General features: G+C 35.3%; 56 protein-coding genes and 1 riboswitch (1 of these 57 running past the window's edge). Of the genes, 53 read left to right on the top strand and 3 right to left on the bottom strand.

The genetic code is table 11. The annotated features are described in order from the left end of the window. Positions 1-292: 292 nt before the first annotated feature. The 5 genes from HNR52_RS07315 (at position 293) to HNR52_RS07335 (ending at position 7,171) form a co-directional block, all read left to right on the top strand. Positions 293-1,648, top strand: a complete 1,356-nt coding sequence (locus tag HNR52_RS07315; RefSeq protein WP_435620153.1) for a S1C family serine protease — start codon at positions 293-295, stop codon at positions 1,646-1,648. 133 nt (positions 1,649-1,781) lie between these two features. Beyond that, positions 1,782-2,354, top strand: a complete 573-nt coding sequence (gene pth, locus HNR52_RS07320) for an aminoacyl-tRNA hydrolase (protein ID WP_435620186.1) — start codon at positions 1,782-1,784, stop codon at positions 2,352-2,354. Continuing rightward, entirely contained in the window at positions 2,342-2,710 is a 369-nt protein-coding gene (locus HNR52_RS07325) for a hypothetical protein (protein WP_435620154.1), read from the top strand. Before pth ends, HNR52_RS07325 begins: the two co-directional genes overlap by 13 nt. Before the next feature lie 5 nt (positions 2,711-2,715). Then, entirely contained in the window at positions 2,716-6,216 is a 3,501-nt protein-coding gene (gene mfd, locus HNR52_RS07330; protein WP_435620187.1) for a transcription-repair coupling factor, read from the top strand. Between the two features lie 40 nt (positions 6,217-6,256). Next, positions 6,257-7,171, top strand: coding sequence for a peptidylprolyl isomerase (locus HNR52_RS07335; protein ID WP_435620155.1), 915 nt, complete (start codon positions 6,257-6,259; stop codon positions 7,169-7,171). 420 nt (positions 7,172-7,591) lie between these two features. Here the strand turns inward: HNR52_RS07335 and HNR52_RS07340 are convergent, their stop codons facing one another. Beyond that, positions 7,592-8,260, bottom strand: coding sequence for a hypothetical protein (locus HNR52_RS07340; RefSeq protein WP_435620156.1), 669 nt, complete (start codon positions 8,258-8,260; stop codon positions 7,592-7,594). Between the two features lie 364 nt (positions 8,261-8,624). Here HNR52_RS07340 and spoVT point away from each other — a divergent pair, with 364 nt between their 5' ends. The 34 genes from spoVT (at position 8,625) to HNR52_RS07510 (ending at position 43,583) form a co-directional block, all read left to right on the top strand. Further along, positions 8,625-9,176 carry a stage V sporulation protein T gene (gene spoVT, locus HNR52_RS07345; protein WP_013786976.1) on the top strand — a complete coding sequence of 184 codons (552 nt, stop codon included), beginning with the start codon at positions 8,625-8,627 and terminating at the stop codon, positions 9,174-9,176. A gap of 72 nt (positions 9,177-9,248) precedes the next feature. Beyond that, a complete protein-coding gene (gene yabG, locus HNR52_RS07350) occupies positions 9,249-10,097 on the top strand; it encodes a sporulation peptidase YabG (protein WP_013786977.1) in 849 nt (282 codons plus the stop codon). Positions 10,098-10,292: 195 nt separating this feature from the next. Further along, complete coding sequence (locus HNR52_RS07355; RefSeq protein WP_013786978.1) at positions 10,293-10,556, top strand: Veg family protein; 264 nt, start codon at positions 10,293-10,295, stop codon at positions 10,554-10,556. Positions 10,557-10,679: 123 nt separating this feature from the next. Beyond that, complete coding sequence (locus tag HNR52_RS07360; protein WP_435620157.1) at positions 10,680-12,212, top strand: DUF3794 and LysM peptidoglycan-binding domain-containing protein; 1,533 nt, start codon at positions 10,680-10,682, stop codon at positions 12,210-12,212. Between the two features lie 154 nt (positions 12,213-12,366). Further along, positions 12,367-13,233, top strand: coding sequence for a 4-(cytidine 5'-diphospho)-2-C-methyl-D-erythritol kinase (ispE, locus tag HNR52_RS07365; RefSeq protein ID WP_013786980.1), 867 nt, complete (start codon positions 12,367-12,369; stop codon positions 13,231-13,233). After that, positions 13,226-13,903 (top strand): GntR family transcriptional regulator, encoded by a 678-nt coding sequence (locus HNR52_RS07370; protein ID WP_013786981.1) that lies wholly within the window; start codon positions 13,226-13,228, stop codon positions 13,901-13,903. The genes ispE and HNR52_RS07370 overlap by 8 nt, the downstream gene beginning before the upstream one ends. A 7-nt stretch (positions 13,904-13,910) precedes the next feature. Further along, the gene (locus tag HNR52_RS07375; RefSeq protein WP_013786982.1) at positions 13,911-14,633 is read left to right on the top strand and encodes a nucleotidyltransferase family protein; all 723 of its coding nucleotides are present in this window, start codon (positions 13,911-13,913) and stop codon (positions 14,631-14,633) included. 85 nt (positions 14,634-14,718) lie between these two features. Beyond that, positions 14,719-14,931: a CLC_0170 family protein gene (locus HNR52_RS07380; RefSeq protein ID WP_013786983.1), complete on the top strand. Its 213-nt coding sequence runs from the start codon at positions 14,719-14,721 to the stop codon at positions 14,929-14,931. Between the two features lie 19 nt (positions 14,932-14,950). Further along, positions 14,951-16,564, top strand: a complete 1,614-nt coding sequence (locus HNR52_RS07385) for a spore germination protein (RefSeq protein WP_435620158.1) — start codon at positions 14,951-14,953, stop codon at positions 16,562-16,564. Beyond that, complete coding sequence (locus HNR52_RS07390; protein ID WP_435620159.1) at positions 16,548-17,642, top strand: GerAB/ArcD/ProY family transporter; 1,095 nt, start codon at positions 16,548-16,550, stop codon at positions 17,640-17,642. Before HNR52_RS07385 ends, HNR52_RS07390 begins: the two co-directional genes overlap by 17 nt. After that, entirely contained in the window at positions 17,639-18,787 is a 1,149-nt protein-coding gene (locus tag HNR52_RS07395) for a Ger(x)C family spore germination protein (RefSeq protein WP_435620160.1), read from the top strand. Before HNR52_RS07390 ends, HNR52_RS07395 begins: the two co-directional genes overlap by 4 nt. Positions 18,788-18,882: 95 nt before the next feature. Then, entirely contained in the window at positions 18,883-19,518 is a 636-nt protein-coding gene (gene spoIIR / locus HNR52_RS07400) for a stage II sporulation protein R (RefSeq protein ID WP_013786987.1), read from the top strand. Between the two features lie 13 nt (positions 19,519-19,531). Beyond that, the gene (locus HNR52_RS07405) at positions 19,532-20,989 is read left to right on the top strand and encodes an aminotransferase class I/II-fold pyridoxal phosphate-dependent enzyme (protein ID WP_013786988.1); all 1,458 of its coding nucleotides are present in this window, start codon (positions 19,532-19,534) and stop codon (positions 20,987-20,989) included. Between the two features lie 49 nt (positions 20,990-21,038). After that, entirely contained in the window at positions 21,039-21,755 is a 717-nt protein-coding gene (gene sleB, locus HNR52_RS07410) for a spore cortex-lytic enzyme (protein WP_013786989.1), read from the top strand. Between the two features lie 9 nt (positions 21,756-21,764). Then, complete coding sequence (gene ypeB, locus HNR52_RS07415) at positions 21,765-23,099, top strand: germination protein YpeB (RefSeq protein WP_435620161.1); 1,335 nt, start codon at positions 21,765-21,767, stop codon at positions 23,097-23,099. A 66-nt stretch (positions 23,100-23,165) separates the two neighbouring features. Then, positions 23,166-23,351, top strand: coding sequence for a small, acid-soluble spore protein, alpha/beta type (locus HNR52_RS07420; RefSeq protein ID WP_013786991.1), 186 nt, complete (start codon positions 23,166-23,168; stop codon positions 23,349-23,351). Positions 23,352-23,544: 193 nt separating this feature from the next. Further along, entirely contained in the window at positions 23,545-24,033 is a 489-nt protein-coding gene (locus tag HNR52_RS07425) for an arginine repressor (RefSeq protein WP_013786992.1), read from the top strand. A 30-nt stretch (positions 24,034-24,063) separates the two neighbouring features. Beyond that, positions 24,064-25,440, top strand: a complete 1,377-nt coding sequence (locus tag HNR52_RS07430) for an amino acid permease (RefSeq protein WP_013786993.1) — start codon at positions 24,064-24,066, stop codon at positions 25,438-25,440. A 402-nt stretch (positions 25,441-25,842) separates the two neighbouring features. Further along, the gene (gene arcA, locus HNR52_RS07435; protein WP_013786994.1) at positions 25,843-27,090 is read left to right on the top strand and encodes an arginine deiminase; all 1,248 of its coding nucleotides are present in this window, start codon (positions 25,843-25,845) and stop codon (positions 27,088-27,090) included. 29 nt (positions 27,091-27,119) lie between these two features. After that, entirely contained in the window at positions 27,120-28,109 is a 990-nt protein-coding gene (argF, locus tag HNR52_RS07440) for an ornithine carbamoyltransferase (RefSeq protein ID WP_013786995.1), read from the top strand. A 68-nt stretch (positions 28,110-28,177) separates the two neighbouring features. Then, positions 28,178-29,605, top strand: a complete 1,428-nt coding sequence (locus HNR52_RS07445) for a basic amino acid/polyamine antiporter (protein WP_435620162.1) — start codon at positions 28,178-28,180, stop codon at positions 29,603-29,605. Between the two features lie 15 nt (positions 29,606-29,620). After that, positions 29,621-30,610 carry a carbamate kinase gene (gene arcC, locus HNR52_RS07450; protein ID WP_435620163.1) on the top strand — a complete coding sequence of 330 codons (990 nt, stop codon included), beginning with the start codon at positions 29,621-29,623 and terminating at the stop codon, positions 30,608-30,610. A 44-nt stretch (positions 30,611-30,654) separates the two neighbouring features. Continuing rightward, on the top strand, positions 30,655-31,098 hold the full coding sequence (locus HNR52_RS07455; protein WP_435620164.1) for an arginine repressor: 444 nt from the start codon (positions 30,655-30,657) through the stop codon (positions 31,096-31,098). A 154-nt stretch (positions 31,099-31,252) separates the two neighbouring features. Next, positions 31,253-32,341 (top strand): D-alanine--D-alanine ligase family protein, encoded by a 1,089-nt coding sequence (locus HNR52_RS07460; protein WP_435620165.1) that lies wholly within the window; start codon positions 31,253-31,255, stop codon positions 32,339-32,341. A gap of 13 nt (positions 32,342-32,354) precedes the next feature. Next, complete coding sequence (locus HNR52_RS07465; RefSeq protein ID WP_435620166.1) at positions 32,355-32,777, top strand: YwiB family protein; 423 nt, start codon at positions 32,355-32,357, stop codon at positions 32,775-32,777. A gap of 1 nt (position 32,778) precedes the next feature. Then, positions 32,779-34,467: an arginine--tRNA ligase gene (gene argS, locus HNR52_RS07470; RefSeq protein WP_435620167.1), complete on the top strand. Its 1,689-nt coding sequence runs from the start codon at positions 32,779-32,781 to the stop codon at positions 34,465-34,467. A 135-nt stretch (positions 34,468-34,602) separates the two neighbouring features. Then, positions 34,603-35,244 (top strand): MBL fold metallo-hydrolase, encoded by a 642-nt coding sequence (locus HNR52_RS07475; RefSeq protein WP_435620168.1) that lies wholly within the window; start codon positions 34,603-34,605, stop codon positions 35,242-35,244. Positions 35,245-35,846: 602 nt separating this feature from the next. Continuing rightward, positions 35,847-36,782, top strand: a complete 936-nt coding sequence (locus HNR52_RS07480) for an ABC transporter ATP-binding protein (protein ID WP_045408383.1) — start codon at positions 35,847-35,849, stop codon at positions 36,780-36,782. Between the two features lie 12 nt (positions 36,783-36,794). After that, a complete protein-coding gene (locus HNR52_RS07485; protein WP_435620169.1) occupies positions 36,795-37,910 on the top strand; it encodes an ABC transporter permease in 1,116 nt (371 codons plus the stop codon). Between the two features lie 2 nt (positions 37,911-37,912). Continuing rightward, positions 37,913-39,055 (top strand): ABC transporter permease, encoded by a 1,143-nt coding sequence (locus HNR52_RS07490; RefSeq protein ID WP_435620170.1) that lies wholly within the window; start codon positions 37,913-37,915, stop codon positions 39,053-39,055. An 86-nt stretch (positions 39,056-39,141) separates the two neighbouring features. Next, entirely contained in the window at positions 39,142-40,251 is a 1,110-nt protein-coding gene (locus tag HNR52_RS07495) for a sensor histidine kinase (RefSeq protein WP_435620171.1), read from the top strand. Continuing rightward, complete coding sequence (locus tag HNR52_RS07500) at positions 40,252-40,896, top strand: response regulator transcription factor (protein WP_435620172.1); 645 nt, start codon at positions 40,252-40,254, stop codon at positions 40,894-40,896. A 61-nt stretch (positions 40,897-40,957) separates the two neighbouring features. Further along, on the top strand, positions 40,958-41,629 hold the full coding sequence (locus HNR52_RS07505; protein WP_013787003.1) for a beta/alpha barrel domain-containing protein: 672 nt from the start codon (positions 40,958-40,960) through the stop codon (positions 41,627-41,629). An 88-nt stretch (positions 41,630-41,717) separates the two neighbouring features. Next, entirely contained in the window at positions 41,718-43,583 is a 1,866-nt protein-coding gene (locus HNR52_RS07510; protein WP_435620173.1) for an APC family permease, read from the top strand. 3 nt (positions 43,584-43,586) lie between these two features. Here HNR52_RS07510 and ltaE read toward each other — a convergent pair whose 3' ends face one another. Beyond that, positions 43,587-44,624: a low-specificity L-threonine aldolase gene (gene ltaE, locus HNR52_RS07515; RefSeq protein WP_435620174.1), complete on the bottom strand. Its 1,038-nt coding sequence runs from the start codon at positions 44,622-44,624 to the stop codon at positions 43,587-43,589. Positions 44,625-44,773: 149 nt separating this feature from the next. Between ltaE and HNR52_RS07520 the strand changes: the two genes are divergently transcribed. The 6 genes from HNR52_RS07520 (at position 44,774) to HNR52_RS07545 (ending at position 49,508) form a co-directional block, all read left to right on the top strand. Next, a complete protein-coding gene (locus HNR52_RS07520; RefSeq protein WP_435620175.1) occupies positions 44,774-45,913 on the top strand; it encodes an aldo/keto reductase in 1,140 nt (379 codons plus the stop codon). Between the two features lie 153 nt (positions 45,914-46,066). Further along, complete coding sequence (locus HNR52_RS07525; RefSeq protein WP_435620188.1) at positions 46,067-46,312, top strand: hypothetical protein; 246 nt, start codon at positions 46,067-46,069, stop codon at positions 46,310-46,312. Between the two features lie 24 nt (positions 46,313-46,336). Then, a complete protein-coding gene (locus HNR52_RS07530; protein ID WP_013787008.1) occupies positions 46,337-46,804 on the top strand; it encodes a methylated-DNA--[protein]-cysteine S-methyltransferase in 468 nt (155 codons plus the stop codon). Between the two features lie 36 nt (positions 46,805-46,840). After that, a riboswitch (TPP riboswitch) is annotated at positions 46,841-46,939 on the top strand. A 57-nt stretch (positions 46,940-46,996) separates the two neighbouring features. Next, positions 46,997-47,635, top strand: a complete 639-nt coding sequence (gene thiT / locus HNR52_RS07535; RefSeq protein ID WP_435620176.1) for an energy-coupled thiamine transporter ThiT — start codon at positions 46,997-46,999, stop codon at positions 47,633-47,635. A gap of 201 nt (positions 47,636-47,836) precedes the next feature. Further along, positions 47,837-48,952 carry an MGDG synthase family glycosyltransferase gene (locus tag HNR52_RS07540; protein ID WP_013787010.1) on the top strand — a complete coding sequence of 372 codons (1,116 nt, stop codon included), beginning with the start codon at positions 47,837-47,839 and terminating at the stop codon, positions 48,950-48,952. A 13-nt stretch (positions 48,953-48,965) separates the two neighbouring features. Beyond that, positions 48,966-49,508 (top strand): phosphatase PAP2 family protein, encoded by a 543-nt coding sequence (locus HNR52_RS07545; RefSeq protein ID WP_013787011.1) that lies wholly within the window; start codon positions 48,966-48,968, stop codon positions 49,506-49,508. Here the strand turns inward: HNR52_RS07545 and HNR52_RS07550 are convergent. Then, positions 49,498-49,935: a CBO0543 family protein gene (locus tag HNR52_RS07550; protein ID WP_435620177.1), complete on the bottom strand. Its 438-nt coding sequence runs from the start codon at positions 49,933-49,935 to the stop codon at positions 49,498-49,500. The two genes, HNR52_RS07545 and HNR52_RS07550, sit on opposite strands and share 11 nt — an antisense overlap. A 128-nt stretch (positions 49,936-50,063) precedes the next feature. On the opposite strand from HNR52_RS07550, the gene HNR52_RS07555 reads away from it, so the two are divergent. From HNR52_RS07555 to HNR52_RS07590, 8 genes are all read left to right on the top strand, one after another. Then, positions 50,064-50,570 carry a ferritin-like domain-containing protein gene (locus HNR52_RS07555; RefSeq protein WP_013787013.1) on the top strand — a complete coding sequence of 169 codons (507 nt, stop codon included), beginning with the start codon at positions 50,064-50,066 and terminating at the stop codon, positions 50,568-50,570. Between the two features lie 103 nt (positions 50,571-50,673). After that, a complete protein-coding gene (locus HNR52_RS07560) occupies positions 50,674-53,871 on the top strand; it encodes a DEAD/DEAH box helicase (protein WP_435620178.1) in 3,198 nt (1,065 codons plus the stop codon). 161 nt (positions 53,872-54,032) lie between these two features. After that, positions 54,033-54,434, top strand: a complete 402-nt coding sequence (locus HNR52_RS07565; protein WP_435620179.1) for a sigma factor-like helix-turn-helix DNA-binding protein — start codon at positions 54,033-54,035, stop codon at positions 54,432-54,434. 4 nt (positions 54,435-54,438) lie between these two features. After that, positions 54,439-54,639 carry a helix-turn-helix domain-containing protein gene (locus HNR52_RS07570; RefSeq protein WP_435620180.1) on the top strand — a complete coding sequence of 67 codons (201 nt, stop codon included), beginning with the start codon at positions 54,439-54,441 and terminating at the stop codon, positions 54,637-54,639. A gap of 172 nt (positions 54,640-54,811) precedes the next feature. Next, positions 54,812-55,306, top strand: a complete 495-nt coding sequence (locus tag HNR52_RS07575; RefSeq protein WP_435620181.1) for a C39 family peptidase — start codon at positions 54,812-54,814, stop codon at positions 55,304-55,306. A gap of 26 nt (positions 55,307-55,332) precedes the next feature. Then, complete coding sequence (locus tag HNR52_RS07580; RefSeq protein WP_435620182.1) at positions 55,333-56,199, top strand: hypothetical protein; 867 nt, start codon at positions 55,333-55,335, stop codon at positions 56,197-56,199. Positions 56,200-56,573: 374 nt separating this feature from the next. Beyond that, a complete protein-coding gene (locus HNR52_RS07585; RefSeq protein ID WP_435620183.1) occupies positions 56,574-57,134 on the top strand; it encodes a hypothetical protein in 561 nt (186 codons plus the stop codon). 46 nt (positions 57,135-57,180) lie between these two features. Beyond that, positions 57,181-57,671 carry the start of a hypothetical protein gene (locus tag HNR52_RS07590; RefSeq protein ID WP_435620184.1) on the top strand. It continues 616 nt past the right edge of the window, so the window shows 491 of its 1,107 coding nt (coding positions 1-491); its start codon is at positions 57,181-57,183; its stop codon lies off the right edge, out of view.

The raw sequence follows: 57,671 nt of genomic DNA on the forward strand, positions 1-57,671 counted from the left end.
GTGTGCATAATTGTGTAAATTACTATTACTTTTTTCTGGCAAAGCATTAAGTTTTCAAGGAACAGAGTAATTATTTATGTGCGAAGTTTTAGTTAAGGTTATAATAATAATCGAGAGAGAGAAAAGCCTCTCCTTGACCTCCCTTATTATAGCAGCTCGAGCCACCCCTCGGGCTGCATTTATTTTACCCATCGACATGAAATTATTAAAAATAATTTACAATATGTTCACAGTTTATTAAAAATTCTAATTTATAATGTAATCATGAGAGATGATAAGGAGGATGATGAATATGGATTTTGAAAATGAACAAAACAAAAATATAGGCGAAAATGAAATAGATAATTTCAAGGCTTACGATGCCTTAGGTTCTGATGACATAAAAGGCGAAAATATAGATGACACTCAGGAAATTCCAGCAACATATAGCGCCGCGGAAAGCGGAACCTATACGACACCAAGGGTAGAATTTAGAAGCAACAAAAAAAGCTTAGGCAAGATGGTTAAAAGATTCAGAAGAAGGATGCTTGTTTCATTTGTATCTGTTGCATTGATTGCAGCACTTATCGGTGGTGGAACTGTCGCAGGAATCATGAAATACACTAATTTAGGGCAACAGACACAGGTTATAAATAGGTACTTGCCACTTTCATCATCAGACAATAGCAATTTTAACTTGATTGCCAATATAGCTAAAATTGTAAGTCCTTCTGTTGTTGGAATAGATACAAGCGTATCATACTCCAATGGATTTGGAAGTGCACTGGTGCCTGAAGGCAGTGGTTCTGGAATAATCATCGATTCACAAGGCTATATTGTAACAAACAACCATGTTGTGGATGGTGCTTCTAAGATAACAGTAAATTTATCTGATGGTAGAAAGTTCCCTGCCCAACTTATAGGAAAGGATTCAAAGACTGACTTGGCAGTATTGAAGATAAATGCTACGAATTTGATTCCGGCAAAATTAGGTGATTCATCAAAACTTGAAGTGGGAGATCTGGCAGTTGCTATAGGAAATCCTCTTGGTGAAAGCTTTGCAGGTACGGTTACAGCAGGTATAATAAGTGGTCTTAACAGAAATCTTCAAAGCGATTATGGACCAGTAAATCTCATTCAGACAGATGCAGCTATAAATCCTGGAAACAGTGGTGGACCTTTAGTAAATAGCAATGGTGAAGTTGTCGGGATAACAAGTGTAAAGTTAACATCTACAGGTGGTTCAGACACTCAAGATCCATTTGGAATGTTCCAGAGTCAAGGCACACCTGTTGAAGGAATGGGATTTGCGATTCCGATAAATGAAGCAAAGCCTATAATAGATGACTTGATAAAACACGGATATGTAGAAAGACCAATGATGGGTGTAAGCGTGCAGGAAGTAACCCAACAAGATGCAGCGCAGTACAATATACCAGTTGGACTTTATATAGCGCAAGTACAGCAAGGAAGCGGTGCTGATGAAGCTGGACTTCAACCAGGTGATGTGATAACAGCAGTAGATGGCACAAAAGTACAGACTTTTGATGCACTGCAAAGCATAATAACTAAGCATAAAGTTGGTGACACGATTACTGTTACATTCTGGAGAAATGGCAGGACAATGAGTACAAAAGTAAAGCTTATGAGCAGTTCAAATGCACAATAAAATGTAAATAAAGCTAAATAGTTCTTTACCAGTCTCCTCCCGCTGGTAAGGAACTTTTTTTATTGTTAAACTTAAACTTTTTTTCACAGTTTTTTGTGATATAATAAAAAATAGCATGACTGGAGGGGTTATGATGTACATTGTTGTAGGACTTGGAAATCCCGGAAAAGAGTATGAAAAGACGAGGCACAATGTAGGTTTTGAAGTCATAGACAGTCTTTCTAAAAAGTTAGATATAGCTGTAAATAAAATAAAATTCAAATCATTAATTGGTGAAGGCCTTTATAAAGGTGAAAAAATAGTGCTGCAAAAGCCTCAAACATTTATGAATTCCAGTGGTGAGGCTGTTTACGATATAGTTGATTTTTACAAATTGCCACTTTCTAATTTGATTGTGGTATACGATGATAAGGACCTGGATGTGGGTAAAATAAGAGTGAGGAAGAAAGGCAGTGCAGGTGGGCATAATGGAATGAAATCGATTATATATATATTAAATAGCGAGGACTTTCCAAGAGTGCGATTAGGCATAGGAAAGCCTAAAGGCGACATGATACAGCATGTTTTGGGTAGATTTGAGGAAAGGGATATGGATATAGTTGCAAATTCTATCGATAATGCCGCAAATGCCGTCTTGGATATAATAGAGAATGGAGTTGAACATGCCATGAATTTGTACAATGGCAACAATATATGTTTATCGTAGGTGGCTTTATAAGCGCTATTTTAGCGTACTTTTTGAATAAACTTGTTGTAGATATGTACGGTGACAAAGCTGTAATATACGGCGTGCCACTTATTGAGGAATCGTCTAAAACTGTCATGGGATACATCTTTGGCAGTGTCATTAGTGCTCATTTCGTATTTGGGGTTGTTGAAGCCTTTAAGGATTTTGTTGCATCACCAAAAGAAATAAATTTTAAGGCATCAGTTTTAAGCATTGTCACACACCTTGTTTTTGGAGTTGTTGCTTTTTACGTTTTAAGACAGGTAAATATATATGCAGCTATTTTTATGACAGCCGTCATTCATGGGTGCTGGAATTGGATTATGTTGAGGTGATTGCATTGTTTATAAAGCCTATAGAAAATTTGAGAGAGGTTGGAGAAATAAATGAGGCTCTCACAGATGAGAGGTTACCGCTTTTAATATATGGATTAACTGATTCTCAAAAAGCACACATTGCTCACTACATTGTAAAGAAATTAAATAAGAAGGTGCTTTTTATAACATACAACGATGTGGAAGCTAAATTGATGCATGAAGATTTAAGTTCGCTGTTAAATGGCGATGCATATTTGATTCCATCAAGAGATGCGCTTTTTTACAAAGTGGATGCGTCCAGTTTAGACATCACAGGCAAAAAACTTGCTGCTATTAGGAGAATCATTGATGATAAGCCTTATGCATTTGTTGCTTCAATAGATGGAGTGCTAAACAAAGTTGCGCCTAAAGACGTGTTTTTAAAGTATAAAAGGAATTACAAGATTGGCGATAAGGTGGACTTAAATGAGATTTCATCATTTTTTGTCACCATGGGATATGAAAGAGTCCCTATGGTGGAGGGGAAAGGGCAGTTTAGCATACGTGGCGGTATAATTGACTTTTTTTCTCCCATGGAAGAAGAAGGTTTTAGGATAGAGCTTTTTGACGATGAAATTGACTCTATAAGAAGCTTTGATACATTCACGCAAAGGTCTTTGGACAATGTAGACGAAGTTGAGTTGTTTCCTGCCAGAGAGTTTATTTTGGAAGATGAGAATATCAAAAAGGGGCTTTCCAATTTAAGCAGTAAGGTGAATTCGTACATCTCTAAAATAAAAGAGACTCAAAGCGGCAGAGCAGAAAAGATCAAGAAGAAATTTGATGAGATAATGGAAAATATTTCTGAAACCAGGAATATAACAAATATAGGGGAATTGATAGGCTTCTTTTACGATAATCTTTATTCCATCGTTGATTATTTTGATGATGCTTTTATAATAGTTGATGAAAATATGAGAGTGAAAGAAAGGGCCTCAAATATTTTTAAAGAGTTTAATGAGAATTTTAAGTCGTTGCTTTTGTCTGGTGAAGTCATACCTGAGCAGTCAAATCTTTTGTTTGGTTATGATGACATCCTTAGGAAGCTTTCGGGTAAATCGCTGATTTTAATGAACACAATTGTAAAGTCTGATGAAAATATACAGGCAAAAGAAATCGTTAATTTTGTATCAAGAACGATGCACCCTTTTCACGGTAAATTGGATCTTTTGGCAGATGACCTTAAGTTTTACAGAAATTCTGGTTACAAGGTTGTCATGCTTTCCAGTAATTTAGAGAGAGGAAAATTATTGAGAAATTCCCTTATAGGATATGGATTAGAGGTTCCTATCATTGAAGACGAAGAGTACGACATACCAGAAGGCGGTGTGTTAATATATCCAGGTACAATCAGCAAAGGGTTTGAGTACGTAGATGCTAAATTTGCTTTAATAAGCGATGTTGAGATTTTTGGCCAATCAAGGAGACCTAAAAGATCCGTTAAAGTTAAAAGTGATGGAAGGATTAAGAATTTTACAGAGCTTACTGTTGGTTCATACGTGGTCCATGTAAATTATGGCATAGGCAAATATGAAGGAATAGAGAAAATAACTGTCGATGGTGTCACGAAAGATTACCTTAAGATAAAATACGCTGGCGATGATAAGCTATTTGTGCCTGTTGAACAGTTGGATTTGGTGCAAAAATACATTGGACCAGAGGACAAACCGCCAAAGTTAAATAAGTTAGGCAGCAGTGATTGGTCTAAGCTTAAGAAAAGGGCCAAAAAAGCTGTTGAAGATATAGCGAAGGATTTGATTAAGCTTTATGCAAAAAGGCAGACAATGAAAGGATATGCTTTTTCTAAGGATACGCCGTGGCAGAAAGACTTCGAAGAAAAGTTTCCGTATGAAGAGACGGAAGATCAGCTTAGGTGCATAGAAGAAATAAAGAAAGATATGGAAAGCGATAAACCTATGGATAGATTGCTTTGCGGTGATGTAGGATACGGTAAGACAGAAGTAGCACTTAGAGCTGCGTTTAAAGCTGTTGCAGATGGGAAGCAGGTGGCTTTTTTATGTCCCACGACGATATTAGCCGAACAGCACTACAATAATTTTGTACAAAGGTTTAAAGATTTTCCAGTCAAGATTGAGATGCTTTCTCGTTTTAGAAGCAACAAGGAACAATCGCAAATAATTAAAATGGTAGCTGATGGTACCGTAGACATTCTGGTGGGGACACACAAGATTTTGCAAAACGATGTGAAGTTTAAAGACCTTGGACTTTTAATCATAGATGAAGAGCAGAGATTTGGTGTAAAACATAAGGAGAAGATTAAAAAACTTAAGGAAAACATCGATGTATTATCTCTTTCTGCGACACCTATTCCAAGGACACTTCACATGTCCCTTATCGGTATAAGGGACATGAGCGTATTGGAGAATCCTCCAGAAGATAGGTATCCAGTTCAGACATATGTGGTAGAATTTAATGAAGACCTCATAAGAGATGCAATTTTGAGGGAATTAGGGCGTGGAGGACAAGTTTACTTTGTCTACAACAGAATTGATGGCATTGAAAGAATGGCTTCGATTTTAAAAGAGTTAGTGCCTGAAGCTCGTATTGCTGTTGCACATGGTCAGATGGATGAAGGAAAACTGGAAGATATCATGATAGGATTCTTAAACAGGGAATATGACATATTAGTGTGTACCACAATAATTGAAACGGGCTTGGACATACCAAATGTAAATACCATAATAGTGTATGATTCGGATAAGATGGGGCTTTCGCAATTGTATCAATTAAGAGGAAGAGTTGGAAGGTCTAATAGATTAGCTTATGCGTATTTTACTTACAGGAAAGATAAAGTTATTTCAGAAGTGGCAGAAAAGAGGCTTGAGGCAATAAAGGAATTTACGGAGTTTGGCTCAGGGTTTAAAATCGCCATGAGAGATTTAGAGATAAGAGGTGCTGGAAATCTTTTAGGAGCTGAGCAACATGGACATATAGACGCAGTAGGGTACGACATGTACCTGAGGCTTCTCGATGAGGCAATCAAAAGCTTAAAAGGGGTATCTGAAGAAGACAAGCCCAATACAGCAATCGACATTAAAGTTAGCGCTTATATAGATAAAGAGTATATTGAAGATGAAAATCAAAGGCTTGAGATTTATAAAAAGATTTCTTCTATCGAAAACGAAAAAGACGTTGAAGACATAAAAGATGAGCTTATTGACAGGTTTAAAGAGTATCCGAAAGCCGTAGAAGCTCTTATAGATGTGGCTTATTTAAAAGCGCTGGCAAGAGATGCAAACATATTGGAGATTACTGAAAGAGGAAATTCCGTAATCTTGAAGTTTAAGGACAATAAGTCTATAAATTCAAGAATAGTTGATGCTTTAGTCAATGAATTTAAAGGAAGAATAATGTTTTCTGGCCAAATTCCGCCATACATCACCTATAAATATGGCAAAAAGGAAGACTTATTAAAGGAATTGATTGATTTGGTCAGCAAGATTAAATGTTTGCAGATAAATTAAAACTGATATATAATGAGTATATAAATAGTAATGTGAAAGGATGAATGCATTGAAGCTTAAAAGATTAGGAGCATTTTTAGCATTGACGTTGGTCATTACTACACTGACTTCTTGCGGTGTAAACAAAAACATTGTTGCGAAAGTTGATGGTCAAGACATAACGTTAAAAGAATATCAGGATTCATTTAATCAGGTTAAGGCGCAGATAGAAAGCGATCCACAGTACACTAAAGATATCTGGAATCAAAACTACAATGAGCAAAAGTTTATTGACGTAGTTGAGAATTCTGTATTGGACAATCTGATTCTGGAGAAGCTTTTACTGAAAGAAGCTGAAAAAGAGAAGTTTACAGCGACAGACAAAGAAATAACCGATGAATACAACGCGGAAAAAGCCACAAACAGCAAAGTCACCAAAGAGATGGCGAAAGACAATGTCCTTATAAACAAGCTTGTAGATAGCTGGACGAAAAATGTAAAAGTTACTGACAGTGAAGCTTTAAAATACTATAACGACAATAAAAGTCAGTTTGAGGTTGTTAAAGCCAGCCATATATTGGTTTCTGACGAGAAAACTGCCAATGAAATATACGATAAGCTTATGAAGGGCGCTAACTTTGCGGATCTTGCAAAACAATATTCGATAGATACTTCTACAAAGGACAATGGCGGTGAACTTGGAGAGTTTACAAGAGGCACAATGGTAAAAGAATTTGAAGATGCTGCATTTGCTCTAAAGCCTGGAGAGATATCGAAGCCGGTTAAGACACAGTATGGATATCACATAATAAAATCAGAGGGTAAAACGATAAAATCCTTTAACGATGTAAAAAGTAGCATAATATCATATCTTGAGAATACCAAAAAGCAGGATATATTTAATCAAAAATCAGATGCTCTTAAAAAGGCAGCAAAGATTGAAAAGTTTCCGCAAAATATAAAAGTTACTGTTTAACATTCCCCTTTGGTGTATGCCATAGATAAGCGTAGAAAGGTTTTGGCAGAAAAGATAAGCCGTATTTTTTCTTCGTTAATTGTGTTCTGTTTTATAATATATGCGTACTATATAAAAATGATACAGTTACAGAGGATGGGTGCGAAAAAGAATGTGTATGAGCCATTCTTTAGCAATAGAAAAGTAGCTACAAAATAAAAAATAACTATAAAAAGGAATACAGTTTTTCTGCTGTATTCCTTTTTATAGTTTATTGCATAAAACGAACAAAGAAATTTTAATGTATTTAATTCTTTTTAGAAAAATATAAGAAAATTTTATATAATAGATAGATAATAAAAATTAAACTTATGACATTTATTATTTGAATAATAATAGAAAAAAGTTTAAATATCATTTTTAACCCTTTCTTTACCTTATTTAATTTATTATACCACCATAATAACTTACTGATAAATCAATTGGATAAGAAGCAATTTTTAGTAATCCATCAATAATAAGATATTCGTTTAGTACCCCTCCGCCATATACGTCAACTCTATACCTATCCGAGCTAATAACATGATAAGCATATCTTTCATCCCATTCAACACCGAGAGTAACACCAGTTAAGCTCGTCCATTCTTTACAATCTGTTATAATTTCTTCTAAATGTGTACCTCCTAACGATCTAACTTGTGTAAATACATCTGCGTCTAAACTTACGAATCCCCCTATATTAACAGTTTCTGAAGTGTTAATGTGATGTTTACCTGTACTCTCTAAAATGACGTTGCTGTTCATGTCGTTTATGTTGTTTTTATCTATCAAAAAATCGTTAGCATAATATGTTTTATGGATTTCAACAGGTCCTTTTGGCTGTTTTTCTAAAAATGCTTTTAATTCATCAATAGAATTAAACTTGATTGGCACGATTCCTTCTGGTACTTTATCTACATCTTTTAAATTATATTCTTTGCTAAGATTATCTAATAAAATTTTGTCTCTTGTAACCGTATCTACCATGTTGTTATCAACTTTTGCAAAAGCAACTGATGATGTCGATAAAATTAAAGCCAAGCACAATAGAAGTAAAAATAGTCTTTTCATTTAAATCATTCCTTTATTCTATTTTTTATCAATTATACATTATTTATTATATTTTGTAAATATTTTTTAATAAAAATTCTGCACACAAAAAGGAATATAGTTTTGATACTGTATTCCTTTTTGTGTCTGCATATCTCATAAAACAAATAAGAAACAACAGAAACACGGAGGAGGTGCTTGAAATGGATATTGAAAAGAAATCTTAAAGTACGCCATCGGATGGTTCCCAAATATTTTTATAAATTTTTTTTAATTCTTGTTCACTAAAAAGACACTTCTTAAGTGTCTTTTTTATGTATAAAATTATGGAAATGCATAAATACTAATCTTGAACTTAAAATTTCAGGAAATGGAGGTACATAATTTGAAAGCGACTGGAATTGTTAGAAGAATAGATGACCTTGGAAGAGTTGTAATTCCAAAGGAAATAAGAAGAACATTGAGGATTAGAGAAGGTGATCCGTTAGAGATTTTCACTGACAGAGAAGGTGAAATAATATTAAAGAAGTACTCTCCTATAAGTGAACTTGGAGACTTTGCACAAGAATATGCAGACAGCATATATCAATCAACAAAACAACCTGTTTGCATAACAGATGGTGACAATGTCATTGCTGTTGCAGGGATGCCTAAAAAAGAATTGATTGACAAACCGATAAGTCCAGAGTTAGAAAAGTACATGGAGGAAAAGAGGACTGTCATACTTGGCGAAGGCAAAGATAAAGGCACTATTGCAATAGCAGAAGGACAGGAATTTATGCCAGTATCACAGGTTATAGTTCCGATTATTTCACGAGGTGATACGATTGGAACTGTAATAATCTTTACGAGAGAAAGCGGCGTTGTTCTTACTGATGTTGAGGCTAAAATAGCTGAAACTGCTGCTACATTCTTAGGAAAACAAATGGAAGAATAATATATAACAAGTATATAGAACCCTGCATATTATAGTATATGAAAATGACTATAATGTTGTGGGGGGATCTTTATGCCTTTTAAAGTCAATGACATAGTAGTGAGGAAATCACACGGTTTTGATTTGCTGTTTAAAGTTATAGATGTCATAGAAAATAGAGGAACGAGACATTATCTGTTACACGGACTAAATATGCGCATTATTGCTGATGCACCTGAAGATGATCTTATGCCGGCTTCATTGACCAGGATTAACGAATACGATGAACCATATCAGAAAAAAGCAAATTATCTAATTAAAAAGATTGCTCAATCAAAAGATTTTAGAAAATCAAATGTGATGCGATCAAACCGAAGTGAGCCTTATGGCAAACCTGGCACGGTTCTCCATATAGATGGCGATGAAGGATATCTAAATATTTGCTTAGATGCATACAAGAAGGCAAATATAATAGCTTATGGAGAAATAGTAGATGAAAAAGAGCAGCCTGATAAAGTGGTGGCTTTACTAAATAAATACAAACCGGATATATTGGTACTGACAGGACATGATGGCGTGAAAAACACCAGAAACTATTCAGATCTAAACAACTATAGAAACTCAAAGTATTTTGTAGAAGCTGTAAAAAAAGCCAGAAGCTATGAGCCATCGTTGGATGATTTGGTGATTTTTGCAGGTGCTTGCCAGTCTAATTACGAAGCGTTAATATCATCAGGAGCAAATTATGCAAGTTCACCTGAAAGAGTGCTGATACACTGTCTTGATCCTGTTTTGGTGTGTGAAAAAGTAGCTTACGCTCATATAAATGAGATAGTAAAAATTGAAGAACTTATTCAGGATACCATCACAGGTTCGGCAGGGATTGGCGGATTGCAGACGATGGGAAAGTTTAGATATGGCGTTCCAAAGGCTAAATTTTAGCGAGTCAACTGACTCGCTATTAATTTTTCTCGGTATATATCGGATATTTCTCTATTTAGCGCATTTATTTGTGTTTTTAAGCATGTATTGATTTGTTGACAAACTACTTTTTCACTGGTATAATAATATATTTTATTTGACAGGAGATGAAAAATGTGTTATAATATTTTCAGAATTTTGTAAGGAGTGATAAAATTGGCCGATAGATTAGCCCTACATGAGATTAAAAAGAAGCTGGATGACCATGTTGGCTCCAGAGTCCGGCTAAAAACTAACGGTGGTAGAAAGAAGACAATAATCCGTGAAGGATTTTTAGAAAAAACATATCCCAGTATTTTTATTATTGTCATAGATGGACATGGAACAACCCGCAGGGTCTCATATAGTTATTCTGACATTTTGACAGATACAGTTGAGCTTACACTTATGAAAGGTGAAAAGGAAATACGATGCATGTAACAAAAAACCGATTGTCATCGGTTTTTTGTTTTTAGCATATTTTGTGACCTCCTTTTATATTATTATATTAGATAAATATAGCTTCTATATTTGATCATATATTTAATACGAGGAGGTAAAAAAATGTTACAAGGTGCATTGACAAACCCCATAAGCTATGACAGATTTGTAGGAGGGGAAGATAGTCAGGCGCTTATAGAAAGCGACGTAATAGTACCGGAAGACATGCCTGATGCTATAAATGTTATTGCAGTATTAGGAGAATCTGTAATAAATGATGTTGTTGAAAGCGACGGCAAGATTCAAGTTGATGGGCAGCTTAAGCTGAATATAATATACGTAGCTGACAAAGACAAAAAACTCGCTAAAATTAACAAGTCGGTGGATTTTACGCATTTTTTAGAGATTGACGGTGTTGATTCAAAGTGCAAATCAATTGTCAACTGCCGGGTAGAACATGTAGATTTTTCTCTTATCAATAGCCGAAAAATAAATGTAAAGGCAATAGTTAGCGTATGCGGAAGGGCATTTGCAAAAGAAAAGAAAGAAGCCATAGTGGGAATACAAGGCGATGAAGGGGTAGAATATTTGAAAAAGACCATCAAATTGGCAAATATCGTAGGTCAAAACAGCGCAGAGACTTTCTTGAAAGAGCAAGTTAAAATTTCTGACGGTGAACCTAATGTTTCTAAGATATTAAAAGTTGACATGATCATAAAGCCTGATGAGCCTAAAATAACAGATAACCGCGTCATAATACAGGGTAGTGTCCATGTGTATATAGTGTACGAAGGTGATTCGAAAGATGAGTACGGCTATGAAGAATGTGACCTAAACTATGCTAATTTTATAGACGTGCCTGGCGCATTAAGCTATATGAATGCCAATACGTATGAAAGAATAATTGAGAAAAACATAGAGATATTGCCTGATGAAAGCGGAGATAACAGGATGATCGACATAGAATTGGTTTTAAAGACTGATACTATTGTGACAGAAAAAGATGAAACTGAAATTCCAGTAGACATATACGGCATCAACAGAAACGTTGAGCCTGTAATCGAGAAAATAGAAGCCATAAGTCAGCAAGGGCGCTTTAAATCACAAGCCATATTTAAAGAAAATGTGGAGTTTAAAAACAATGTCCGTAGAATAATTGATGTTGTTGCATATCCTGTCCTTTCAGACTATGCTTTAAAAGACGGAAAAGCCATCTTAGAGGGTGTGATTGATTATAATATCATATATATAGGCGATAATGGAAATCCGATGTCATATAAAGATGAAGCACAGTTTAAGACGTTTTTAGATGTACCGATGGATGACGGAGATCTTTTTGTTGATCTAAAAGTAACGCATATTACCTATGACATTATGGCAATGAAAGAGGCAGAACTTAAATTTGTAGTCGATGCGACTGTAGATGCCTTTAAAATTAGCAAGTACGATGTGCTTATAGATGCAAAAGAAGCTGAAGATGTAAGAAGCGAAGAAAATAGGCACAGCATTACGATATACATGGTTCAAAAAGACGATGAGCTTTGGGACATAGCTAAAAGGTACAGGACTTCTAAAGAAGAAATAATTAAAGTAAATGAATTAAAAGATGAGAGGATTTTGGCTGGCTCAAAGCTTATAATACCTAATAAAATATGAGGCTTAAGCTAAAGTTGGAATTTATGATTTATTCCAACTTTATTTTATTTCATGGAGAAAATTTATTTGTCGATTTAAACATATGTAGAAGGATTTTCGTGTATAATGTATAATATATAATATAGCGTAAATTTTTTGTGGAAGTGAACTGGTTATGGATAAATTAAAGGCGAAATCGTACGCAAAAATAAATTTGGCACTTGATGTCAAAGGGAAAAGAGATGATGGATACCACTTTGTTGAGATGGTTTTGCAATCGATAGATTTATATGATAAATTAGAATTTGAGATGTGTGATGACATATTTCTCGAATGCGATAGGAAGGATATACCTACAGATAGATCTAATTTAATCATAAAAGCAGCAGATTTATTAAAAAGGGAATTTGGTGGATACGGTGTTCACATTAGGCTTGAAAAAAACATACCAATTGCTGCAGGACTTGCTGGTGGCAGCTCAAATGCTGCGGCAACTTTAGTCGCTCTAAACAAACTTTGGAATCTCAATATAAAGTTGTCTGTCTTAAAAGATTTGGCCGTTTCTTTAGGGGCTGACGTTCCTTTTTGCATAGATGGTGGTACTAAAGTGGCTTCTGGTATAGGCGACGTGCTTCAAGACTTACATACGCCCAATTTGAAATTGCTAATAGTAAAGCCTCATATATCTGTATCGACAAAGGATGTATATACTGAATATGATAATCTTTCTTTCATAGAAAATAATTATACTAAAAATATGGTTGATGCTATAAACTCAGGAAGTATCATGAATATATGTATGAGTCTAGGAAATGACTTGGAGCGGATAACCATCAAAAAATATCCTATTATAGGCGATATAAAAAAGACGATGGTTGAAAGAGGTGCATTAGGTACTCTTATGAGTGGCAGTGGACCAACGGTATTCGGTGTTTTTGATGATAGCGCAAAATTAGGGGTTGCTTATGATTCTTTTGTGGCTGATGGATTTTATGCATATATTTCTAATACTATTGATAAGGGGATAGAACTTTATGAATAACTATTTGCCATTAGAAAATTACAAACCGCTTAGAGATATCGTATTTGATTACATGAAAAATGCTATTATAACAGGCGAATTTAAGCCAGGAGAAAGGCTTATGGAGGTACAGTTGGCGGAGAAACTGGGAGTTAGCAGGACTCCTGTAAGGGAAGCCATAAGAAAGCTGGAGTTGGACGGGCTTGTCGTCATGGTGCCGAGAAAAGGTGCATATGTGTCAGATCTTAGTACGAAGGATCTGCTCAATGCGTTTGAAGTCAGGCAGTCTTTAGAAGGACTTGCAGCATCACTTGCTGCTGAAAGGATAACAGACGATGAACTAAAAAAGCTAAAAGAAATATTGGACAAATTTTATGAGGGGATACAAGAAAACGACGTAGAAAAGTTGATTAAATACGATCAGGAATTTCACGATTTGATATTTAATGCTTCAAGAAATGAAAAACTGGTGCAAATAATGAACAATCTTCAGGAGCATGTTCATAGGTTTAGAGTAAGGTATATAAGCGATTTTAAAAAATCAAAGAAGCTGTATCAGGAGCACAAGAAGATACTGGAGTCATTGGAGATGCGTAGTTCTGACAATGCTCAAAAGTGGGCGGAGAAACACATACAGAATTTTCAAAATGATTTAGTAAAAGATATGAAGCATTTTAGCAATGGAGAGTGAATGAATTATGAATGCTTTAATACTGGCTGGGAGCACTGGCGATGAGAAGCTTCCGGAAAAGGCTCTTATTAAGATAAAGGATAGGTACATGATATCGTACGTCATTGATGCATTAAGAGGTTCTGGGAAAGTAGATAAGATTGCTGTAGTAGGCGACAGGGAGAAGCTCCAATGTATAGATGGCATAGATATATTGATAGATCAAGGAAATTCCATAATAGAAAATGTCGTCAAGGGAATCGAACCTTTTAAAAATGATAGGCGTGTATTGATATTGACGTGCGATATTCCTATGCTTACAAAAGAAGCAGTAATAGATTTTGTAGAGCAGTCTGAAGCCTTGAATGCGGATTTGTGTTATCCAATAGTTAAAAGAGAGGACAACGAGAGGAAATTTCCAGATGCAAAGAGGACCTACGCTAAAATCAAAGAAGGTACTTTCACCGGTGGAAATATATTTTATATAAATCCTCAAATTGTCGATGCCTGCATTGAAGCGGCAAAACAATTTATAGCGTTTAGAAAAAAACCGTGGAAGTTAGGACAGTTGCTGGGCTTTAGGATTCTCATATTGTTCGCTTTTGGGCGTGTAACTATAAGCCAGCTTGAGAGAAAGGTGTCAGAGCTTTTCAATATTAACGCAAAAGCCGTAATATCTAAATACCCTGAGATAGGCAATGATGTAGATAAGGACGAAGACGTGGAAATGGCAAATAAGTATATAGCTTAATATATATGCAAGAGAATAGGCGAAGGCCTATTTTTTTTGTATATATTTTTTTTATTGTGAAATACTTAAAAAAGGTGATGTGGATATGATGAATGTATTTCTTTTTTTGAAACAAGTTTTTAACGTGTATCTGGTTACCGTACTTTTCATAACAGGTTTTTATGAATCGGTGTTTGAGCCTAAAGATTTGAAGAAAAAAGGTCTTGATAAAGATTCAAAAATCTGCAGAAATATAGGCATAGCGTATCTTTTAATTGATGCTGTTATGTACATAATCATTAAATTTTCACCGATTTGATGAGAAAGGGGTGCTTTTTTTGGGATTTTTTAATAAACTTTTTAAAAATAAAAACAATGATAATAGGGAAGGCAAAGATGTGGAAAGTCCAAAGGTTAAAGAAGATATTGAAGAAAATATAAAGTACATAAAGGATATGTTAAAAGATTCTGATGACATAATTTACAGAGAATTTTGGGTTGGGGAGGAATTCCAGCACAAATTAGAGTTAGTATTTGTGGATGGGCTTGTGGACAAAGGCATTATAAACGAGCACGTGATGCATTCCCTTATGCTTGATTCAAGGCAGGCAAAACCTTCAATTGATGAGATCAAAAAAAACATATACGAAGTAATTAAAAAGGCAGCCATAACTGGCGGCGACATAAAGGAAATTGACGATTTAGACAAATGTATAACATCTATACTTTCAGGTGATACTGCTCTTTTCTTAGATGGACATTCTAAAGTTGTCATTATATCCAGCAGAGGATGGCAGATGAGATCTGTTGCACCTCCTGAGACAGAGATGGTTGTACGGGGCGCAAGAGAAGGCTTTACTGAGACTTTGAGGGTGAATACAGCTCTTGTCAGAAGGTGGATAAGGGATCCGAAGTTTAAGATAAAGCAGATGCAGATAGGGAAAAGGTCTAAGACGGATATTGCTTTACTGTACATAGATGACATAGTCAATAAAGATTTATTGTCATTGATAAAAGAAAGGCTTAATCAGATAAACATAGACGGCGTTTTAGAAAGCGGCTACATTGAGCAGCTTATAGAGGAAGATTGGCATTCGCCATTTCCACAAATGCTTAACACCGAAAGACCTGATAAAGTTGCTGCATCAGTGTTGGAGGGGAGGATTGCCATACTAATAGATAATTCACCCTTTGCCCTGATAATACCTACAACGTTGGCTACACTATTCCAATCGCCTGAAGACTATTTTGAGAGATGGATGATTTCCTCACTTCTCAGGATACTAAGGTTTACGGCGGCAATCATTGCCCTTGTAGGTCCATCTATATACATAGCTTTTACATCATACCATCCTGGCATGATACCTACAAAATTAGCTCTTTATATAGCGTCAACAAGGCAAGGTGTCCCATTTCCTGCCTTTATGGAAGCATTGATAATGGAAGCGACTTTTGAACTTTTAAGAGAAGCCGGAATAAGGCTTCCTGTTCCAATAGGTCAGACGATAGGTATAGTAGGCGGTTTGATCATCGGTCAGGCTGCTGTAATGGCAGGAATCGTAAGCCCGCTGATGGTAATAGTGGTAGCAGTTACTGCCGTTTCGTCTTTTTCTATACCCAGTTACAGTGCTGCTATTGCCTTTAGGCTTTTAAGGTTTGTTTTTATGCTATTAGCGGCTGTATTGGGGTTATACGGCATAATGCTTGGCTTTATAATTATGCTGACACATCTGGTTGTGCTTAAAAGCTTTGGACTACCATATTTATCTCCATTTGTAGAGATAAATTTAAGCGATTTGGCAGACACAATTATAAGAGCGCCGCTAATGGTCTTTAAAAAGAGGCCCCCTACACTTGATACTCAGGATAAGAAGCGGATGAAAGATTTAAGGCCGGAAAAGATCGAAAGCGTAGAAGTAGACCGGAGGGATAATAATGATAAAAAACAATGACAAGATTTCAGAAAATCAGCTTTCTATATTGCTTTTTACTACTATGTTGGGAGCTGGCGTATTAAGCTTGCCTGCAGACGTGGCTAAAGCAGCAGGACCCAATGGTCTTATTGTGATACTTTTAGGGGGACTTGTGGCATTGGTATTTGCCAGGATTATAAGTTATGTGGCATCAAGATTTCCGACGGAGACATTTGTAGAGTATTCCGAAAAGCTTATGACTAAGCCTGTGTCTATTTTGCTTACAATATTCTTAATAGTGTATTTTTTGATTTTTTGCAGTTTGAATTTAAGGATATTCGGTGAAGTTGCAAAGTCATACCTACTGAATAGCACCCCTATAGAGGTTATAATGATAACTTTGCTTTTCACATCAGCGTACATTGTGCGATATGGGATAGAACCCATTGCAAGGATGTCAGAGATACTTTTCCCTATAATGGTTATACCTGCAATTATCATCCTTTTGCCAGCCATTACAGATATAGATTTAAGCAATTTTTTGCCTGTACTTAGAATTTCGCCTTTAAGGCTTGCAAAAGGTGTTTTGCAGACTACCTACAGTTTTATCGGATTTGAAATATTGTACGTCATATTTCCATATATTCAATTAGGAAACAAGCTAAAAAAAAGCATAAATGTATCATTTTTTTCTATAATATTTTTTTATCTTTACATCACGTTTTTTACCATAGGCATATTTGGATACAAGGAAACAAGTGTTCAATTATGGCCATTGCTTACAGTCATAAAATCCATAAATTTTCCGGGCTTTTTTATTGAAAATCTTGAAAGCCTTATAATGGGTATCTGGACGTTTGCGGTGTTTACATCTATATCGGCTTTTCATTATGCTGCTACACTGAGCTTGTCAAAGCTTATAAAGGCGAGGGAACATTCATATCTGGTTATACCGCTCATACCCATCATATACTTCATGGCACTTATACCTGAATCAATCGTAGAGGTATACAGATACGCATCATACGCCATATATTTAGCTCTGTTTTTTGTGATCATCCTTCCTTTGTTAATGTGGGCTATAGTGAAAATAAGGCATGGAGGTGAAAAGCAATGAAGAAACTCATTATCACATTGATACTGATTATACCGTTAATTTTGACAGGATGCTGGGACAAAGTAGAAATAGAAGATAGAGCATTTGTGATGGCTATAGGGATTGACACGTCGAATCAAGCCAAAAATTACGTAGTGACTTTCCAATTTCCAAATGTAAAACAGGTATCCAGTGCTGCAGGTGGCGGTGGTGGCGGTGGTGGACAGCCTAATTTTTCCATTTCAGAAATTGGGGATACAGTTTTTTCTGCATCCCGTCATGTAAGCACAAGGCTTGATAAAAGGCTTTTTTTAGGTCATACGAAAGCTGTAATATTAGGCAAGGATGTAGTCAGCAATAGGGATAAATTCCTTGAAGTGTTGGATACTTTAGATAGAAGCTATGAATTAAGCAGGAAGTTAAGGTTGCTTGTGACAAATGGCAAGGCACAAGATATACTGCTTAAAAATTACAAATTTGATCCAGATATTGGTGCATATATTGATGATATATTCAAACAGTACAACAGGACGTCAATATTTCCTAATATAGATTACAATAAAATAACTAAATCGTTGCATGACACAAATGGAAATGCCATAATTCCAGTTATATCAGCGGGAAAAGATGAACTAAAAATTGCTGGTTCTGCCATCATAAAAAATTACAGACTGGCGGGATGGCTGTCAGATGGGGAAAACATGGGGTACATGTGGCTTATGGGCTTTGTAAAAGGTGGAGACATTACGTTTAACATGCCTACAACTGACGGTAAGGAAGTAAAGGTGCCATTTAACATCACAAATACAGTTATGAAGAGACAGGTTACTGAACAAAATGGAAAAATAATATACAAATTAAAATACGATGTTGAAGGAGAAGTGACAGAATACAGCTTTCAAAAGCATGGACAGATGTTTGACACAAATGTATTAAGCACAATGGAGAAAAAAGCTGACGGCGTAATTGAAAAAATGATAAATGAGTCACTTAAAAAATTTCAGGAGGACTTAAAAGTCGACATGATTGGTGTAGGAGACTACATTGAGAAGTACAATCCTTCGCTTTGGAGCAAAGTTGGGTCAACTTGGAATGAGAAATTTCCGGATGTTGTGGTGGAGCCTATTGTGACTACGCACATTAGGCGGATAGGTTTATTTAGATAAATTTTGTATAATTCCTATCTTGTTTGGCAATAATTGAAATCGAAGACAATTTTAATTGCAATTGTCAAATAAAAATAATTGGGGGATTATACATAATGAAGCGTTTTTTTGCAATTGTTCTGATAATTTCTACAGTATTCCTCTTTGAGATAAGTAAAAACGATGACACATACGCCATGAAAAAAGATATCTCAAATAAGCTTATCAGATTTCACGTTATAGCCAACAGCGATTCTAAAGAGGACCAAAGCCTAAAGCTAAAAGTGAGAGATGCTGTAATCAAAAGCATGAACGATAAATTCATCGGTGTGACGAATCTAAAGGAGTCAGAAGAAATAATAAAGAAGAACATACCATACATACAAAAGATAGCGCAAGATGCTGTTTACGCCAATGGGAAAAATTATGGTGTCAAAGTCATGTACGGTCGCTTTGATTTTCCTACAAAATACTACGGAACAATCACACTGCCTGCAGGAAATTATAATGCACTTAAGATTGTTATAGGCAAAGGAGAGGGGAAAAATTGGTGGTGTGTGATGTTTCCGCCACTGTGTTTTATCGATATAACACATGGGCTTACAAGTGAAGAAACGAAGAAGGAATTAAGCAGGTTCTTGTCAGAAGATGAATTGTCCATGATAGAGACAGAAAAACCACAGGTAAAATTTAAAGTTGTGGAAGTGTTGGAAAGATATTTTAATGAAATAAGAATGGCATTAAAAGATTAGGAGGAAAACTTAGATGACGAAGTACACACAGAATGATGCGCCTTTATTTGAGGCGCTTAAAAATTATGTAGAGGAAAATGTGTATGCCTTTCATGTTCCAGGGCATAAGCACGGGAAGGGAAATAGAGAATTTACCCAATACGTTGGAAGTGCAGTGATGGGCATTGACGTCAACAGCATGGAGGATTTGGACAATCTTGCAAATCCAGTAGGTGTAATAGAAGAAGCACATAAACTTGCAGCAAAGGCCTTTGGTGCGGATTATGCCTATTTTTTGGTCAACGGCACTACGTCTGGAATACAGGCTATGATAATGGCGGCTACAGAGCCGGGTGACAAGATAATCATGCCGAGGAATGCTCACAAATCAGCTTTTTCAGCCCTCATTCTATCAGGTGCAGTACCTGTTTACCTGTATCCTGAAATAGATGAAGATTTGGATATAGCATTAGGAATTAGCGCCGACAAGGTACAAGAGGCAATTTTAGCCAACCCTGACGCTAAAGCAGTTCTCATATTGAATCCTACGTATTACGGCATTACGTCAGAATTAGAAAAGATAATCAATGTGGCACACGAGAATAATATGGCGGTTTTGTGCGATGAAGCGCATGGAAGCCATTTTTATTTTCATCCTGACATGCCTCATGGTGGTATTACACTTGGCGCTGACATTTGTGCCCTTAGTATACATAAAACGGGTGGCTCAATGACACAAAGCTCTCTTCTTTTGTCTAAGGGCAATAGAGTAGAAGTGTCTTCAATAAAGTCAATTTTAAACCTTTTGCAGTCTACGTCTGCTTCATACGTTTTGATGGCATCACTGGATGTGGCGAGAAAACAGTTGGCTACTAAAGGTGAAGAAATGCTCATGAAAGTCATAGAACTTTCAGAATACGCTCGTGAGGAAATCAACAAGATAGATGGATTAAAAGCCATTACTCAAAAAGATATAATGAGCCCATATATGTTAGATCCAACTAAACTTGTCATAAATGTATCAAAGACAGGCATGACGGGATACGAGATAATGAGAGAATTGAGGCTTAAATATCACATCCAGTTGGAGATGGCGGATCTTAGCAATATAATGGCAATAATAAGCCTTGGCGATGAAAAGGATGATGTAGAGCATCTAATACGCAGTTTAAAGGAATTTGCCAAGATGAATAAAAACAACGGTGAAATAACAACAGGAAACATAATAAGGCCGGAAGTCATCGTTGCTCCGAGAGATGCGTATTACAGCAAAAGCAGGTCAATTCTTTTGGATGATGCAGAGGGTGAAATATGTGCTGAGATGATTATGGCATATCCGCCGGGAATACCAATGATTTGCCCAGGTGAGAGGATAACAAAAGACATAATTGAAAGAGTAAAGCTGCTTAAAAGGCAGCATTGTCAGCTTCAGGGTACTGAAGATCCAAACATAGATCATATAAAAGTTTTGGGACACGTGTATAAAGTTTGATTCTCTACAAAAAATATCTACAAATACTAATTTGTAGAGGAGGAAAGAGATGAAAAACTATTCTATTTCAAGGATAAAAGTAGTTTTGCTTATATTAATATTATTTACGACTTTTTGCGTCGAGCTAAGCACATTAAACATGTCCATGAAGACAATGGCGAATTTGTATTGGGGCAATTCTGGTTCAGACGTATCGAGAGTCCAATCAAGGTTAAAAGATTGGGGATATTACGACGGACCTGTAGATGGATTTTTCGGAGTCAGAACATGGCTGGCTGTGAGAAAATTTCAGGCCAATAATGGACTTAATGTGACTGGAATTGTAGACGATCAGACGAAGGTGGCTTTGGGATTTAATATTAGCCAATACACTTCAATATCAAGTACATACACTCCAACGACATCTACTACTACAAACGACGATGTATACCTTTTGGCAATGCTTATAAACGGTGAAGCGAGAGGTGAGCCTTTTATAGGCAAAGTGGCCGTTGGAGCGGTTGTGATGAACAGAGTAAGGTCACCGATGTTTCCACATACAATTGCAGGCGTGATTTTCCAACCTGGAGCATTTTCTGCGGTTGATGATGGGCAAATGTGGCTTCCTCCAACTCAGGACTGCATAAGAGCTGCTCAGGATGCAATAGCAGGATGGGATCCAACAGGTGGAGCACTATATTATTACAATGCATCGAGAGTACAAAATTACTGGATTTTTAACAGGCCAATAATAACCCAGATTGGCAACCATATATTTGCAAGGTAGGTGATGTAAATGAAGAGAGTATCAACAGTCGTGATGCTTCTTTTGCTTTTAGTAGTAGGTGCATGGGGATACAATCAGTACATGCAGAAAGTAACGTACCATAGATATTTGCAAGCACAGTACGATAGGTCTTTTTATCAGCTTGTAAACAGCATAGAAAATATAGAGACATCAACAGGTAAGTTGATGGTTTCATCGCAGGAAAATACGACAATACCAATTCTAAGCGATGTATGGAGGCAGGCTTTTGAGGCACAGGAAAACTTAAGCCAGCTTCCCATAAGCCAGCCTGAATTAGACAACACTTCAAAGTTTTTGTCTCAAATCGGCGATTATTCTTACAGCCTTTCAAAAAACGTCGCTGACGGCAAAAAATTGACAGACAAAGATTTAAAGACAATATCAGAGTTACACAACTACGCAGTGTATCTTGGCAAAAGTTTGCAAGATTTAAGAAGCAAAATACAAGGTGGGTACGATTTGGACAATTTAAATAAAAAAGGCACTCAGAAGATGAGCCAGATAGACAGCAAAATATTGAATGTGAATATGAATACTGTAAATCAACAGATGTCTAACTATCCAACGCTTATATACGATGGGCCTTTTTCTGAAAGTCAAGCAAAGCTGACGCCAAAAGGATTGACTGGCAGCAATGTTTCGTACGATAACGCAGTGTCAATAGCAAAAAGGTTTTTAGGAAAACCAATATTGTCTGCGATTAAATACAGTCCTAACAATGGAAAGATAGACGCGTATGGAGTAGAATTAAAGCCAACTCAAAATGCTCCTTCTATATATGTGAATGTAAGCAAGAAGGGCGGGCATGTAATATGGCTTATGGATCAAAGGGCAGTTTCTAAAGTGAACATATCAGAGACACAAGCGTTAAATTATGCTATGAAGTTTTTAAAATCACATGGTTTCAGCAATATGGAAAATACTTATTCTATAAAGGCCAATGGAACGGTCCAATTTAATTTTACTCCTGTTCAGGATAACATAAGAATATATCCTGACATTGTCAAAGTAAAAATTGCATTGGACAATGGCGACATAGTAGGTTTTGACGCTACATCGTACTATATGTCACACGTTGATAGGAAAATAGAAAAACCAAAGCTTACTGAAGCTGAAGCGCAAAGCAAGGTCAGCAAGAATTTGAAGATTGAAAGTAGCCGATTATGCATAATACCATTAGATGGTGGCAAAGAAGTTTTGGCTTATGAATTTAAAGGAAACTACAGCGGTGATACATTTTACGTGTACATTAACGCGGAAAATGGCGTCGAAGAAAAGATTTTAAAAGTCATAAAGACAAATCAAGGCAATTTGACGATGTAATCTTTTTTAGAATAAAAAAGCGTTTAGCAGGAAAAATATAAATGGGCCCAAAAGGAGGAATTAAAAATGAGTAGACGTCGCAATAGCCTCATGTCAGATAACCTGAAAGAGGAATTGGCAAAAGAGTTAGGCGTTTACGACATTGTAAAGACTGAAGGTTGGGGAAGTGTATCATCTCGTGACTGCGGCAATCTTGTAAAACTCGCTATCAAGAAAGCCGAGGAAAGCATGGTACAGAACAATAACTTCTAAGTCTCCTCATTTAAAGCCCAGAAAGGCCGGGGAAGATAAATTTCTTCTCTGGCCTTTTAACGTTTATAATGACTTAAAAAATTTTTAATGCTAAACTAAAATTGTAGACATTTAATAGCAAACGCGATAAAATTATTGTGTAAAAAATGTTTAAAAATAATCAATAAATTTGTAGAGATTTGAGGTGAGTTATATGACAAAGCTGGATCGCCACAACAAAATATTAAAAATCATCAAAGAGAAAGATATTGAGAATCAAGAGGAATTAGTCAATGAATTGCAAAAAGAAGGGTTCATTGTGACTCAAGCAACCATATCGAGAGATATAAAAGAATTGAAGTTAGTAAAAATATTAAGCAGTGATGGGAAAAGATACAAATATTCCACCAGAGACGTAAATGAAAATATCACGTTGGATAAATTTTTATCGCTTCTTTCTAAAGTAATTGTAGATATAGATTATTCAGGCAATATAATTGCAATTAAAACGTTGTCTGGTGCTGCATCCAGTGCTGCTGAAGCTATCGATGAATTGAATTGGAGTGAAATCGTAGGCACTATTGCAGGAAATAATACTATTTTTGTGCTTATCGATAAAGATGATAATGTAAAAGAGGTAATAGATAGATTAAGAAAAATAGTCGATACACAAATTGGGGAAAATATTAAAGAATTAGGCTGATTTTAAAAACGATATAGGAGGCAAAATTAGATGAATTTATTCAGAAAGAAGTCGGCAGATCAACTGCTTGAGACTGCTGAGAAGACGAATTTAAACAAAAAACTTACTGCCATTGATTTGGCTGCATTGGCCATTGGTTCTGTCGTCGGAACAGGAGTGTTTGTGTCGACTGGTGAAGGTGCTTTAAAAGCGGGTCCAGCAGTGATTATCTCTTATATAATTGGTGGCGTGACGGCTGTATTAGCTGCTTTTATATTTGCTGAGTTGGTTACAATGTTTCCGGTAGCTGGCAGCACATATACTTATTCTTATGTTGCTTTTGGTGAAATAATTGCTTGGATAATAGGATGGGATTTACTCTTGGAATATCTTATATCTGCAAGCGCTGTGGCGTCAGGATGGTCTGGCACGTTTATCGGATTTTTAAAAACTCTTGGCATCACATTGCCTAAAGTCATAACTACACCTCCAATTTCTGGCGGTATCATGGATTTGCCTGCAATTTTGATTACTGCGTTTGTGACATGGATTTTGTACGTTGGCGTAAGGGAAAGTGCCACTGTAAATAATTTGATAGTTCTCCTAAAAATTGCTGTCATAGGATTGTTTGTATTTTTAGGGTTTAGTCATATTAAGATAGCCAATTTTACCCCATTTGCACCGTATGGATTTAAGGGAATAATGACTGCAGCAGCTATCATATTTTTTGCATATGTAGGCTTTGATGCTGTTTCTACTGCGGCAGAGGAGACGAAAAATCCTACAAGAGATGTTCCTTTAGGACTTATGGTAGCGGTGGTATTGATTCTTGTCATATATATGGCTGTTGCTATAACATTGGTTGGGATGGTACCTTTCAAACATATAGATCCAAACAATGCACTTCCTGGTGCTCTTTTAAGTGTTGGGATTAACTGGGGTTCTGCACTGGTTGCTACAGGTGCTATTGTAGGCATGGTTTCGACGCTTTTAGTGACTTTGTATGGTCAGATAAGAATTTTTATGGTGATGGCACGTGATGGTCTTTTGCCAGAGGTTTTTTCAAAAGTTCATCCAAAGTACAAAACTCCTCACATAAATACATTGATTACATGTGTTTTGACTGCTATTATTGCTGGGTTTCTTCCATTAGATGAAATAATTGAGCTTACCAACATCGGTACATTAAGTGCTTTTATCATTGTATCGATTGGCGTATTGGTGCTAAGAGTAAAGATGCCAAATGCTGAAAGAAAGTTTAAAGTGCCGTTCGTGTGGATTGTAGCGCCTCTTACGATGATATTTAGCTTGTACCTTATCATCAATCTTCCGATGGTGACCCTTGCGAGATTTGTGATATGGATGATAGTAGGCTTAATCATTTATTTCGCGTACAGCAGATATCACAGCACTTTAAATGTAAGATAAGATCATTAAAAATCAAATTTTTCTGAATAAGAATAACCGGGCTTAAAACCTGGTTATTTTTTTGTAAAAAATTCGAATTAATATTTTATGCAGTGAATGTATAAAAGTTTGTATAGGTTTGTATATTTTGTAACAATTAGCGACATTAAAAGACATTTATGAATAAAAATCAATCAGTATGCAAGTAAAAATTCATATTTTTTTATAAAAATCGGATAAATACATAAATTTCAGAGAATATACGCATATTTAAGAGGTAAACCGTTATTTCTCTCAGAGAAAACCATATCATATAAAATTAAAATATTTTAAGATTATTGCTGCTTTATTGAATAAGCATTTTAGATGTATAATTGCGATGAACAGATGATGATAAATAAATTTAGAAATGGAGGTAGCAATATGGAATCCTGTGTCAGTATTGATTCTTTGAGCATAAACGTCTATTCTGAAATAGGCGTATTAAAAAAAGTTTTACTACACAGACCTGGGAAAGAAATTGAGAATCTAGTTCCAGACTATTTAGGAAGGCTTTTGTTTGATGATATACCATATCTCAAAGTGGCTCAACAAGAGCATGATAAATTTTCAGACGTATTGCGAGAAAATGGAGTAGAGGTATTATATGTTGAAAATTTGATTGCAGATGTCTTAAATGACGATAATATCAAAAATGAATTCATTGAAGAATTTTTGAATGAAAGCGGCATAATTTTACCTGTTTTAAAGGATGCTTTGAAAGAATATCTTCTTAGCATGAATACAGAAGAAATGATTGACACGATAATTGCTGGAATACGAAAAGATGATGTAAAGCTTAAAAATGTCAATTCTCTTTCAGGTATAATTAAAGATGATTACCCGTTTTACCTTGATCCGATGCCAAATCTATATTTTACCAGAGACATTGGTGCTTCAATTGGAAATGGTCTTTCCATAAGCAGAATGAAAACTGAAGCAAGAAGAAGAGAAACGCTTTTTATAAAGTACATTCATAAATATCATGATCTTTTTAAAGATGCAAATATTCCTCTTTGGTACGACAGAACAATGCCTTTTTCCATCGAAGGAGGAGATGAACTGATATTATCAGATGAAGTGATGGCAATTGGATGCAGCGAAAGAACATCGTCGGAGGCAATTGAGATTTTAGCTAAAAATTTATTGAATGGTAACACAAGTTTTAAAAAAATATTAGTCTTTGAAATTCCTAAAGCCCGCTCTTTTATGCATTTAGATACTGTATTTACAATGGTTGATTACGACAAATTTACTATACATTCAGGTATACAGGGAACTCTCAGTGTTTATGAAATTTCAAATGGAATGGATGGTACTCTAAAGTACAGGAATGATACAAATTCACTTGAAAACATTTTAAGCAACGCATTAGGATTAGATTATGTTGAACTTATAAAATGCGGTGGCGGTGATCCAATAATCTCAGGGAGAGAGCAATGGAATGATGGATCTAATACGCTGGCAATAGCACCTGGTGTTGTTGTAACATACGAAAGAAATTATGTTTCTAACGAATTGTTGGAGAAAAGAGGTATAAAAGTTCTAAGAATACCAAGTGCAGAGCTTTCAAGAGGTAGAGGTGGCCCAAGATGCATGAGTATGCCTCTCGTTAGAGAAAGTTTAAGATAAAAACTAAAAAAATTTAAGGAGGAATTGTTATGCCAATAAATTTAAAAGGAAGAAGCTTTTTAACACTTAAGGATTTCACAACAGAGGAAATTAGGTATTTGCTGGATCTATCGCACGATCTAAAAGCAAAAAAGAGAAATGGACTAAAAGATAAACTTCTTGATGGTAAAAATATAGTTCTCTTGTTTGAGAAGACATCTACGAGGACAAGATGTGCGTTTGAAGTGGCTGCATTAGATGAAGGAGCGCATGTGACGTATTTGGATATGAACAGCTCTCAGATGGGCAAGAAAGAATCGCTGGAAGATACAGCAAAAGTTCTTGGCAGATTCTATGATGGAATCGAGTATAGAGGTTTTGAACAAAAAGTTGTTGAAGATCTCGCAAAATATTCTGGAGTTCCTGTTTTTAATGGGCTTACAGATGTGGATCATCCTACACAAATATTGGCAGATATGCTTACAATAGAAGAACATGTAGCAAAACCACTTAACAAAGTAAAAATAGTTTTTGTAGGTGATACAAGAAACAACATGTCTTATGCATGGCTGTATGGATGTGCAAAAATGGGAATGCATTTTGTGGCTTACGGACCTAAAGAACTGTGGCCAGATAGATCTGTTCTTGATGAGGCAAATAAAATTGCAGAGGAAACGGGCGCTATACTTGAAGTTACGGATGATATCGAAAAAATTAAAGGTGCAGATGTCATATACACAGATATATGGGCTTCAATGGGAGAAGAAGATAAACTGGCTGATAGAGTAAAACTTCTTACACCTTTTAGAGTTGATATGGAAATGTTAGAAGCCACACAGAATCCAGAAGTTATATTCATGCATTGCTTGCCATCTTTCCATGATTTTGAAACGAAAATGGCTAAGGATGCAAAAGAGAAAATGAATCTTGATATTAGAGAAGTTACTGATGAGGTTTTCAGAAGCAAACATTCAGTTGTTTTCGATGAAGCAGAGAATAGAATGCATACAATTAAAGCAGTGATGGTTGCTACTCTATAATGTATTTTACAATGGGTTAGGTTATATACCTATCCCATTGTAAAAATAAATGTATAGGAGGGAAATATATGGATGGCAGTGTTGGGAAGCAAAAAAAGTTGGGGCTAATGCTTTTAATAGCATTAGGAGTGGGTTCGATGATTGGTGGAGGTATATTCAATAGCCCTACTGATCTTATTGGTGTATCAAATCCGCAGTCGGCTCTTATTGCATGGCTGATTGGTGGTATTGGCATAGTGTCGCTGGCGCTTGTGTTTCAGATGCTGGCCAATAAAAGGCCCAGTTTAACAGGTGGAATTTATTCTTACGCAAGAGCAGGTTTTGGAGAATTTGTAGGATTTAATTCTGCATGGGGTTACTGGTTAAGTGCTTGGCTTGGTAATGTTGCATTTTTGGTTTTACTTTTCAAAACATTTAATAGTTTGCTTGGAAAAGGACATGAATTAAAACCAGTAGTTACTTTTATAGTTGCTTCAATTTTACTTTGGATAATACATTATATTATTACAAGAGGAATTAAAGATGCTGGCGTTGTAAATGCGATTGTAACAGTTGCAAAACTGCTTCCATTGATTTTAGTCATCATATTTGGATTGATAGTTTTCAAGGTTCCAATTTTCAATGTACACAACTGGACAACAACACTTGCATCCGATGGCAGTGCAACCAGCTTAATAGGACAAATAAAAGGTGCAATGGGAACCATATTGTGGTGCTTCATAGGTGTTGAAGCCGCAACAGTATTGTCTGAAAGAGCTGAATCTCAAAAAATAGTAGGTAAAGCAACAGTCTTAAGCATTTTAATTACACTTTTGATTTACATGCTTATATCGACTATTGCAATGGGCGTTGTGCCTGCAAAGGTTTTAGCAAAAGCCAGCACTCCATTGGCAAATGTACTTCAAGCTACAATATTAGGAGGCGCTGGTGGAGTTATCGTAAAGCTTGGTCTTATAGTATCACTTTTAGGGGCAACTTTAAGCTGGATACTGTTAGCTGCAGAAATTCCTTATGTAGCAGCAAAGGATGGAGTAATGCCCAAGTGGTTTTCCAAGGAAAATAAAAACGGAGTTCCAATCAATTCTCTTATTTTGACTAATGTGTTAACTCAAATATTTTTGGTGTCATTGTTATCTGACAAATTACAATCTGCATACTATACATTGTATTATATGGCAACTACATTGATACTTGTACCATATCTTTTTTCAGCATTGTTTTCTTTAAAAGTATGTAATGAAGATAAATCTATAGTTGCTGATACGGTAATTTCTTTGATAGCTACTATATATTCTTTATACGTAATTTATGCCGTAGGCATATCGTATTTAGGTCTTGCATTCATTATGTATGCAATAGGCATAATTCCTTACTATATTGCTAAAAGAGAGAGAGGAGAAAAAGTCAGTAAAGCTGAACTCATATCTATGATAATAATGATTTTGATAGCGATTATCATGATTTATGAAGTTGCGACAGGGAAAATAACACCATAGAGAGGAGAAAGTAACATGGCAAGAATTGTTGTAGCACTTGGAGGAAATGCACTTCAGGAAAATCCAAAAGATACATCTGCAGAAGCACAGCTTAAAACAGCACATAGCACTGCAAAAGCAATTGTAGATCTTATAGAAGATGGACATGAGGTTATCATTTCTCATGGCAATGGACCTCAGGTTGGACAAATTGTATCAACGTATGAAACCGCCAATTCTGTAAATAAAAATATACCTGTTATGCCTTTTCCTGAATGTGGTGCATTCAGTCAAGGATACATTGGTTATCACCTGCAACAGGCGATTAGAGATGAGATGATAAAAAGAGGCATCAATAAGGATGTTGCATCTGTGGTTACGCAGGTGGTGGTTGACAAGGATGATCCGGGTTTTAAAAATCCTACAAAACCTGTAGGTTCATTCTTCACTGAAGAACAAGCTAAAAAATTAATAGAAGAAAAAGGATATATAATGAAAGAAGATGCTGGCAGAGGTTATAGGAGAGTTGTCGCATCACCAATGCCGAAAAAGATCGTTGAAGAGGAATTGATAAAAACGATTGTCAATGCAGGTCATGTGGTTATTGCGGTAGGCGGTGGCGGCGTGCCAGTAATTGAGAATGAAGATGGAAGCTTAAAAGGCGTTCCAGCAGTTATAGATAAGGATTTGGCTTCTGAAAAGTTGGCTGAAATTTTAAATGCTGATATTCTCATGATACTTACGGCGGTGGAACAAGTCGCAATAAACTTCAACAAGCCAGATCAGAAAGACTTATCGCTGTTGACGGTAGAAGAAGCCAAAAGATATATAGAAGAAGGACATTTTGCAGAAGGTTCAATGTTGCCTAAGGTTAAAGCGGCAATAATGTTTGCAGAGTCTAAGACGGGACGAAAGTCGATAATAGCATCATTAAGCAAAGCGAAATTGGCAGTGATGGGTAGAAGTGGAACTTCCATAATCTTAAGTCCTGTTGTCGAAAGAAAACTTGCCGATTTAAAAGCTTAAAAGATTGTAAAGTGCTATGGATACTTACGAAGGTGGTTTTTATAATGATGGCTTATAATCAAAAGGCTTTAAGACAATCAAAGATAATCGAGATAATAAGAGAAAAGGAAATAATAAACCAGAAACAGCTTATTGAAGAGCTTAAGTTAAATAAAATTATAGCCACACAATCGACGATTTCTCAGGACATTAAAGAGCTAAGATTGATAAAAGTTCCAAGCACTGATATGAAATCATACAAATATGCTTTTAACGAAGACTGTAGTCTTCCACAAAACAATTTTTTAAATTCCATAGTCGATATTAAATGCAATGGGAATATCATTGTCATAAAGACATTGTCTGGAGCGGCATCTGCCGTAGCCGAGATGATAGATCTATTAAAGTGCGATGACATCGTTGGCTCTGTGGCCGGTGACAATACAATTTTTGTATTGGTGAGAAAACAGGCAGTACAGTGGTCAAAGAAATTTTTAAAAGCGAAATGACAAATTAACTTATTGAAGGCGGATTTATCCGCCTTAATATTTTACCATATTGAAAACTTTAGCTTGAATCCATATTTCTAAAGGGTTAGAATATAATTAATAAATGATACATAATTAATTATATGTATACTATTTGAAAGGAATGAATTCTTCTATGGATAAGCTTAAAGTAGCTGTATTATTTGGGGGGCAGTCTGGAGAGCATGAAGTATCAAGGGTTTCAGCCACTTCTATAATTAACAATATAGATAGAGAAAAATATGAAGTTTACATGGTAGGCATAACCAAAAGGGGTCAATGGTATTTATACAGCGGCGATGTTGACAAGATTGCCACAGGAGAATGGGAAAAAGAAGCTGTGCCTGCTTTGATAGGGCCTTCCACTATGTACAAAGGAATAATTGCATTTAAAGACAAAAGTTATGAATTTTATCCAATTGATGTAGTTTTTCCAGTTTTGCATGGCCCCAATGGGGAAGATGGAACAGTACAGGGCCTTATGGAGCTTTTGGAGATGCCGTATGTTGGACCTAATGTGCTTTCATCATCATTGTGTATGGATAAAGTATTTTCAAAGAGGATATTTTTGGAGTCTGGCATACCGACGCCGAAGTTTACGGTAGTATACAGAAAAAATCTAAATGATGTAGATAAACATGAAAAGATAAGAAGTGAAATATCAGAAAAGATCGGATATCCTTGCTTTGTAAAACCTGCAAATATGGGTTCAAGTGTAGGGATATCAAAAGTTCACAATGAGGGTGAGCTAATTGATGCCTTGAAAATTGCAGCAAAGTATGATAGAAAGATTATTGTGGAAGAAGGTATTGATGCAAGGGAGATAGAGTGTTCCGTTTTAGGCAATGACACTCCTGAAGCATCTGTCGCTGGTGAGATTGTTCCAGCACATGAATTTTACGATTATGATGCAAAATATTTTGATGAAGCATCAAAACTTTTTATTCCAGCGCCTATACCTGATGCTAAGATGGAGGAGATAAGGGAGTTAGCCATAAAGGCGTATACGGCGTTAGACGTGAGAGGAATGGCCAGAGTAGACTTTTTGATGGATAAAAATACAGGTAAAGTCTACTTGAATGAATTAAATACGATCCCGGGATTTACGCAAATCAGCATGTATCCTAAGCTTTGGGAGGCATCGGGGAAACCATACAGCGAACTGATTGATGAGCTTATACAGTTGGCTTTATCTGTCCACAATGAAAAATGTACAAACTGGTAAAGGGGAGTTTGGCTTGAAAAAAGCTTTGATTACAGTTAAAGGCACACAGAAGAATGCTCAAAATGAAACAGATACGATAGAACTTATAACAGAGGGTGAATTTTTGAAAAAAGGTGAATACTACTATATAAAGTACGATGAATCGGAGCTTTCAGGCTTAGACAAGACGACAACTACATTGAAAGTTGGCGAAGATTCAGTAATATTAATGAGATTTGGAGACAATCAATCAAAGATGGTATTTGAAAAGAACACAAGGCATGAATCAAACTATGTGACTCCTTACGGAAATATAATGCTTGGCGTAAAATCTGATGAAATCAAAGTAAATTTGACAGAAAATGGTGGAGAGTTGAAACTCAAATATGCCATTGATTTAGATGAAAGAGTATTAAGCGATAATGAACTACATTTAACGGTGCGGGAGGTTAATTGATTTGGATAATATTGTACAAAGGGTAAAAAATCAGATAACTGAAATGGTGATAAACTCTATAGAGGAAGCTAAAAAGAATGGCCTTTTAAATATTGAAGAAATTCCATCAGTGGAAATAGAAGAACCTAAGGAAAAACAATTTGGAGATTTAGCTATAAACACAGCCATGATAATGGCAAAACCTGCAAAGATGCCGCCAAGAAAGATCGCAGAGATAATTAAAGATGGACTTAAGCTTGAAGGTACAATGATTGAAAAAGTGGAAATAGCAGGTCCAGGATTTATGAATTTTTACTTGAATGATGATTATAACGTTGAAGCATTGATGCTTATAAAAGAGAAAGGTCCAGATTACGGCAGGGTGAATATTGGAAATGGCAAGAGAGTACAAGTAGAATTTGTATCGGCAAATCCAACTGGCCCCATGCACATGGGAAATGCCCGAGGTGGTGCATTAGGCGATGCACTTTCATCTATATTGGACTATGCAGGATACGATGTCACGAGAGAGTTTTACATAAACGATGCAGGCAACCAGATAGAAAAATTTGGCTTGTCATTGGAAGCTCGCTATTTGCAATTATTAGGTGAAGATGCCGAAGTGCCTGAGGGCGGTTATCACGGCGATGATATAATTGAAAGGGCAAAAGAATTTTTAGAATTATACGGTGATAAGTACAAAGATGCAGATCCTGAAGAAAGGAGAAAAGCATTAATACAGTATGGACTTAAAAAGAATATAGCTAAACTTAAAGAGGACCTTGAAGCGTACGGGATAGAGTATGACGTATGGTTTTCTGAAAATACGCTGCATGAAAGCGGTGAGGTACAATCAGTCATAGAAGAACTTAAGGAAAAAGGTTATACGTATGAAAAAGATGGTGCTCTTTGGTTTAAAGAGACGCTTTTTGGTGCTGAAAAAGATGACGTATTAGTAAGGGCAAATGGTTTTCCTACATATTTAGCATCTGATATAGCCTACCACAAGAATAAATTTGTGACTCGTGGCTTTGATTGGGTCATCGATATATGGGGTGCCGATCATCATGGACATGTGGCACCGATGAAGGGTGCCATGAAAGCACTGGGTATTGACCCTGATAGGCTTGATGTGCTTTTGATGCAGCTTGTAAGGCTTATGAAGGGCAAAGAAGTAGTAAGGATGTCAAAAAGGACAGGCAAAATGGTGACATTGAGAGATTTGATTGATGAAGTCGGCAAAGACGCCGCGAGATTTTTCTTTAACATGCGTTCTGCTGATAGTGCTGTTGACTTTGATATGGACTTAGCTGTTGAGCAGTCAAATGAAAATCCAGTTTTTTACGTTCAATATGCCCATGCCAGAATATGTTCTATATTGAGGCAATTAAAGGAAGATGGGATTGATACAGACAATTTAAAAGAAGTCAACTTAAAATTGTTGAGTGAAGATACAGAGATTAGTTTGATTAAAAAACTGGCATATCTGCCTGAAGAAATTACAATAGCAGCAAATACCATGGCTCCTCACAGAATCACGCGGTATATACTCGACGTAGCATCACTGTTTCACACTTTTTACAATAGCTGCAGGGTGAGAGGTGTTGATGAAGAACTGATGAAAGCAAGGATAGTTTTAATCGATGCTACAAGAATTGTAATAAAGAATGTGCTTGATATGTTGAAGATAACAGCACCAGAGAAAATGTAAAGGCGGATTATCCGCCTAATATTTTTATGGAGGTCAGGCTATCCTGAGGAAATTTATGATAAAGCTATGAATCGTGCCAATGATATTAATATAGGACAAGATAATGTGTTATAATATGGCATAGGAGGTGTTAATATGAAAATACGGTATTTTGGACATTCATGCTTCAAGATAACATTAGAAAATGGTATAAGCATAGTGACAGATCCATTTGATCAGACTGTAGGATATCCGCTGCCTGAGACAGAAGCCGACATTGTGACATCATCTCATTCTCATTTTGACCACAATTACTTTAAAGCTGTAAAGGGTGACTTTAAAATCGTGAATACTCCTGGTGAACATGATGTAGATGGTGTTCACATAAAAGGAGTAAGTGTATTTCACGATGACGAGCATGGTGCTAAAAGAGGGAAGAACATAATATTCGTAATAGAGGCTGATGGCATGAAAGTGTGCCATGCAGGGGATCTTGGACACATACTTACAGACGATATGGTGAAAGAAGTAGGGGATGTTGACGTATTGATGGTGCCAGTTGGTGGGTATTACACGATTGATGATAGACAGGCAGTAAAAGTAGTTGAGCAGCTTAAACCAAAGTTGACCATTGCAATGCACTTTAGGACAAGCAACGTTAATTTGCCGATTGAGACGGAGGATAATTTCTTGAAGATGACAGGCGGACGGAAGATACAGTCTAATGAAATTGAAATTGACAGAAATTACTTAGAAGGCAGAAAAGATGTAATCGCTTTGAATTATAAAGATTCCTAAATTTACCACATGTTTTTAAGTATATTATGTCGTAATCGGGACAATATAATATCGTAAGGTTCGCAATGGTTGAGCCAAGATCATATAAGGACGAAAGTTCTTAGATGATCGGCCAAAGATTGATATTGGATCAAGTGGTCCAATATCAGTCGGCGGGCAGACTGTAATATGTCTTGTAAGGCTTTATATTAGTCATATAGATTAATATAAGGTTAAAAGAGATGTATTATAGTCGAGCTAAGATCATTATAAGTTCCGCAGGCCAGATGTATAGCTTAGCGTTGTACTTAGGCTGGAGGTCTAATATAGTCGAGAGATTATATTAGGTTTCTAAGGTATTTATAATGGTCGAGCAAAGGTTTATATAGGTTTTGAGATGCTTGTATTAAGTCATAAGGTTTGATTTAATACAGGTGTGCAAAGATTTATATAGGCTGAAGCGAAGATCATTGCGAGCCTTTTTATATATAATCATGGAGACGGTTATGGCCGTCTCTTTTTTTGTGACAAAAGTCATATACAAGTAGTGACTTTTTGTACTTAATAAAGATCAATTTTTGTTATATGATTTAAACGTAAGATTCAAATAAAGGAGAATGTTTATGAAAGCTGTGAAATTTGAAAGATTGACCAAAAGATTTGGGGACTTAGTGGCAATTGACAATGTAAATCTTGAAATTGAAGAAGGAGAGATTTACGGCTTTTTAGGTCCAAATGGTGCTGGCAAAAGTACAGCTATAAATATAATATGCGGGCTTTTGAAGATAGACAGCGGAAAAGTCTATGTGATGGAGAGGGACATAAAAAGAGAGCCTGATTTCGCTAAAATGAATATTGGCGTTGTGCCACAGGACATTGCTATCTATGGAGAACTGTCCGCATACGAAAATGTAAGCTTTTTTGCAAGTCTTTACGGACTTAAAGGCAGAGAACTTAAAGAAAGTGTTGACATGGCGTTGGAATTCGTAGGTCTACAAGACAAAGCAAATTGGATGGCAAATAAATTTTCGGGAGGAATGAAAAGGCGACTTAATATAGCATGTGCGATAGCGCATAAGCCGAAGATAATAATATTGGACGAACCTACAGTCGGCATAGATCCTCAATCAAGAAATCATATTTTAGAATCTGTGAAAAAGCTAAATGAGATGGGAAGCACTGTAATATACACAAGCCATTACATGGAGGAAGTTGAAGCCATATGCACGAAAATCTCCATAATCGATCATGGAAAGATAATTGCCGAGGGCACTAAAGAAGAGCTTAAATCAATCATTACAGATACGAATACGGTGATGATAACTGTCACTTCAGTGGCGAATATAGATGAAAACAAACTTAAAGCTATTAACGGAGTAAAAAGCATTGATATAGATGAAAATACGGTAAAAATCGTAAGCTATAGGGATGTCAGCAACCTTGACAAGATAATTCACTACTTTACATCTGATGGCATAGCTATCAAAAACATTGAGACACAGACGCCTGATTTAGAAACGGTATTTCTGACGCTTACAGGTAGAAAATTAAGAGATTAAGGTGGATTGATCATGAGAGTATTAAAAATCGCATTGAGAGAAATAAAGGGAAATTTTAGAAGTAAGAAAGCTATGGTATTCATGGTTTTATTTCCCATAGTCCTTATGACTATATTAGGTTTTGCTTTTTCAAATACATTTAATGGAGATCACAAAATAAGCAATATCAGCGTAGAATACACAGATAACGGAAGCAAAGAGCTATCGAAAGGATTTAATAATTTTGTGGATAGCTGTGAGAAGCTGGGGATAAGGTTTCATGAGGTGAAAGAAATAGCCAGTGGCATAAACGATGTTAGAAATGCCAAGTATGCGGGTTACATTGTCTTGAGAGGAAATAATATAGTATTTTATAAAAATGACAGAGACTCTATTGATACAAACATTGTTGAGACAATTCTCAAAGCTTTTGTCGACAGATTTAATGTTGTTGCTGTCGTGGCAAAGGAAAGTCCACAATCATTATCAAAAATAAATGTGAGTGACAATCACGACTTTACAGAAATAGTGTCGTTAAATGGTGAGAGACAGCCGTCTTCTTACGATTACTATTCAATCACCATGTTGACGTTAATCATACTCTACGGCTCTATAAGCGGTATTTACTCTATAAACAGTGAGAGAGTGAGAAATACGGGCAATAGAATGCTTACAACCCTTGCTAAAAAACATGAGATATTATTTGGAAAAATTTTAGGTTCATCTCTATCAGTTTTTTTGCAGTCAATTTTAGTTTTTCTGTACAGCAAGTTTATACTTAAAGCTTATTGGGGTAATGATATATACACAATCGCACTGATAATAATAAGTGAGATCATATTTTCGATAAGTCTTGGAATTTGCCTGGGATTTTTATTTAAAAATAGCGGCGTTGCATCAGGCATTGTCAATGCGATAATTCCTTTTATAGCATTTTTGGGCGGTTCTTATTTTTCAGTAGATTCTGCGGAAGCCTTATTTAAAAATTTGTCCAACATATCACCTGTAAAATGGACAAATTCAGCCATATTAAATGTGGCTTTTGCCAATAACTACAATGACGTATTAACAGCGATAGTCATTAATTTGGCATGTGCTTTTGTTTTCGTGTTTTTAGCCGCTTATTTGTTCCGAAAGGAGGCTTTCTAATCGTGAGAAATGTTTTTCTTCTCGTAAAGAATACTTTAAAATTGTTTTTCAGGAGAAAAGGGAATTTGATTTATATACTGTTGTCGGTTTTAATACCTTTTGTAGTTTTGACGTTGAATCTGTCCGGTAGTTCAAAATTAGCTATTGGAGTCATAAACAACGACACAGGTACATTATCAAAAGACTTAGTAAACTCATTTAAAGATTCTCAAAAGTTCAAAGTTGTCAATATTGATGAAAACAATTTGGATAAATACGTTACAAAAGGCAATATCGATTTTGCAATTATATTTCCGAAAGATTTCAGCAAAAATGTAATTGAAGATAAACCTTTAAAAGTTCAAATCGTGTCCATCAAAGGCAAAGAAGTCGCATTAGCCGTAAAAAATTATGTTGATGAATACATCAGCAATTTAAAATACCTGTCGATTTCTTCTAATGGCGATAGTAGCATTTTTTATAAAATGTATCAAGAATACGAAAAAAATGCCTTGGTAAAGTTAGGCGAATACACAGTTAAAGACAAAAGCGTGATCAACGATATAATGACACGCAGCGTAGGAATGTTTATAATGTTTTTGATGATGGGAACAAGCAGGATAGCAGAGCTTATGCTTCAGGAAAAACGAGATAAAACTTACTCCAGGATATGCGCTGCACCCGTCAAATCCATTGTATATGCACTAAGCAACTTTATAGTGAATATGATAGTGACTTTGTTTCAGATAGAGATGATCATGTTGCTTTTGGCTGTGTTTCTGAAGCTGCCTTTTGATAAATCTCTTTTAGAAATATTTGTAATTCTTATTGCATTTGGGCTATCTGCTATAGGGCTTAGTATGCTTATCGTAGCATTTAGCGATTCTACTGCTCAATCCGGAGGATTATCGACATTGATAATAACTCCAAGCTGTATGTTGGGAGGCGCTTTTTGGCCTATCGAAGTCATGCCAAAGATTTTCCAAAAAGTTTCCTATTTTATGCCGCAAAGATGGGCTATTGATGCCATAACAAAAATAGAAGGTGCAACGTCCAGTAGTGGTGTATTGCCAAATATTTTTATATTGCTGGCATTCTCCCTAACTTTTATACTAATTGCATCGTATAAAATGAAGATGTCTAATAAAACGGCGGATTTTGTATAATTTAAGGCTTTAAGCCTTATTTTTTTATGGTGCAATTATAACCATTTTGGGATAAAATATAATTAGTCTATTGAGGAGATATTTTTATGGAAATGTGGGTTATTGCGACAAAATTGATCATTGTTTTATACATTATTATAAAATACATATACATAGAAGCGGCTACATATCCGGCAGAGTTTGTAGCATTCATTCTTTTATATATATGTATCAATATGGCGTATTATTTAGCAGATAGAAAGAATATAAAAAAGCTTATGCTGCTTATATCCATTGGCTTATTGCTATTTTCGTATAATCATGTTAGCAATTTTTTTGTGTTTTTAGTTCCAGTTAATATTTACGAGATATTTTCAGGATTGATTACTGATTTGTTTAGCCTTATTATTTCGCTTTCAATTATGATGTTCATTAAAAGCGAATTAATACCAGAATATATTATTGTGTTGTTGATGTCGTATCTTATATCATATCTTGCCAAAAGGTCATACGAAAAATTAGAAAGCTTAAAAAGGAAGAATGAGGAGTTAAGATGGAAAATACAGGATTTATACATAAGAATAGATAAAAATGAAGAGTATGAAAGGCAGCTTAAATACACTACACAGTTAGAAGAAAGAAATAGGCTGTCCCAGAGAATCCACGACGATATTGGGCATACAATATCAGGAAGTTTGATGCAGTTAGAAGCTTCGAAGCTTTTAATGGATAGAAACAAAGATGATGCAAAAAGGATGATCCAAAGCACCATAGATACTTTGCGAAATGGACTTGAAAGCATAAGAATTGCATTAAGGGAGATAAAACCACCACTGGAACAGATGGGGCTTAACAGATTGAAGCTTGTTTTGGATGATTTCGCGTTAAAGACTCATATTTCTGCAAATCTAAAATACACTGGTATTATTGATAAGATTACATATTCACAGTGGAATATCATAATGGAAAATGTAAAAGAATTGTTAACAAACGCCATGAAATATTCAAAGGCTACTAAAGTTTCTTTAACCATTGATGTGCTTAATAAATTTATTAAGGTAGAGATGAAAGATAATGGCGTTGGCACAGATGTTGTAAGAAAAGGACTTGGGCTTAAGGGCATCGAGGAGAGATGCGAAAGCATTGGAGGAAAAGTCATTATAGATGGTTCAAATGGATTTTCGGTGATATTTTTGCTTCCATTGGAGGGATGTTGAATGCCGATTAAAATACTTATTGCCGACGATGATTCTCTTATTAGAGAAAGTCTTAAGATCATATTAGAAATGGATAAAGACTTTGAAGTGCTGTCTTGCGTTGACGATGGGTTAAAAGCTTTAAACTACTGCTTAAAACACGACGTGGATGTTGCGTTGATAGACGTTAGAATGCCTGTAATGAACGGTGTGCAGGCATCTTACGAAATATGCAGTCGTACAAAGACAAAAGTTTTGATACTTACCACATTTGACGACGATGAATACATAGTAGATGCCATAAAGAGCGGTGCAAAAGGATATCTTTTAAAGAACAATTCTCCTGAAAACATAAAGAATGCCATAAAAATGGTTTATGCAGGCAATTCAGTTATACAGGATGTGGTTCTTGACAAGATTAAGGAAGGAATCCGTAAGTGCGATGATTCAAAAATTGACATGTCAATGTTCACAAAAAGAGAAATAGAAATAATGGATCTCATATCGAAAGGACTTTCCAACAAAGAAATTGCTGATAAACTTTTTATTTCAGAAGGAACCGTGAAAAACTATATATCGTCTATACTTGATAAGACATCCCTTCAGCATAGGACGCAGATCGCCATTTATTATTTAAATGGAAAAGAAAAAAACCAGTTTAAATGACATCGATATTGTGGTATACTACAATATGCCCTTTAAAACTTTATTTTTGGAGGTGATATGTATGGATAATTTGTCAATACCTGAGATAGTGTCGCCTTTGAGACAGAAGATGGTTAGAGTTCCGGAGGTTATACAAAATGTTTCAGGCATAAAAATACATGGAAAAGTGATAAAGTCAATACTTTTTACTACAGACATAGCTATAATAAGAAACACAAATGCAAATGCCATATTAGCAGTTTATCCTTTTACACCACAGCCTGTCATTACACACGCTATAATTATGGCGTCAGACATTCCTGTGTTTAGCGGTGTCGGCGGTGGACTTACACAAGGCAAGAGAGTGGTCAATTTGGCACTTGATGCGGAATTCCAAGGCGCTATGGGTGTTGTCGTCAATGCACCTACTGCAAATGATATAATCAAAAAGATAAGGGCTACAATCGACATACCGATAATAGTAACCATCGTCTCAGAAAATGAAGACATAAAAGGCCGCGTAGATGCAGGGGCAACGATTTTAAATATTTCAGGTGCAAAAAAGACGCCGCAGATTGTGAAAAGGGTAAGAGACATTTGCCCAAATATACCGATAATTGCCACAGGAGGGCCTACAGATGAGACGATAATGGAGACGATAGAAGCTGGTGCAAATGCTATTTCGTACACACCCCCAACAAATGCGGAGATATTTTCACACGTAATGGATAAATACAGAGAGGAAAGGCAGTAAAAATAGTAAAATATATAAATAAATTGATATTGATAAATAATTAATAATGATTTATAATAGGTTATTATTAATAAGCGGAGGCGTTATGATGTTTAATAGACTTAAGAGGGCTTTAATAGGTAGACCACTGACAAATAAGGCTATTAAAAACGAGAAATACGGCATAATATGGGGACTTCCTATACTGTCCAGCGATGCGATTTCTTCTGTGGCTTATGCCGGCGAGGAAATCTTATTAGTTTTGCTGCCTGCAATAGGCTTTATGGCATATAAAAATCTGCTTTATATTTCTGCCGCTATTATCAGTCTATTATTGATACTTACTTTTTCTTACATACAGACGATAGAAAACTACCCAAATGGAGGAGGCGCCTACATAGTTGCGTCTGATAACTTAGGGAAGACCGCAGGAGTAGTAGCTGGTGCTGCACTATCTGTCGACTATATTTTGACAGTGGCAGTTAGTGTGTCATCAGGTGTTGATCAGATAACATCTGCATTTTTATTTTTAAGGCCTTACTCAATACTTATATGTATCGCAATTGTGCTGATTTTGATGATAGGCAATTTGAGAGGTATACGTGAATCATCCAGAATTTTTGGTGTTCCTACGTATGCTTTTGTTTTTGGCATAGTTGCGATGCTTATTGCAGGTATTTTAAAGATAAAAGGAGGATATGTGCCTCCTACTACACCTTTAAAAGCCGTTGAACCAGTCACACTGTTCTTACTTTTAAGAGCTTTTTCAAATGGATGTTCTGCTTTGACTGGCGTTGAAGCTGTAAGCAATGCGGTGCCGAATTTTAAAGAGCCATCTGTTAAACGAGCAATTACTGTCTTGATTTTGCTATCTTCTATTGTCTTGATTTCATTTGGCGGCATATCTGTCCTTATAAGCATGTATCACGTTACTGCAGGAGACAAAGCTGTAATCATACAGTTAGCAAACGAAATATTTGGTAGAGGCTTCATGTTCTATTACATTACAGCAACAACATTTATCATATTGGTAATGGCATCTAATACTGCTTATTCAGGATTTCCACTCTTACTTGCGATAATGGCAAAAGAAGGACACATGCCGAGACAGCTTAACAAAAGAGGCGACAGGCTAAGCTATTCAAACGGCATAATATTGCTTTCAGTTTTGGCTACTGTTCTTATTGTGGCATTCAGGGCTAATGTCACTTCCTTGATAGGACTTTATGCAATTGGCGTTTTCATATCATTTACTTTGTCGCAGACAGGCATGGCAAAGAGATGGATAACGACGAGAAGCAAAAATTGGGTCATAAAGGCGATTATAAATGGTACAGGCGCTATTGTCACAGCTTTAGTTGTCGTAATTGTAGGAATAACCAAATTTAGAGAAGGCGCTTGGATCGTAATAATAGTTATACCTGTTTTGGTATTTATGATGCTTAAGATAAATAAGCATTACAGGGCTGTGGCTGTACAGCTTAGAGTAAGCCCAGAAGATCTTCAGTGCATAAAGATCTCTGAAAGTCACTATCGAAACAGAGTAATAGTGCCTATAGAGAGCATCAATAAGGCCAGTATCAGAGCGTTAAGGTATGCCAGGACGATATCTGAGCATGTCATCGCTTTTAATGTGTCTATAGATGAGGAAAGCGGTGAAAAGATAAAAAAGAGGTATGCCATGCTTAATACGGACATACCGCTTATTGTCAAATATTCGCCATTTAGGAGAATCGTCGAGCCGCTTCTTAAATTTATAGAATCGGAAGAGTACAACTATAAAAAAGGAGATATGATAACAGTAATATTGCCGCAGTTTGTAGTTAGGAAAAGGTGGCACAACATTCTTCATAATAAGACGAGAGTTTATATAGAAAAAGAACTGTTAAAACACAAACACATCGTCGTTGCGACTATGCCGCTGCAGCTTCACGATGATGATGATATTGAAGATAAATGCAAAAAAGAGCAATAATCTTTATTGCTCTTTTAATATTGTGCTTATGGCGTGAAGGACCTTGTCAATATGGTCTTTTTTGATGTAATAGTGTGTTACAAATCTTACGGCGTAGTCATTGCCGCCGTTTACCTTAATCCCGTAATTTAAAAGTTTTGAGGATAATTGTGCTCCTGTAAGACCTGTTGCAGATATGTCAGACATGACGATATTTGTTTGAACTGTCGACATGTCAACTTTTATGCCTTTTATGTTATTTAAGCCTTCTGCTAAAAGCCTTGCGTTTTCGTGATCTTCTGCTAATCTCTTTGTCATCTTTTCAAGTGCTACAATTCCTGCTGCAGCTAAAATCCCAGCTTGTCTTAAACCACCACCCAACATTTTGCGGTACTTTCTGGCCTTTTTAATGAAATCTTTACTGCCGGCCACAATGGAACCTACGGGTGCACAAAGTCCTTTTGACAGACAAAACATTACGCTGTCAGCGTATCTTGCTATTTCCTTTACGTCCACATTTAGGTATGTGGCTGCGTTGAAAATCCTTGCTCCGTCTAAATGAACAGGTATATCGTGTTCTTTTGCTATCTCATAAATTTCCTTCATATTGCTTAGTGGTGTAACTGTACCACCTGCTTTATTGTGGGTGTTTTCCAGACATATAAGACTTGTCTTTGGAAAATGGATGTCATCTGTCCTGATGGAGTTTAGAACATCTTTCGGGTCCATAATACCATTTATTCCTCGTATAGTTTTAGCTTGCACCCCTGATAGATATCCTATTCCACCGACTTCATACGTAATTATATGGCATTTTTCTTCCAGTATTATTTCGTTGCCGTGATGTGTATGTGTCATGACAGATACTTGGTTTCCTTGTGTCCCGCTTGTCACAAACATTGCATCTTCTTTTCCCATAATATCTGCTGCCATTTCTTCAAGCTTCTTTACAGTGGGATCTTCACCATAAACATCGTCGCCTACTAAAGCTTTGTACATGGCATCTCTCATTTCCTGAGTTGGCAACGTGACTGTGTCGCTTCTTAAATCGATGTATTCCATATGCAATTACCTCCTATCTATTAGCTTAATTTAAGATTAACATTGTTGAAAAGCTAAAGCAATAGATGCGATTACGGGAATTTTGTTATTTAAAGCAATGGTGTTATAATCAAATAAGAAATTTAAATTTTAAGATACGGAGGGGTTGTATGCAGTATAGAGAATTTGGCAATACAGGTGTTAAGGTTTCAGCATTGGGTTTTGGCGCAATGAGATTGCCTACAATAGGCGGAGACAACAGCAAGATCGATGAAGAAGAAGCTATAAAGATGATAAGATATGCTATAGATAATGGCGTTAACTACGTTGATACTGCATATCCGTACCACAATGGGCAAAGTGAGATTGTGGTAGGCAAAGCTTTAAAAGACGGATACAGGGAAAAGACGTATTTAGCTACAAAACTTCCGTCATGGCTTGTTAATGAAAAAGAAGATATGGATAAATACCTGAATGAACAACTAAAAAAACTGGACGTTGACTACATAGATTTTTACCTTCTACACGCATTGGATAAAGAGAGATGGGAGAAGTACAAAAGACTTGATGTGTTTAGCTGGATGGAAAAGGTCAAGAAAGAAGGCAAAGTCAAATTCATAGGTTTTTCTTTCCATGACGAATACAATGTTTTTAAAGGCATAATCGATGATTACGATAAATGGGATTTTTGTCAGATACAGTACAACTACATGGATATAAACAATCAAGCGGGCTTAAAAGGGCTTAAGTATGCTGCGTCAAAGGGATTAGCCGTTATTGTAATGGAACCAATAAGAGGTGGCAAGCTTGCTGGAGATCCGCCAGAGGCTATCAAAGAGCTTTGGAACAGTGCAAGTGTAAAAAGGACACCTGCAGAATGGGCTTTGCAGTGGGTGTGGAATCATCCTGAAGTTTCCCTTGTATTAAGTGGAATGAGCACGATGGAACAAGTGAAACAAAATATAGAAAGTGCCTCAAGATCAAAAGCAAATGGTTTAACCGAGGACGAGGTAAAACTTGTAGATAAAGTCAGAGAAACTTATGAAAGGCTTTCGCCTGTAGGATGTACTGCTTGTAACTACTGTATGCCATGTCCAAATGGTGTGAATATACCTAAGAATTTTGCCGTATACAATGAAGCCCACATGTACAACAATTATGATGAAGCACTTAGAAATTATAATAACTTAAATGAAGGTAAAGCAAGTTCTTGCATAGAATGCGGAGAGTGCGAGACAAAATGCCCTCAACACTTGACAATAATTGATTATCTAAAGGATGTAAGAAGATATTTTAAAGATGCTGTTTAAAAATAAGCCATATTGATGAAACTTAAGTTTCACCAATATGGCTTTACTTTTAGTAGAAAAAACTATGTATAATATTTTTTATAATACTTGCTTTGATAGTTTACTTGTGAAATAATAAATAGTGAATATCTTATTTAGAAGGGAGTGTCAAGAATGGTTCAAAGTGGATTTATGCTATTTCTGCAGTATTTTGTGGCTTTAGCTACACCGATTGTATCAGTTATCTTTTTGGTATTTTACATAGTTTATACATTGAAAAAAATGAAAAAGATTGATTCAATAGAAAAAAGTTTAGCAAAAATAGCAACTTCAGGCAAATCAGAATCAAGTGAATCTTCTTATGAATCTAATGAAGATTTTGAAATTGAAGATGAAGTCGAAGAAGTAGTTGTTAAATAGCAAAATGCATCAGGATGTGATAATGTGGTATGGGATGACTTAGATACACCGATTGGAACGCTAAGAATATATTCAAGCGAAGATGGCATAACGAGGATAGATTTTCCTAATGAAGAACATTTACAATGTTTAAGGAGTACGAATTCATTTATAGCTGATTGCAAAGAACAGCTTAAATTGTACTTTGAGGGTCACTTGAAAGAATTTAGCGTAAAGTTAGATTTAGAAGGGACAGACTTTCAAAAATCTGTTTGGCGAGAGCTTATGAAGATACCGTATGGCTTTTACGCTACATACGGTGAAATCGCAAGAAGAATAGGTAAGCCAAATGCATCAAGAGCTGTAGGAAATGCCCTCAATAAAAATCCTATTCCGATTATCATACCATGTCATAGGGTCATCGGTTCAGATATGACACTGAAAGGCTTTGCAGGAGGACTTAATGTCAAGTCATTACTGCTTCAACATGAAGGTATTGCATTTAAAAAGTAATTTTATTATAATTAGATAATAAATTAATCAATAGACTATGTCCGCTGGGGGTGCTTTTAGCTGAGATGGCAGATGCCAAACCCCTAGAACCTGATTAGGTTAATACCTACGAAGGGAATGCGGCAAAAGACCGCATCGGTGTGCGGTTTTTTTGTTTTAAGCGGTACATAGCCTCAAAAGGAGGTTATTTTTATGTCCTACATTGTAAGCATTTTTTCCGACTTTACAAAAATAAAGCCTGCCACACTTTCCATCATAATTGCGATTCTATTCGCTGCCTTTTTGTTTTACATTTTAAGAAACAGCGTGAAATTTAACGCAAAGATGCTTGTGTACGGTGGATTGGCAATAGCTATATCATTTGTCTTATCGTATATAAGGTTTTATCATTGGCCTCAAGGTGGTTCTATAACGCCAGCCAGTATGCTTCCGCTGTTTGTCTTTGCATACTATTACGGTGCAGGTCCAGGCATAGCGGTGGGAATGGCCTATGGAATACTTCAGCTAATACAAGACCCTTATGTTGTGCATTGGATACAGCTTCTATTAGATTATCCATTGGCGTTTGGTGCCTTAGGACTTGCAGGATTCTTTAAAAAGAATTTAAGTCTGGGAATCTTAGTTGGTGGTTTTGGCAGGTTTTTTTCACATTTTCTATCAGGTGTCTTCTTCTTTGCCAGCTATGCACCAAAAGGTATGAATCCTATTGTCTATTCGCTTCTTGTTAATGGTATATTAGTAGGTGTGGAGGTCTTGATTTGTTTTGTGGTTTCTATTATTCCGCAAGTTAGAAATGCAATTGAGATGATAAAGAAAAAAGCATTAGCGTAAAATTTATAAAAACCCTCTTTTTAACGGAAGAGGGTTTTTATAAATTTTATACAATAAATTGATTTTGATGGTATAATATTAGATAGCAAATAAAAATAAACTATATTGATGGATAGATTTTAACGCATTTTTAATACAAATTTAATTTAAATTTAATGTTTAAATGCCATAATCAATATAGTGATTGTGAGGGTCTTTTTGATGGATAAAATAAAGATTTTAATACTTTATGAAGATATAGGAACTGGACATAAAAGAACGGCGATGGCTTTAAAAAAAGCCTTCGAAAAAAGAGATGGCGTTGAAGCCTTCGTGGAAAATCCACTTGGGGAGAAGTTTCCCAGCCTGTCTTACTTGACAACGAGAATTTACTTAAAGACGCTAAAATTGACACCTGAATTATGGGGGTATCTTTATGAGATGGAAAGGGACAAGATAGAAAGGCGTATAAATAAGCTGGTAGGCATGTCTGTTTATACATTTATAAAAGATTACGTGTTAAATTTAAAGCCTAACGCAGTAATATGCACCCATCCGTTTTCTTGCTCTATTCTGTCACATATAAAAAGAGATCTCAACATTCCGATATTTGCCATATTGACTGATTACGATGTCCATGCCTATTGGATACATCACCAGATAGATGGGTATTTTGTTGGATCTCGAGAGATGAAAAGTCAGATGAATTTGATGGGTGTTTCCGATGACAAAATAAATGTGACTGGCATACCTATTGATGAAGAATTTTACGTCAAAAAAGATAAAAATGAGATGAGAGAAAAATTGGGTTTTCAATTAGATAGACCATTGGTGATGGTGATGGGCGGTGGACTTGGACTGGGAAACATAAAAAAAGCCGTCAATGTTATACAGAGGCATAAAGATTTGCAGATTGCTGTAATATGTGGATTAAATAAGAATTTAAAGGCTAAAATAGAGGAGATATCGGATGATAATGTATTTGTGTATGGTCATGTAGACAACGTGCATGAATTTATGGAGGCTGCTGATGTCTTAGTAACTAAAAGTGGTGGTCTTACTGTCACCGAAGCCATAATTAAGAAATTGCCTATGATAATTTTTGATCCTATACCTGGACAAGAAGAGAGAAATCTCGAATTTTTGCTTAAAAAGAGGATTGCCTTAAGAATTAAAGATATAGAAAAGTTAGACAAAAAGATATTAGATCTCTTATCTGACAAGAAAAAGATAGATGAAATGAAGGAGCGCATGGAGGAAATTGGCATATACAATTCAGCAGACAAGGTATGCAGCGTAGTTATAAATAATATAAAGAATGATGCTTTGAAGGTGTAAGGAGGTTTCATTTGTGTCGGGAGTGAAGAAATTGATTATTGCGGAGGACAGGAATGTATTTTTCCTTTTAAATGAAAGGATAAAGTGCAAAACTCTTGATAAGATTATGCCTAAAATAACCCATATAGGAGGACCGTATTTTACGATTTTATCTTGTTTGCTGCTGATTTTGTTTGGAAAAAGCAGCGTTAAGCTTTCTGCCATTCAAGCCCTTACTACTTTGACAAGTAGCCACTTAGTTGTGCAAATTTTAAAGAGAATATGCACGAGGCCAAGGCCTTACATGGTTTTGCCTGAAGCCAATACATTCAAATATTTGTTGAGAGATTATTCTTTCCCGTCAGGTCACGCTACAGCTATATTTTCTTTGGCGGTTTCTTTTTCATTTTTCTTTCCTGATTTGACGATTATTTTAGTCAGTCTGGCTATTTTAGTGAGTCTTTCGAGGATTTACATGGGATTGCACTATCCTTCAGATGTCATAATAGGCTCTACGGTTGGTATCCTATTTTCATATATAACACATATGTATGGCTTGATGCTGCCTATTCTTTAAACAAGTATTTATATTGAGCAGTTATAGCTAACAATGTGAAGATGTACGTTATGACTGAAAAGAAATAATTCCATCTGTTGTAAATAAGAAGCCCGTTTATGTGAAATACTGCTTCAACGGCAGTCAGAAACAATATCCATGCAGCCGTGTATATGATGTAGCGTATTTTTCCTTTTGGTATGTATTGTATAAAAATCATGCCATAAGGTGGTCCTATAAATGTTTCCATCAGGAATGATAGAACACCGTTTGGAATAGGTGTATCAATGTAATAATAGTATTTCAAAGTAAAGTCAAATATTACATCCAAAGAAAAGCCTATCACAGATGAAAGCAGATACGCAGGTATTAGCACTTTTAACTTTTTTCTGTCTATTAAAAAAAGCGATATAATTACCGTAAAAATTGAAAAAATTATGTACCACATAACATCACCTTGAATTATTTTGGCTTTTACAAAAATAAATTATTAAAGTTTTTAAAAGCCAATTGACTAGAAAATTTTGTAATGATAAAATGATTAGTAGAAGATAATAATTTTCGGGAGGTGTTGTTATGTTAAACAATATTGAGAAAAAATATTTGACCGATTTAGAAGTTGCAAGGCTTGCTATAGATATAGAAGAAAGAGGATACGAATTTTATACAAAAGCTTCAGAGAAATTTTCTAACGACGAGAAAATGAGAAAGTTTTTTGATGACATGGCGAAAGAGGAGCTTATACATAAATCCAGATTTGAAGAGCTTTATAATAAGCTTTTAGACGAAAAGAAAGGCGACGATAGCTTGTACTTTGACATAGAGGCATCTATTTATTTAACATTGCTTTACAATACATCTGTTTTTCCATCGAAAGATGCTGTTGACGAGGTATTAGAGAAAATAAATAAATTTGAAGATGCTGTAGAATTGGCAATAAGAGCGGAAAAAGATTCCATAATATTTTACGATGAGATAGTCAAAGATGCTAAATTTGACTCTACGAAAAAAGTTGCAATAACATTATTGAATGAGGAGATAAAGCACTTCATAGATCTAAGCAATATGATAAAAGCGATATAGAGATTTTTATTGGCGTATGAAGAGTTATGTTCTTTATATGCTTTTTTTCTTATATTTGATATAATTATTAATAACAAAAGTCATATTGATTGGGATGATAGTTATGGTTAAGTTAACTGATGCGGAGATTAAGAGCAGATGCGAAAATGATAGTGTCTATAGAAAAGGTCTTGAATATTATCTGTCAGGTAAGATACACAATTTTACTTACAACAAAACTGGCACTGTATTTCAAGCTTTTGTAATGGGTACATCTTTGTACAGAGTAATGATACAAAAGTATAATGGTGAATTGTACACAAGTTGTACATGCCCTGCAAAGGCAAGATATGGTGGTGATTGCAAACATATTGCGGCAGTTTTAATGTATATAAAAAATAATCAAGCTGAGATAGAGGACAATCTAAAAAATAAGGCTGCGTATGATTTGTTTGAAGAATTTGAAAAAAGAGAATACATACCTGATGAATTGAAACAGCCTATTAACATAGAGATTACATTAGAATCTTATCAAATGAATACATCTTTATGCCTTAGAATGGGTATTGACAAATTGTACGTAGTTAAAAGCATAAAGAAGTTTTTTGACGATATTGATGAAGGAATGATCGTTGAATTTGGCAAAGGATTTTCATTTGATCCAAGCGTAAATACTTTTAAAGAAGAAGATATGAAGCTTATAAAGTTTTTAAGAGAGATATACGAGATTGACAAAATCAATACTGAAAATTCATATTACAGAGTTGACTCGGTTATTTCCGGAAAGTATGTAAGGCTTACGCCATCAAATTTGGAAAAATTTATTGAAGTGATGAAGGACAGTCATTTTAATTTGGTTTTGGATGGAAAAACTTATTATGATGTAGATGTGGTTTTTGATGATCTTCCTATTAGTTTTAAACTTGAGAAAGGGAATAACGACAAAAATATTAGACTTACCGTTGAGGGAATTGAAAAAGTAAAGGCGTTAGACAGCAGAGGTAATTTTTTTGTGTATGATGGGAAAATATACAAGGTTTCTGATAAGCAGCGTTTTGCTTTAGCGCCATTTTACAATGTGTACATCACTAATTATACAAATAGCGTTGTATTTACTGAGAAGGATAAGCAGAAGTTTGCAGAAGTAATATTTCCGAATATAGATAAAGCGGGAAGCGTCGTCATCGATGATGATGTGAAATCGGAATTTTACAGTGAACCACTTGTGGCGAAAATTTACCTTGATAAAGAAGGAGAAAGAATAACCGCTGATATAAATTTTACTTACGGCCAGTATAACGTAAATCTATACGATGATACAAAGACGAAGATAAAGCATGACTGTATTTTAGTTAGGGACGAGGCTGCAGAAAAACGCATACTAGATATCTTTGAAAAGTGCGAATTTAAGGTAAAAGATAAATTGGTTTACTTAGATGATGAAGACTCCATATTTGACTTTGTATCAAATTATTTACCTGTGCTTCAAAAATACGCTGATGTGTATTATTCTGAATCATTTAAAAGGATGAAATTCTACAAAAGATCCTATAGCAGCAGCATTAGAATTCAGGACGATGATTTGTTGGGATTTAGCTTTTCTATTGATGATGTAGATAGAGATCTCATTCCAAAGATATTTGATTCGATAAAAATGAAGAAGAAATTTTTCAAGTTGCCTGATGGATCTTTTTTGCCTATTGATGATGAATTGGTGAAAATTGCAAATTTCATTGATTCGTTGGATTTAAGCAGCAAAGATTTAAAGAAAGAAATTGTAAAAATTCCAAAATACAAAGCCCTTTATATTGACGAAAAACTTGAAAGTGATAGATTAAAGATTGATAAGGATGAAAAATTAAATAGTTTAGTCAAAGCCATAAAAAATCCAATGGATACTGAATTTGAAGTGCCTAAGAAGTTAAATGGTGTCCTGAGAAAATATCAGGAAGTAGGGTTTAAATGGCTTAAAACATTGTCATCGTATGGTTTTGGCGGAATACTGGCAGATGACATGGGATTAGGAAAGACGATACAGACTATAGCTTTTTTGCTGGATGAAAAAGAAAAGCATAAAGAACCTGCAATAGTCATCTGTCCGACAACTCTTATCTACAATTGGGAAAGTGAGATACAAAAATTTGCGCCTTCTCTAAAGACTTTAGTGGTATCTGGCAGTAAAAGCGAAAGAGGAAGTCTTATTAAAAGCATAGAGGAATCTGACGTCGTCATAACTTCATATCCATTGATTAGGAGGGACATAGAAAGTTATGAAAATATTGAATTTAGCTATTGCATTTTGGATGAAGCGCAGCATATAAAAAATCCAAAGTCTCAGAATGCAGAATCTGTCAAAAGGATAAAAGCCAAAGGATATTTTGCGCTTACTGGTACGCCCATAGAAAATTCTTTGACTGAATTGTGGTCTATATTTGATTTCTTAATGCCTGGATACCTTTTGTCACACAGAAAATTTGTTGAGAAGTATGAGAAGCCAATTGTAAGATACAAAAATGAAGAGGCGCTTAATGACTTAAGCAAACATATAAGGCCATTTATATTGCGAAGGCTAAAAAAAGACGTTTTAAAGGAGTTACCAACTAAGATAGAAACCACATCATTTGCTGAACTTACGAAAGAGCAAAAGGAGTTGTACATGGCGTATCTGGAGAATGCAAAGACTGAAATAGAGGAAGAGATACGAAATAAAGGCTTTGAAAGAAGCCAGATAAAGATAATAACGGCTTTAACGAGGTTAAGGCAGATATGCTGCCATCCATCAATGTTTGTAGAAAATTACAAAGGTACCAGTGGCAAGATGGAGCTTTTGATGGAACTGATTCAAGAATTGAAAGAAAGCGGACACAGGGCTCTGATTTTTTCCCAATTTACGACAGCGCTTAAGCTTATAGAAGACAACTTAAAGAAAGAAAAAATTTCATACTTGTATTTAGACGGAGATACAAAAACGAAAGAGAGAGGGGAATTAGTCAAAGCCTTCAACAAAGGTGACTCGGATGTCTTTTTGATTTCATTGAAAGCAGGTGGAACTGGACTAAATTTGATAGGTGCAGATACTGTAATACACTTTGACCCGTGGTGGAATCCAGCCATAGAAGATCAGGCGACAGATAGAGCCCACAGGATTGGGCAGGTGAATACAGTACAAGTCATAAAGCTTATAACGCAAGGTACAATTGAAGAAAAAATTGTAAAACTGCAAGAGAAGAAAAAAGAAATGATAAATTCTGTCATAAACCCAGGTGAGACCTTTATAACTAAGTTGAGTGAAGAAGAAGTAAAAGAGCTTTTTGCAATGTGATTAGATGATTTGCAATTGTCGATTAAGGCAGTTGCTTTTTTTTTGCGAAAAAATTTTTCTACTGATTATGTTACAAGTTTGTAATAGAAAATTAAGGAATAATTAATAAAATTTATAATTTTAAATTTTATAATAGAGGTGAGGTATGGGAGGTTAAATGTATGGGAGAGAGAGATGTAGAATTTGCATTCATTAAGTTTATTGAAAAATCTATTAATTATGAAACAGTAAAAGCAATAAAAAAATACAATGACATTAAAAAGAAAGAGCTTTTGACATTAGACTTAGCAGATTGCAATGGCAATATCGAAAATGATGGGGAAATTATTGACAGTACGATATACGATAATGTGTTAATTGAAGATGAAATAATAGATAGATTAATGATTTCAAAATTTAAGGAACTGCTGGAAGCGGAAGAATTTAATGTTGTAATGCTAAATATAATGCAAGATATACCACAAAAAGAGATAGCTAAAATGTTAAATAAATCACAATCATCTATAAGCAAGATTAAGAAAAAAGCCCTTAAGAAAATAAAAAAGTTTATGGAGGGTTCTTGAAAGTATGAGCAAAGATAAAAGCCTTTTTGAAATTATTTTAAAGGCTAAAGAAGGGGATAAAGATGCTATGCAAGAAATAATATTGCGATTTCAGCCTCTTATAAAGAAAAACATGAGAAATATTGATATGGACATAAAAGATGATATAAGTCAGGATATTGTTGAGGTAATAATAAAGGCGATCAAGAAATTTGATATAAAATGAAGCATAATATGCAAAGATGATAAAAATAATTTTTATGATGTGGAATATTTTAAGAAAAATTTAGCTTTTATATATGTAGAAGGAGAAATACAGAAAATGGAGATGAGGAAAAATGAAGCATAGAAAGATAGAAAATAGAGCCCTTATTTTAGGATTTTTATTGATAAGTTTTGTGCTAGTTTTTCAGATTAATAATGCTTTTGCTGCTAGATCTGTATTATCTGTGCCTCAATATTCTCAACAGCCTTATGACAATCTTTGTTGGGCTACTAGTGCTTCTATGATAATTTCATATTTTAAAGGTGACACAACAGATCGTACAGTTGAAATTGCAAAAGATAAGTATGGTACGAACTTTAATCAACCAGGATATACAACTGATGCAGAATACTACGTAAAGAAATATACCAGTAAAGCAGGTTCTATACAATATAATTCATTGTCGTATACAGCGGTGCAATATCAAATAAATCATGGAGGACCTATTTATACGAGAATACAATGGACTTCCGGAGGAGGACACGCTATGGTTATTAAAGGTTATGATACCAGCACAAACTATGTTATTTATAACGATCCCTGGGATGGATACGGACATGGCGCAACTTATTCATATTATGTAAGTAACAGTAGCTGGTATTGGACAGATTCTTTGTTTTGGGAATAATATGAATGAGGAGGAGGTGAATTATTTTGAAAAAGGTCCTTACTTTTGTTGTGATTACTATATTGATATTAATATCAACTTTTCCAGTTTTTGCAGCTACTCCAATAAATACTCTGGTGCAACAACAAACATTAGATCTGGCAAAAGAAAAAGATCAGGTAGAGCGTGCAATTAGTGATAGCCAGTCAAATACTAAAAAATTTTTAGTCGATAACAAAGATGAGCTGGGACGCAAAGAGTTAATGGATGTAAGTAATCCTGATGAATTGATATACGGGAAAGCATATAAAGTGTTTATTGCTAATAAAGAGGTTGTCCAAAACTTAATTGAGAGGAAAAATATTTCTAATGCTCTGTTAAATGCACCTTATGAGTGGGAAGTGCCTATAAAATTTAACGGCAAGGATGTAGCGTCAATTACCGTATCTTTTTTGGATAATAGATGGGATGTTGGAGAAATCGGCGGCTATCTTTCGCCTGATTCTATTGATTTTGTCAGTAACACTGATGGTATAACTTCGTATCTTGATAACAATAATTTAAAAGAGGCAAAAACATTTATCCATTTCAGAATATCTTCGTTGCATTCCGATTTTCTTTATATTGAAGCAAATAGTGGAGAATATTTTGTTCCCATTATTCACGGCGAAGGTAAAAGCGAGCTTTATGGTCTTAAAGACAAAAAGATATATACAAAAGACGAGATAATTTCCGCTATTGGTCTTATTCTTAAAGCTGGTTTGAATGATACAGGAATGACAACAGGCCGCCCGTCGGTTAATGGGAAAGATCTTGGCAATCAAGTATACTATTTATTTGCGTTGACAATTTTTATTGCTTTTATAACAATTTTTTACTTTGTTAGATCAAAACGAAAATACAGTTATAAGTAAATAAGCGAATTAAGGGGAAATATTAAAATTCTATGTAAGACACCAATCAAAAATAGTTGGTGTCTTTTATTTTTTATTCTGCATTTTCAATCAGAATGTAGGTATTTATCTGGCAAGTTAGGGAAATCAGTAAAATTTTTGCGGAAAAATTTTACTGATTATGTTACAAGTTTGTAATAGAAAATTAAGGAATAATTAATAAAATTTATAATTTTTAATTTTATAATAGAGATGAAATATAGAAGGTTAAGAGCGTAATATGAAGCATAATATGCCAAAATGATAAAAATAATTTTATGATGCGGAATATTTTTAGAAGAATTTAGCTTTTATATATGTAGAAGGGGAAAAACAGGAAATGGAGGTGATTGGTAGTGATATTATTTAAAAAAATTGTTTTATGTTTTTTGATATTTTTTGCCTTGATTGTAGTCGGATGTTCAGTTCCAAATAACAACATTGCCATTAAAGAAAAGGGAAATAATTCAATAGCGCAAAAGTATTTCAATATGTTGACGAAGGAAGATAAAATTAAAATTTCAAAGGCGTCTCCGGAAGAAATAATAAACATCTATTATAATAGCATAAATGATAAGAATTATAATCTCGCTGTTGTTTGTGACTCCAATTTTTTAAATTATGTAGCAAATAAATCATCTGAGGATATTAATTATGTGTATAAGGAACATATAGAATATTTGAAAAATATAAAGAGAATTGACATTAAATCAATTGAAGTATATACAGATATGATAAAAAAGAATGACAGTGAAAATATAGAAAAACCTTCTAAGCTTTACTGTGTTTATTATATGCAAAAATCGAATGATATTAACAAATTTCCTGAAGAGGGGTACTTCACCAGATTTATTACAGTTTCTAAGTCGCCTTTATATGGTGGATGGTGTATAAGTTATATTGCTTCATCACCATAAATCTTTTTTTATTTTAAGAAAAGCTAATATAAGGTAGGTAGATAATGTGATTAAATTGTTTAGAACTTCATTAGCTATTATATTTTTGATACTTATGTGTGTTGTATTTTCTGGCTGTTCTGACACATTGAAAAATAATACTGAAGTGCCATTTGTTGTCTTAAATAATGATGATGGAAACTTTAAGGCGGATATATATTACTGGAATGTAATAAATAATAAAATAAAAGAAACAAATGAAAACTTATATAAAATTCCACAAAAGATAATAACAAATAAAGAATCATATGCGATATTCCCTATAGCTTGGGATGGACAGAAGCATGCGGTTTTGCCTTCTTATCTAGAAGCATCAGATAAATTCAAAAACATTGTTGAAAAAGCAGATTTTTATTTTGAACCAAAGACGATATGGGGGCAAGACGTAAAGTTGGTAAAAAGCGATGAAGAAAATAGATATAAGTTAACATTAATAGATGACGGCAAGACTGAGGAGAAAGAAATAACAATTCCTCTTCATACTTTTAAAGGAGAGGA

It is taken from the genome of Thermoanaerobacterium thermosulfurigenes (assembly GCF_051201035.1).
In the GTDB taxonomy this organism is placed as follows: Bacteria; Bacillota; Thermoanaerobacteria; order Thermoanaerobacterales; family Thermoanaerobacteraceae; genus Thermoanaerobacterium; species Thermoanaerobacterium thermosulfurigenes.

Coding starts and splice junctions, on each gene's coding strand:
- HNR52_RS07325 (WP_435620154.1), top strand. CDS start 2,342: ATGTTTATCGTAGGTGGCTTTATAAGCGCTATTTTAGCGTACTTTTTG.
- HNR52_RS07420 (WP_013786991.1), top strand. CDS start 23,166: ATGAGTAGACGTCGCAATAGCCTCATGTCAGATAACCTGAAAGAGGAA.
- HNR52_RS07405 (WP_013786988.1), top strand. CDS start 19,532: ATGACGAAGTACACACAGAATGATGCGCCTTTATTTGAGGCGCTTAAA.
- HNR52_RS07380 (WP_013786983.1), top strand. CDS start 14,719: ATGATGAATGTATTTCTTTTTTTGAAACAAGTTTTTAACGTGTATCTG.
- pth (WP_435620186.1), top strand. CDS start 1,782: ATGTACATTGTTGTAGGACTTGGAAATCCCGGAAAAGAGTATGAAAAG.
- HNR52_RS07565 (WP_435620179.1), top strand. CDS start 54,033: ATGGGAGAGAGAGATGTAGAATTTGCATTCATTAAGTTTATTGAAAAA.
- arcC (WP_435620163.1), top strand. CDS start 29,621: ATGGCAAGAATTGTTGTAGCACTTGGAGGAAATGCACTTCAGGAAAAT.
- thiT (WP_435620176.1), top strand. CDS start 46,997: ATGTCCTACATTGTAAGCATTTTTTCCGACTTTACAAAAATAAAGCCT.
- HNR52_RS07335 (WP_435620155.1), top strand. CDS start 6,257: ATGAATGCATTGAAGCTTAAAAGATTAGGAGCATTTTTAGCATTGACG.
- HNR52_RS07455 (WP_435620164.1), top strand. CDS start 30,655: ATGATGGCTTATAATCAAAAGGCTTTAAGACAATCAAAGATAATCGAG.
- arcA (WP_013786994.1), top strand. CDS start 25,843: ATGGAATCCTGTGTCAGTATTGATTCTTTGAGCATAAACGTCTATTCT.
- HNR52_RS07390 (WP_435620159.1), top strand. CDS start 16,548: ATGATAAAAAACAATGACAAGATTTCAGAAAATCAGCTTTCTATATTG.
- HNR52_RS07315 (WP_435620153.1), top strand. CDS start 293: ATGGATTTTGAAAATGAACAAAACAAAAATATAGGCGAAAATGAAATA.
- HNR52_RS07375 (WP_013786982.1), top strand. CDS start 13,911: ATGAATGCTTTAATACTGGCTGGGAGCACTGGCGATGAGAAGCTTCCG.
- ispE (WP_013786980.1), top strand. CDS start 12,367: ATGGATAAATTAAAGGCGAAATCGTACGCAAAAATAAATTTGGCACTT.
- HNR52_RS07445 (WP_435620162.1), top strand. CDS start 28,178: ATGGATGGCAGTGTTGGGAAGCAAAAAAAGTTGGGGCTAATGCTTTTA.
- HNR52_RS07500 (WP_435620172.1), top strand. CDS start 40,252: ATGCCGATTAAAATACTTATTGCCGACGATGATTCTCTTATTAGAGAA.
- sleB (WP_013786989.1), top strand. CDS start 21,039: ATGAAAAACTATTCTATTTCAAGGATAAAAGTAGTTTTGCTTATATTA.
- HNR52_RS07430 (WP_013786993.1), top strand. CDS start 24,064: ATGAATTTATTCAGAAAGAAGTCGGCAGATCAACTGCTTGAGACTGCT.
- HNR52_RS07340 (WP_435620156.1), bottom strand. CDS start 8,260: ATGAAAAGACTATTTTTACTTCTATTGTGCTTGGCTTTAATTTTATCG.
- HNR52_RS07525 (WP_435620188.1), top strand. CDS start 46,067: ATGGTTCAAAGTGGATTTATGCTATTTCTGCAGTATTTTGTGGCTTTA.
- HNR52_RS07480 (WP_045408383.1), top strand. CDS start 35,847: ATGAAAGCTGTGAAATTTGAAAGATTGACCAAAAGATTTGGGGACTTA.
- HNR52_RS07505 (WP_013787003.1), top strand. CDS start 40,958: ATGGATAATTTGTCAATACCTGAGATAGTGTCGCCTTTGAGACAGAAG.
- HNR52_RS07370 (WP_013786981.1), top strand. CDS start 13,226: ATGAATAACTATTTGCCATTAGAAAATTACAAACCGCTTAGAGATATC.
- HNR52_RS07360 (WP_435620157.1), top strand. CDS start 10,680: ATGTTACAAGGTGCATTGACAAACCCCATAAGCTATGACAGATTTGTA.
- HNR52_RS07395 (WP_435620160.1), top strand. CDS start 17,639: ATGAAGAAACTCATTATCACATTGATACTGATTATACCGTTAATTTTG.
- spoIIR (WP_013786987.1), top strand. CDS start 18,883: ATGAAGCGTTTTTTTGCAATTGTTCTGATAATTTCTACAGTATTCCTC.
- HNR52_RS07425 (WP_013786992.1), top strand. CDS start 23,545: ATGACAAAGCTGGATCGCCACAACAAAATATTAAAAATCATCAAAGAG.
- yabG (WP_013786977.1), top strand. CDS start 9,249: ATGCCTTTTAAAGTCAATGACATAGTAGTGAGGAAATCACACGGTTTT.
- HNR52_RS07560 (WP_435620178.1), top strand. CDS start 50,674: ATGGTTAAGTTAACTGATGCGGAGATTAAGAGCAGATGCGAAAATGAT.
- HNR52_RS07550 (WP_435620177.1), bottom strand. CDS start 49,935: ATGTGGTACATAATTTTTTCAATTTTTACGGTAATTATATCGCTTTTT.
- HNR52_RS07485 (WP_435620169.1), top strand. CDS start 36,795: ATGAGAGTATTAAAAATCGCATTGAGAGAAATAAAGGGAAATTTTAGA.
- argF (WP_013786995.1), top strand. CDS start 27,120: ATGCCAATAAATTTAAAAGGAAGAAGCTTTTTAACACTTAAGGATTTC.
- HNR52_RS07570 (WP_435620180.1), top strand. CDS start 54,439: ATGAGCAAAGATAAAAGCCTTTTTGAAATTATTTTAAAGGCTAAAGAA.
- HNR52_RS07555 (WP_013787013.1), top strand. CDS start 50,064: ATGTTAAACAATATTGAGAAAAAATATTTGACCGATTTAGAAGTTGCA.
- HNR52_RS07510 (WP_435620173.1), top strand. CDS start 41,718: ATGTTTAATAGACTTAAGAGGGCTTTAATAGGTAGACCACTGACAAAT.
- HNR52_RS07495 (WP_435620171.1), top strand. CDS start 39,142: ATGGAAATGTGGGTTATTGCGACAAAATTGATCATTGTTTTATACATT.
- ltaE (WP_435620174.1), bottom strand. CDS start 44,624: ATGGAATACATCGATTTAAGAAGCGACACAGTCACGTTGCCAACTCAG.
- HNR52_RS07540 (WP_013787010.1), top strand. CDS start 47,837: ATGGATAAAATAAAGATTTTAATACTTTATGAAGATATAGGAACTGGA.
- ypeB (WP_435620161.1), top strand. CDS start 21,765: ATGAAGAGAGTATCAACAGTCGTGATGCTTCTTTTGCTTTTAGTAGTA.
- HNR52_RS07460 (WP_435620165.1), top strand. CDS start 31,253: ATGGATAAGCTTAAAGTAGCTGTATTATTTGGGGGGCAGTCTGGAGAG.
- HNR52_RS07475 (WP_435620168.1), top strand. CDS start 34,603: ATGAAAATACGGTATTTTGGACATTCATGCTTCAAGATAACATTAGAA.
- HNR52_RS07520 (WP_435620175.1), top strand. CDS start 44,774: ATGCAGTATAGAGAATTTGGCAATACAGGTGTTAAGGTTTCAGCATTG.